Raw genomic sequence first — 57,671 nt, 5'->3', positions numbered from 1 at the left:
CGGAACACCACCACTCCCCAAAGCAACAGCACGACAGCCATTATGGCCGGACCACCCCCTTCGTAATAAAAGAATTGAGTGAGGAAATCTCCTGACAGACGTGCCAGAGCCGCCGGATGCCGCAGATACCCGGCCAATGGTTCGGTGGCAAGCAAAAAGAGTTGTGTCTGCTCCCGATGGAACAGATGATAGGGCAATATCCGGAAGAAAAAAAGGAACAACGCCAAAGCGCCGATTCCTGCCGCTCCCCATTCAATGTATTTCCTTCTGCAAGCTTTCATCCAACAGTTTTTGTTGTTCTTCCGTCAAGGAGCCACGCACCATCTTCCGCATGAATATTCCCAACGTATTGTTTCCCTGCTCTTTCAAAAACAGAAAGTTCGTTTCCTGCTCCTGCATCCTCAGACTGTCACGTATCTGTATCAGATGCAGTGAATCTTTTCCGGTGGCATTCCGTAGTCCCGTCCGGATGAAATGGTAAGCCTCTTGCTTCTTTTCCCTCCCCTCTTTCCATTTCTGAAGGGCATCATTTTGCGGAGTGCCCGTTACCGAGCCGACAGAGTCGGCCTTCACATGTATGGTTCCCGGCTCCGTCACCACCAGCAGTTCCTGGATGTAGATACGCAGCAGATGGCGCAGACGCAACACCCTCATCTCCTCCCCTTGTCCGGAAAAAGAAAAAGAGGCATTGGTTATCTTTACAGAATCCACCCGCCCCGGCGCATTCTCCATCGGCACGAGGTATATCCATTCCCCGTCGTATTTCAACGACGGCAACGTTCCTTCAATCACATAATTCTGTCCGGAATTTTCACAACTTGCCCAAAGAAGGCAACTGATACAGAAAAGCAAGATACGTGTTTTCATCCTTATACATTAGAATTTCAACAAAGGTAGACGTTTACCAACTGTCAGCCTAATATTCAATTAACCAAAGATAATATTTTTAATCAGAGATTTTCTTCACCGCCATACACTCCATTTCCACCAGCCACCCCGGACGACAGACGGGAGCCAACGTGACAACTCTCGGAATATCGGGAAAACGCTTGTCAAACATCTCTTTCACTACAGCATAGTCCGCAATATCACGCAGATAGACAATGATATGCCCCACATCTCCAAAGCCGCAGTCAGCCTCTTTCAGCAGAGCTTCCACATTCTCCCACATCCGTTCTGTCTGACGACGTACATCTCCGGCATACAGCACTTCCCCCCGGTTGTTGATACTCGCCGTACCGGAAATGAGCACTTGTCGGCGGTCGTCGTAATCCACCGCCGTTCCCCGTTCGAAACTGACTCCATACTCATAAGTGGGATTCAAGTGTGTGCGGGCATAGAGATATTTGATTTGTCCGGGCTTTAATCCCGCTACGGCAAAAGCGTCAAGCATCACCAATGCCTTCGGGTCGGCATGACGCCCACCGATACCGGTACTGGCAATATAGTGCGTGTTCTCCGTCAGGTTCTGGGTGACGAACATCTCATTACGTGCCTTCACAACCCCGGCATAATTGCAATCCACATTCTGCACAAATATCCAGGTACGCAGGCAATTGTCGGCCAGAGTACACCCTTCCTCCATCAGTTGCATGGCATAGTCGTTGAGCAAAAGACGCATCTGGTATTCCGAATTGGCGGCACGGTTGAAGCTGCCTCCCATCCAGAGCTGGCGGTAAGCACCGTGTTTCACTTCATACAGTCCGTTCGGCAGCACTCGTGTCTGCACATCGGTCTGCAGATAGGCCCACAAAGCAATCTTGGTACCATCCAGCGGAGGCTGTTCCACCACAGACAGCGCGCAATCGGAGCTTTCTGCCGTAGCGGCAAGCAACAGTTCCGCTTGGTTGGCGGCATCACTCAGGAAGTATCTTTTAAAAACCGCCACGGCTCCGGACAGTTCTTTTTTCAGTAAAGCGGCATACGCATCCAACACGACATTCATCTGCTCACGGTAGGTCTGTTTCGGGTCAGTGGCATGTATCATCACATGGTATTCCGTCACTCCGCCGGTCACAACAAATGCAGCCACTTCCGCCCTGCCTGAAGGATAAGAATATGATGTGTATTTCATATCATTAACAAGAGATTGTTTCAATCGCAAAGATAAGTTTTTTATCCGACAAGAAGTAGTGAAAATCGCAACTTTCGCTTGTTTTGTTCTTATAAAAAAGTTACTTTTATAGAAATCTATAAAATATACAGTTATTATGAGCGAAAATATTTATCCCATCGGCATCTACAACCTGAATTAATAGGAATCTATGTCAATCCGTAATGAGACTATAAACCGGCTTTCTCTTCCTTCACCCCTTCACCTTTCGCATTATTTCCCTATCGTTCAACCCTTTCCGGTGAAACTTCTTTTTTCCTTCTCACCACCTCGTATACGTTGCCGTACTTCGTATGCCGGCGTTTCAGTCCCGCCCGCAACAGCACCGAGCCGAACTGCACGGGATTGCTGCCACGCATCAGGGCGGGATGCGTTTTTTGCAACTCGTCAAAGATGTCGGCGGCAGTCAGGTCGATGCTCTTCTCCGCCGGAAGCGGGGCACGGAACAAGCTGCGAACCGCCTCCTCGGCAAGGCTGACACGATAGAAAGCCTCGTTGTGCCGTTGCAGTTCCTCCTCCTCCGACTTGGTGAACCAGCTGCGCCGCCCGGCAATGAGTTCCGCTTTCAGTTGGGCAAAAATCTGGTCGTGCTCTATGCCTATGCAGTCGATGTTGTGCTTCACCTCGATGCAGAGGAAGCGCCGGCTCCCGGTGGGGTCGGTCAGCAGGTCGAACCGGTTGCTGGTGCCGATGAACGAAGCGATACGGGGCAGTTGCCTGAAGTTCTGCTGATAGGCCTTGCGGATGTTAAGTACCGACATCTGCATCAGATTTTTCAGTAAGGGCATTTTGTTGTCAGCATACTTGTCGAACTCGTCCATATTGAGCAGCCCCATTTCCGCCAGCATCCTCTCGGCTTGTCCCTGCGAGGTCAGTTTCAGGTTGTCGGTGTAGTAGCGTGCCAGCACGTCGGGCATCAAGGCACGACAAAAGCTGGATTTCCGTCGTCCCTGCTCGCGGCTGACGAGAACGGGAGCCACGCTGTTGGCATGCAGTCCGGACACGCCCATCCATTGCGAGGCAAGTCCCAGCATCCAGGTATGGAATCCCCGCACCCAGTGAGGCCGAGAAGAGACGCGGCAGGCAAGCGCAGTCAGCCGGTCCTTGCCGTCCCAGTCGGGCAGTTCGTCCATATAGAGCAGGAAGGGATGGTAGGCAGGGATGTAAGTGGAATAGACGTATCGGTTCAAGTCCTTGTCCCAGCAAGGAATACCTTCGGCATGGGCTTCGATGCAGAAAGTGTTCAACTCGCGCTTGCCCACGGGGGTGAAGGCGGCAGAGCGTTGTCCGGCGGGGCGGAACTCGGTTTCATCCGTCAGCAGATTATAGCGAAAGTCGTAGCGCGAAGTGAGGAACTCCTCGATGTCGCCGCTCAGTGCAGTCACGGTGCTTGCGGCTTTCGCGCTCCGGCGGCGCTGCTCTTCCCGCTCCTTCCAGTTTCGGTCGGTCGTTTCTTTTTGTGCGTGTTTCAGCCTTTCGGAAAAGGCTATCAGTTGTCCCGCTTCCTTCAAGAGCCGGTGTTGCTGCAAAGTCATCAGTTTTTTCTTCATAAATATTTTTTATTAAAATGATTATTGGGAGGTTTCGAGGAAGGGAATCATCCTTTCTTTCCTCTCGCCTCTTCGCCAAAGTTACTGCCTGCCGAGGGCGTTTTGCAAACCATTCTCCGCTTATTCTTCAAAAATCATTCCTGCCGACAAACATACTTATTTATGCTTCGGAACCCTTTATTTTCAGTACCTTTGCACGGTTCTTTATAAGTGAACGCCCCGGGTCGTCCAATCGACTGACTTAGGTCGTTCAATCGAACGACCCGGGTTATTCGTTCGGCCGACCGGAGTCGTTCACTTACAGGAAGACACTTCCGAGGGAAGAAACAAGTATGTTGAACGCACTAAAACCTATTGATATGGCAATACTATATGACTGGTACGAGAATCCGGGCACTAATGAGGAAGCCCCTGAAGAGAGAGGCCTCCATCCCCGCCCGTTGCTCAACGGGAAAGTAACCATGCGGCAGCTCTACAACCGCGTGCATGCCCGCAGCTCGCTCACGGTGGGCGACGTGATGAACGCGATAGACTGCCTGGCGCAAATTTGCGGCGAAGAACTGCGCGACGGCCACGAGGTGCACATCGAAGGGCTGGGCTACTTCGCCCCCACCCTGGAAGCCACACAGAAAGTGACCCGCAGCACCCCGAACAAGCACCTGAAACTCCGGCTGAAAAGCATCAGCTTCCGTCCCGACGTCAGGCTGAAACAAGCGATGACGGGAGTCAATGCCATCCGCAGTAAATACACCCGCCACTCCCTGAAGCTTTCGGAAGTGGAGATAGACATGAAGCTGAAAGAATACTTTGCCGACCACGACGTGCTGATTCGCAGTGACTTCCAAGCGCTCTGCGGCATGGCGCGCACCACCGCGAACGTCCACCTGAAACGGTTGCAGCAAGAGGGCAAGCTGAAGAATGTGGGGAAGCCCACGCAACCCATCTACCGGGCCATGCCGGGATACTACGGCGTGTCGCGCGATGCAAAGGCGGGGCGATGAGGGTGGAAAGCGGTTTCACCGGGAAAGCCAATGAACAGGAGGATGGGAGAAGGAGGTGAAGGAGATGCAGGGATAAAAAGAAACATTCTGCGCCCTGAAATCAGGGGTAATACAAAAAGGAATGTGAATTGCATCCGGAAAGGCAATAGAGAATGAATGCGAAAAGGCGAATCTCACGACTCGCCTTTTCCTGATTTAACCATTAAACAATTGTACTATTCGGTTAATGCATTTACAATTATCCGATGTTACGGGCGACTAATAAAGTCGGGGGGTAACGACAACTGCTTTGAGTTGAATAATTCATTTATAGATTATTCTTAAAGTGCCTTTTTAGAAAACACAATGGAGAAGAATGACGCAGGAACTGTGAAAGTCCTACCAGCAGAAAGCGGTTGTCTAACATTTCCATACTCCAAATAAATATAATTTCCATTGGTAGCACTCAAAGATTTTATAGTGTATGTGCCTGGCTTAATGTAAAAGTAATGAGCACCGCCTATATGTCCGGTATAATTAAAGATACCATATTCTTTTTTGTCAGAATCAACCAACACCCCACCGCCGTTTGTCTCTATTCCATACACTTTCATTATATTGTAACCTACTTTGGAAGGAGGAACATTATCATCAGTACCCGATGCTTGAACAATACTTGGAGTAGAGATTGTTCCTATATAATTTAAAGAAATATAGCCACCTCCTGTCACTTCGAAAATTGTACCAACCGTAAGTGCGCCCCAATTAGATTGTGCTGTACAATCCTCTAAAGCGACCACGCGGTAAACGCCATAAGCCAAGAAATAACAATATGGAGCAGCATTTGGGGTAGTAGTTCTCAAAACATACTGTTGACCACTTTCGTCACAAACAGTTATGCTTACGGCTACCGAAGCGTCAGCACCTCCTATCGGAAGTACAACCCGAGCATATCCGGTTGGTGTGGGAGGTACATTACTATCCATTGTATACGGTCCCAAAACATCCGCTTTAACAAAAAGAGCACAGAAGAACAGTAATATCAAAAAGAAAGTTCGTTTCATTGTTGCATTTTTTTAATTAGTAATAAAAGTATACGAGTGGTCGTTACCCACCCGTACCTTTCAATATTAACTATTTTTTCTTGAAGTTCCAGAACCATGCCGTACCCCAAGCGCCAGCACCGGGTTCAGGAGCACAAAGACGAAGTTCATCTTCTGTAATCTTCAAAATATGATACTCATACTGACGTGCATTTCCTTGATTCGGCTGTATACCTAACAATGGAATAGTACCAGAGAACTCCATAGTACCTACATCCCAACCGGATTGCACCACATCTTCTGACACCTTGACAGAACCACTTTCACCACGACTTGTCTGAACACCAGTCAAACTAAGTGAGAACCAACCATTTAATCCATCATCAGGCAATCCTTTTCCTACAGCTTGTTCATCAATTTGCCCTCTACCGTTTCCGACATCTCCCACAGCATCACAAATCCACCAACCGGGGCCGGTATTGCCGAGATAACCTCCATTACCCCAACAACCGTCTGCAGCTTCTGTATTCCAGACCCAAGTGGTTGTTCCATAACCACCGTCCGGAGTTGTGCCGAATACATCAGCATAAATAGCGGGAAGATCTGTATACTCCGTTACTGCTATTGATTTGGAAGCCGATTTTGTTATGGAGCCGTCCGAATTAATGGTTGTTACATATACTTGCAATTCTTTATTAGGAGGAGCTACTTGAACCGACGGAGCCGTACCTTCTGCCAACTTGATATCAGACGTAGCATCATAAACCTTCACATAACGTGACGGAGTAGGAACAATCTGAATGTTGTTGTTTCCCTGGTTCTTGGCCACAAGTTCAAAAGTAAGATTTTCCGGTGTGACATTGGGATCCGGACTGATTTCATCCACTATCGGATCGCAAGCCACCAGCAGCATTGCAAACAAAGGTATTGCGAATAATATCTTTTTCATATCTTTTTTCATTTTAAATTCATATTCTATTCTTGCCAACCATTATACTCAGCACTTGCATCCGTATAACCCTCATTTTGTTCTACCTTTCCTTCATTCAGGAGGACTTGGTTTTCGGGAATCTTCTGGAAACCTGCCGTAGCCTTATAACGTGCGGCATAACCACCGTTCTGCGCCACATTACGGCTTTCAGCCCCATTTGTATAAACCTTTGCTCCCGTCTGTCTTTCAAGGGCATCGGCAGCAATATGCCAACGGCGAATATCGTTCCAGCGAGTACCTTCAAAACATAATTCCCAACGGCGTTCATTCTGCAATGCAGCCAACGAATATGTACCAATAGGTTCAAGTCCGGCACGACTACGCACTCTGTTTATACCGGAAACATCTTCCTTCAATTCAGACTGCATCAACAATACATCCGCAAAACGAATCAAAACCAAATCATGAATAGAACCGGTTTGCATCAGATTATCATTAATCCAGCCGTCGGCACCATACATTATCTTCTCAAATACCGGCTCAATCGTTTTATTTCCAGCCGCATCCGTACTATAAGCCATGATAGAACCTATTTTCATCTGATAATAATCCGTTTCTTGGATAAAGCCGTCACCACCACCTTTATTATAACTCGGCATATCCTCCGTCTTGAATACGGAGGCCGGACGACGGGCATCATCTTGTTCTGCCACACTCCAATCATTATAAAAATTGGGAGCTACAGGACCGGCACCCCATCCTTGTCCGAAGGGGAAAGAATTGGCCTGATCATTGCCACGTACACCAAAATGCAGAGCATAACCGTTACCATAACCGATAGTAGTGCTCCAAGATGCAAGTTTATTATATTTAATGGCAAACATGGATTCGGGATTTACCGCTGCATCATCTTCTACCCACTTCAATCCCTGACCGGCAGTAAACGGAAAATCTTCTACCGTACATTTATTGGTATATGCCCACAAATTACGAAACTCAGGAACAAGACTATAACCAGAATTATTCACACAATCATCAATATACCCAACCACATCCTGCTTGGTCAAAGTTGTCCCATCAGGCAAATCAACTGAAGTCAACGGACTATAGTTCGTACTAACCAAATCGTTCAGAGTTTCACCATTGCCATACATACCAGTATAATACAACCAAGCACGTCCTAACATAGCTTCAGCCGTATATTTATCAACATGCCCATCCGACTTGCGAACAGCCGGCATATTTGCAGCCGCATCGCGAAGATCCTGCAGAATCTGCCCCCAGATAACAGCGGCAGTCGGAGGAGTAGTATCTTCGGGCAACAAAGCAGTAATCACCAAAGGTACGCGCCCATACATGGAAGCCAACTCGTAGTAATAAAAAGCACGAAGGAACTTGGCTTCGCCCTCAGCCTGCGCTCTTACTTCCGGATCCATTTCAATACCAGCAAGAGCCTCCAACAACGTATTGGCACGGTTGATTCCTTGATAGCGAGCCACCCAGTAGTCCTGCGTAGCATTTGTACCCGTATTACAAATAAGGTCCAAAGATTGCATCAACTTATCATTGGGACCACCACCACCCAACATATCATCGCAAGCCAGCAGAGAATTATACAAGAAAGACTGCTGTGGAAAAGCATTGACATTATTCAGGTTCTGATATATGGCAGCTAAAGCCTGATTGGCATCTTCAGCCGTTTTAGGAAAATTGGTCGTATCTTTTTCCGTCAGACTCATCGAGTCCAAGCTACAAGAAGCAAACATTCCTGCTATCATCAAAGCTGCACCTATTAAATATGCTATTTTTTTCATCGTGTATCAATTTTAGAATTTAACATTAACACCTACCATATAAGTACGAGGTTGAGGATAGTTACCTACATCAACACCGGTTACCCACGGTTCTTTGTCATTGAGGGCTCTACCATTCTCCGGATCCATCCCTTTATAACCGGTAAAAGTAAATAGATTCTGTGCAGCAGCATACACACGAAGTTGCTGGAACGGACAGTTCTTCCAAATTCTCTTGAAATCGTATCCTATAGTCAGATTTTGAATGCGAACATAGTCGGCATCATCAATATAAATATCTGAAATGGCCTGGAAATTCTGTCCACTATTTCCCGGCGCAAGCAGCGGATATCTGTTTGAGGTTCCTTCGCCATGCCAGTAATCGTAAACTTCTGTCGTATAGTTTTCATACTGTCCATCTGAGAACTTTCGCCAAGAGCGAGCTACCTGTGCACCAAAAGCGCCATAGGTTGTTACAGAGAAATCAAATCCTTTATATTCCGCACTTAACGTAAGACCCATTGTCACGTCAGGATGAGGATTACCCAAATCAGTCTTATCGTCATCATTAATCACCCCATTTCCATCAACATCCACAAACTTCAAATCACCCGGTTTAATACTTGCACCTTGCTTAGAGTTTGCCGCATTTCCTTTACAATTCTGGTCAAGATATGCCTGCAAGTCATTCTGGTTCTGAATGACACCATCCGTCTTATAACCATAAAAATAGCCAATAGGATGTCCTTCTTCCATACGGACAAACCGACCCGTACTTTGAGCCAACAAATCATTACCGCCTTCAATAAAATGATTGGCGTTATTAACCTCCGTTACTTCATTCTTATTATAGGCCATATTGACATTCACCCCATACTTGAACTCCTTACCAATCTGATCTCTCCAGCCCATTGAAAGTTCAAGGCCAGTATTCTTTACCGTACCAGCATTTTGATATTGAGTAGCGAAACCGGAAGCCGCATTGGTACCCACTTCCACTAACAAGTCTTTCGTCTGCTTGCTATACCAGTCCATGGTAAAACTCAGACGGTTATCCAAGAAACGGGCATCAATACCGATATTGGTCTGTTCTGAAGTTTCCCATGTCAAATCGGGGTTAGCCAAACGATTCGGGTAAGCTCCGGTTGTACCTCCATTCTTATCCGAGCCAAATGTATAAAGACCATAATCGCCAAACTCGTAACCGGCACGCCAATTTGAATTAGGGATATTGTCATTACCATTCTGTCCCCAACCAGCACGGACTTTCAAGAAACCAAGCCAAGAAGCAGTATTCTTCATAAAAGCCTCGTTTGAAATAACCCAACCAGCAGAGAATGATGGGAAATATCCCCATTGATTGCCTTTCGCAAACTTAGACGAGCCATCGGCACGAATGATAGCAGAAAACATATAAGTTTCCTTAAAGTCATAATTCAAACGTCCAAAATAAGACATCTTAGAACCATAATCCGAGGGATAACCATTTACTGTAGCAGTAGCTTTACGTTCTGTATTATGCAAATAAGCATGTGTAAAGTCACCAAAAGCACTATTATAACCGGTTGCCTCTACTGATTCGCCATAAGTTGGTCTTGATTTAGAATACTCTGTACCAGCCAAAACATCAAAATGATGTAAGTCTGTAATATCAAACCGATAACTCAACGTATTAGTCAAACTCCAGTTCCAACCCAAAGACACGTTATTTATCGTTTGGTCTTTATCACGGCTATCTCCCTGATTATTAATTTGGTAAACGGGAAGATATGAACGCCATGAACTTGACCATTGTTTGTAACTAACCTGACCTTTATAAATAAGATTCTTAAGTGGTTGTACTTCCAGATATGCCGCTGTGTTCAGATTAAAATTCTTATTCTTATTATTCCCAGCCTGATTATATACCATGTGAGCCATCGGATTAGAAGCATATGCAGTATAATCAAGTATACCATTAGCACTCGTTCCAAAATTCTTCAAATCATCATACATGAAGAAATCACCATTTTCATTATATACAGGAATCAGAGGAATAGCACGCAAAGCATTAGAAAGGTCATTCGAATATTGATTACCTAACTGCACACCTTGATTCTGTTTGTGCTGATAATATATATTCTCACCAAACTTTATCACATCCACATCTCCCTTACGATATATCACATGCTCAGAATTAATGCGGAAAGTAAAACGACGATAGTCAGTCTTCACCGGACCACCGAATGCACCATCCTGATACTGATAGCCTATACCTGTCGAAAATTTGGAGAATTCAGAACCACCTGTTACATTCAACGCATGATTAGTAACCACAGCATTTTTATTCCGGAATTCTTTTACCCAATCTGTACCAGGATTGGTACCATTCTGATAAGCAGTCAGCAAATCAGCATCTACGAATTTTGACCAATCATACGGTTGGCCTCCATTATTATAGGCCACTTGATCCATTACCGCCATATATTCTTTGGCATTCAACATATCAGGCATCTTATATATATTTGCCCAACCTATGTTTCCATCATAAGATACAGAAACCTTTCCTACCTTACCCTGCTTCGTAGTAATAAGGATAACACCGTTGGCACCGCTCGAACCGTAAATTGCACAAGATGCAGCATCTTTCAACACGTCAATACGTTCAATATCGGCAGGATTCAAGGCGTTAATATCGCCACCGGCTACACCATCAATAACGTAAACTGGAGCTGTATTTCCGTTAGTACCAGCACCACGAATATTAATTTTAAACCCATCACCCGGCTGACCGGAAACGGCCTGAATATTTACACCCGGAGACTGGCTTTGTAAAGCGCCCAATGCCTGCGTAGTATTTAATTTTGCGATGTCTTCGCCTTTTACCTCAACCGTAGCACCTGTCACCAGTTTCTTCTTCTGTACACCGTAACCCACTACGACTACTTCATCCAACAATTCCGTATCTTCCTTTAGCTGAATCTTGAAACTAGTCTGGTTACCTACCACTATTTCTTGCGGCTGATAACCGATAAAAGACACAACAATCGTTGCTCCCGGCTGAACATTCAATGTGAAATTACCGTCAATGTCGGTAATGACACCATTTGTGGTTCCTTTCTCCAATACATTGGCACCGATGACCGGTCCCATTGCATCTGTTACAGTACCTGTGATTTTTTTTGCTTGCTGCACAGCATCTATTGCATCGACCGATGCGGCGAAAAGTTGCGGAGTATAAGTCAGGCTGACAGCCGAACAGATACCCACGAGCAGCGCGGTTCTTCTGAAATTTAAATTCATACTTGTATTTTTCTTAGATTAATGAATTGGTATTGCCTGGCGGCATCTACCGTTTAATATAAGGTTAAACTTCTCTTTTTGAGGAAAAATTAAATATACCTTATTCTATAAAGTGGTTGGTATACATATCACTCCTTTCTCATAGGCATTTTTCATTTCATTAGCGGTTAAACATTATATGATTATTATCAAATTTTAATTAGGCTTGACAAAAGTAGACTTTTAGCAGCAAACCTTATAATACTATTTTATCAAATAACGACACTCATTTAACATCCATTACTATTTTTCCTAAAAAGTATAAAGCATGAATTCTATAACCAACAACTAAAAGCTATAAAAGACAGAAAGGGTTGCCCCGATACTAACCAGAGACAACCCTTTCTATTTTATTATTAAAAATTGCTATTCCATAGAAGGAAGCTCTTCACGGGAAACAACAAATTCCTGGCTCATAGCATCCTTCCACCATGCTTCATCAGCATGGACTACCGGGCTACCATCCTCATTTGTCCCGTCATACCACGGCATGAACCAACTCCAACGTGCACCAGATGCCCATTGTTCGGAAATAAGTCCGACCGTACCACATTCACTCAGCGAAACAATCTTGTTTCCATAATTTTCGGCAATGGAAGTATATTCTGAAACACAATCTGCAGTTTCCTTATTATAAACATCACGTCCCACGATGTCTACATATTGATCTCCCGGATACCAATCGGCATCATTGCCCTCGGTAGTCCAAACCCAGATAAGATTATCCAATCCTTCAGTCTTGAAGTAATTGAACATAGCAATCCACAGAGATTTAAAGCTGGCAGCATCCTTACCCCACCAGAACCAGCCACCGGCTGCCTCGTGGAATGGACGCCACAATACCGGAATATCCGCATCTCTCAATAGCTTCAAGTAAGCGGCAGCATTTTTCAAATCTTCGGTAAACACCTTGTTTTCCCAAGTGCCTTCCACTGTGGCATTGGCAGCATCAAACTCCGTATCTGCCTTATAAAAGGCATAATCCTTATTCGGGTCGAGAGCTGTACCGTTATTTTCAAGATAAACAGCAACTGCTGTATAATCATGTCCACCAATGATGAGACCACCTTCTTGCAGGGATTTCAAAACATCTTCGGTAATCACCAATGTATAGTCCCCGGATATGTCAAAATAATCAGTTCCTGAAGCAATCTCGCTCCAACCACTGTTTTTGAACGAACCTTGTGCACCCGCTGCCACATCCTTCACAGCCACGCGTATCACCTGACCCACTTGTGCATCAGCAAAGACAGCTTTTGCAGCATCATCCGTCATCTGTACATTTCCACTCCAATCACCCGGCATTACTGTCTCTCCTTCCCATATTTGGGTAGAAGAAGCTTCGCCTACAGCTTTCTTGGGTACATTCCAATGCCACATGGCAGCTACGATGCCACCTTTGTCAGACCAATCCTTAACAGGAGTAATGTCACCGTAATTAATCCAGTCTGCTCCAGCTACAGATGCCGGCAGATGAACATAGTCGAAACAGTTGATAGCCGGATATTTTCCAGTCCATCCATACACCTTTTCGGACATTTCCGTATTCCAGGCAACATTGGCCATCATAGCTGAAAGTGTCTTCGTCTCAAAATTATCCAGTAGATAATTGTACAGTTTCACAGCTTTGGCCGAAGTGGCAGCAACCAGCGTCTTGTCCAAAGCAACAGTAGAGAACTGAACCGATACAGCCGGAGCAGGCATCTGGTTCGGTCCGGTTACTATTCCCTCGGGGATAGAGAGAGAACAAGCCGTCTCTCTCCCGGGAACATTCACTTTTACAGTCAGTATATTGCTTGCGCCAAGTACATCGGCACTTATCAGTTCACCACCGGTAAACTTGATTTCGCTCAGATTGTCTGTTGCAAAGAATATATTCTTGTCATATTTCACCTCAATAGTGATTTCTCCCGTTTTCACTTTGGCTGCTCCACTTTCAGGAGTAGTAGACACCAATACCGGTGCATCCACTGCTGGGATATCATGATCGACATCAGTATCGCAGGAGGCAAAAGTAAAAGCTGCTATCAACGAAAGCATCCATTTTATATTCAGTTTCTTCATCTTAATTATGATTTTATTTCATTCTTAATCAGGGCATCCATAGTCACATTCTTCAAGCCACAATTCATCAATTTACAATCGTTATTTTTGTAAACGTCAAATCACTGCCCTGAATAATGATACCTACATTTGTCTGGTCTTCACAATCTCCTTGTTTAGCTTGAATATTATCAAGTATCTCCTGAGTCAACGTCAACTCCATCACACGGCTCTCGAAACTCCAGCCGTAAATGTCTGTCGGTACCATAGTCGTATCAAACAAAGAGAAAGCTATGCCACTCCAATCGCCATAGTTAAACTGAGCCTGTGCCCAAGTCTGGTCTTTCTGATCGAAATAGACTTTCATGACAGTGCCTGCCGTTACCTTGGCAAAAGATACAGCCGGTACCAACACACGTCCTCCATCACCCCAACTAATATCGAGCGGACCAGCCCAAACTGTTTCTTCATTAGCAACCACAAGAACATCATAAGCAATTTCACCATTTGAAGAAATCAGTTTCAGACTATAAGTTCCATTCAGTTCAGCCGGTACATTCAACATCAATACCCCTTTAGCCGCATCATTGATATACTGGACTGAAGCCTCATTCAGCAATACATTTGTCAGTTTATCAGCATTAACAATCTCAAGTTCCACAATTCGTCCCCGAACCAATTTGTCAGGCAATGCCGGCAAATAGGCGCATACCGGTTTCTCTATTGTCAGAGACGGTGCTTCCACAAATTCACCATTGGCCATTTTCAAAAGTAAGGCCCCAGTTTCGGCAGTTGTAGGTACAGTCAAAGAAATGGCAGTAGCAGTGGCATCGGATACGGTAACCTCCACATTACCACTGAATACAACAGCCGAAACTACATCCATATTTACTCCTTTGACAGTCAAAGCCTCTCCTGCCGGGACTGTCGCCGCACTATAAGAAATGTTTTCCGGCTTTGCCGTTGCAATAGATACGGCAGTTGCTTTTCCACTATTTGTATTCAATTGCAAATCACCACTAATAGCCGCAGCCGGCATCAAGACCTTTATTTCAGTCGAGTTTTGTGATTCCAATCCTACTGCTTCTTCTACACCAGGGAACGTTACATCAGTCACCAAATCCATATTGGTACCTTTCAAGGTAATCATATCTCCACCACGCAAGTTCACAGCAGGAACAGCCACTACGTTCGAAGGCGTAGCTACTACAACAGTAGCAACCACAACTTTTACATCCGAAGCAGGAAGTACCGTAATTTCTCCGTCCGAGACATTATCCGGCAATGTAAAAGTAAGTTCATCTCCTTCGGAAGAGGCAGTCATCGTAAATTCAACTTCATCCCCATTCGGCATCTGCACTTTCTTCACCAAATCAAAGTTTTCACCAGAAACTCGAATGACATCCCCCGGCTTCTTATCTACCAGGTCGAGTGGAGCCTCTACCGATGGCAAAGTAACCTCCAGTTCCCCTTCAGAATAAATCCAATTGGGGATTTCAGCTCCATCAGACAAGATGAACTTACCGGTCTGAGCAGAATCAGGAACAATAACTTTAATCTCCTGACGGCTTTGACTGACAAACTCATCAGCAGGCACTGTTACCTCGTCAGCAAATATCACTTCTTTAATCAAATTCAAATATTCACCAGTAATGGTCAATTCACTACCAGGCTTTACTTCTGCCGGTGCAAAAGCCTCCAAAGCAATCGGCTCCGTAAATGTCAACTCGGTTTTTGTTGTAATATCCCCTTTCGGAGTCTTCAAGACAACCAACCCCGGCTGGGCTGTCTGAGGTACAGTGACACGGATTTCCGTATCACTGACTACTTCGATGTCTGTTATATCGTCGCAACCGGGAATAGCGACCGCAGTCACTTTATCCATGCCACTGCCTAGGAAACGGAGTACACCGCCGCGGGATACGGGACTCGGTCCGAATACATTCAGACTGATTCCCCCTTTATATTGGTTGGTATCTTCATCATCCCCATTGTCGCAGGCCGTAAACGTCAAGCAACTGAAGAGCATCAGGCACATCATCCACAGTGCCGGAAATTTATATGTTTTATTCATATCAGTATTCTATTTAAAAGGTTATTCAATAGGTACCACACGGATGTTGTCAATCATAATCACCGGATTGCAATCCTTACCTTCCACACCACCTGCCCAGACAAAGAATGTCAATCCGGTCAGCATAGTCTTGTCAAAAGTTCTATCACACTTATTACCTTCATGCGTCTTGTTGAACTCGGACAGATTCATGGAAACGGTTGTCCATTTACCACCCGTATCATACGAACCCGTATTCTTCCAAGGCAACCACAAACCGCGCGGCACATTCGTATCACTAAAATAAGCATTAGTTCCCGTCGCATAAGTCACCACATCATTACCCGTAAACATCACTTGTAGAGCGCAAGACTGCCACGGATTGGAAGAAGGAATATTCACCTCGAATTTCAGTTGCAAGCCATTGACGCCATACTCCTCGAGCAGTTCTGCAAACTCAGGACGTGCAGAAAGTTCGGGATAACCGGCAGACGGTTCCGGCCAATAGTTGAACGAGAACTCATCTTCTGCCCAAGTAGCTCCGATAGCACCGTCAAGTGCTCCGGTGAGACAGATATAAGCACCGTCAATACTGTTTTCATCGGCTTCTCTCAACACCTTGCTACCATCACGCCAACCGTGGGCAATAGCCATACCGCCATGAGAACCGTCCCAGTCAAAGAGAATGTTACGTGTATCATAATAGCGGAACTTGGAACGTCCGGTACCATAAATGGACTTCACGTTGATATAGCCTGCAGGAGCATTGTCCGGAAGAATAAAGCTGACCGCAGTCTTGGTTATGTTCGTAATATTAGTCACTTCCACATTACCGGCCATCGTAATGGTCAGCGGCACATTCGGGTCATCAATGAAATAGTCACCAATCAGTGTCACCTCACTACCCGGCTTTGCAAACTCACAAGAAATGGAGTTCACGGTAGGAGCCGGAACCAACACCTTGAAATCATAATCTATGGTATCCTTTGCTTTGGTCACCATATAAATCTTATCAGTCACTACCGAAGGAATCTCTTTCGGAACATCTACCATAAGTGTATGGTCAGTGATGTAACTGGTATTAAGTATCGCCTTCTGGTCATTGAAATAGAGCTCGTAAACACTCCGCAGATTCTCACCGACCAGACAAATCGTATTCGCCATATAAGCCCCCGTCAGCAAAGAGTCTGCCGCTGCCGGATCAGGGACACGAACATATTTCAAGGTAGGCTTTCCCCCTGCCACTTCATATTTATCCGGTTCATCCTCACAAGCCGCCATGGAAAAGCCTGCTACAACAACAGCTGCCGCGAAGAACCAATTCGTATATCTATTATTTTTCATCTTTTCAAGCATTAAATTAATAACTGAATTCAGAACGTACATCTACGTGTACCGGGTCTTTCATCAAATTAGGATTGAACACCACGTCTTCTGTCGGGAACGGCAATGTAAAGCTGGAGACTGTCACATTCGGCGCCTTTGCATCCGGATTGTAACGGGTCTCGTCCGGATTCACCGTCCAACTGCCGTTTTCATAATAAGCCTTATAAGTAGTACCCAGACTATAATAAACATCACGGCGCTGTGCCTTCAACTCATTGATAGCACGCTGGGAATCATAATATGCCAAACGTACATAATCATACCAACGGTCGCCTTCGCAAGCCAGTTCCAGCCGGCGTTCCTTCCAGACGTCCTCCCAAGTAATGGAGGTTTTCGGAGTAACTCCCGGAATGGCACGGCCACGTACTGCATTGAAAGCATCCAGTGCACTCTGGTCTGTAGTAGAGGTAGCCAGTCCCATTTTCGCCTCGGCATATACCAGATAGATATCGGACAGGCGCAGGATATGGGTTGCCAGGCCGCTGTACATATTACCAGCCGATACGCCCAAGCCCAATACATGGTCATTATTGTTACCATAGAGATGCTTCACGTGATTGGCACCGGTAGGAGACTGGTAATCGCCATTAGGTCCTCCCTTACCATATTCGGCATCATAAATAAACCGCAGATAATCAAATCCGCCCTTGTCCTGCCAGAAATAATCGTATACATCACCTGCCATCATCATAGTAGCCTTACGACGGGTATCCGTATCCGAACGCGTCTCAGGACTTTCCAAAGCGGAAATTCCAAATGCATCCTGCAAATCAACCGACGGACCTGCATAGCCACCCCAGCAATCACCAAATTCATCGAATCCCACCATTGCCAAGTCCGACTGCAACGTATTCTGCTGTGTCCAGGGGTCACGTCCTGCCGACCAGTGCCAGGAGAAGAGACACTCTTCATTCTTGTTGTTTGCCAAACGGAAAACATCGGAATAGTTAGCCAGCAAGTTACGGCCGGAATTATTAATTACATCCTTGGAATATTCTGCCGCTTTCGCCAAATCATCCGCATTGCGGGTACCGGAAAGGCCACTCTTAGTCAGATACACCTTAGCCAAAAGACCTTCGGCACAATAGCGGTCAATACGTCCCGTTTCACCTCTGGCCGGAAGCAACTCCATAGCTTTCTCCAGAGTCATAATGATATATTCGTACACATCTGCTGCCTCCACTTTGAATTTGGAGTTATAATTACCGGAATTCAATTCGTCCGTATTATCATGGATAATGGGTACTGCGCCAAAACTACGTACCAAATAGAAGTAAGCCATGGCTTTCCATGCCAGACACTCGCCCATACACTGATTTTTCACTGCTTCTGACGCATTTGCCGTCTTCAAACGAGTATATACAGTATTGGCATGGCCAATCACTGCCCATAGAGAATAGGACATGTTCACAAGGTTTTCATCCGTACCATTCACCGTAAAATTCAAGTAAGGGCTGTTTCCCTCGTATACGTTTCCAGACAAGATTTCACCGACTTTAATAAAACCGCGCTGAAAGTCATACCAAGGTGAGTTATAAAGATAATTAACCCCCTGCACACATTGTTCGTCATTCTGATAGAAGTTCGATTCGTTATAATTGTCTTCGGTAGGACGGTTCAGGAAATCCTCGCATGAAACTGTTCCCATACCGAGTACAGCTGCAAACGCCCAATATTTAATATATCTGATTTTCATGTTTTCTTCAATTTAAAGTGTTAGAATGAAACGTTCAAGCCGAATGAATAAACTGTAGGAGACGGATAACGTCCGTTGTCCAAACCATAGACATTGACGCTTGAAGTGCTGGCACCAATTTCAGGGTCATAGCCGTCATAACCGGTAATGGTCAGCAGGTTCTGGATATTGGCATAGATACGCAAGTTGCTCAGTCCCAGTTTATCAATCGTCTTTTTCGGGAAAGTATATCCCAAAGAGATGTTCTTCAGACGGATATAAGAACCATCTTCAATATAACGGTCACTGATACGGTCGTTGTCATTCGGGTCATTGATAGTGGCGCGTGGAATGGAAGCTCCCGGGTTTGCCACCATGACGTTAGACACATCATTATACCACATCGTTCCATCTTCGTAGACCTTGTTCGGATTGATAGGAACAAGCTGTGCACGTCCGTTTACAGCATTCAGCTGGTTAGTCCAGGGAGAGTTCATATGTGTCAGCTTCATGGAAAGGTAGTTGTACACCTTGTTGCCATAGGAACCGTTGATGAAAACGGACAAGTCGAAGTTCTTGTAACGGAAAGTATTGGTCCAGCCAAAAGTAAACTTAGGCATCGGAGAACCGATATTGGTCTTGTCATAGTCGTCAATAACGCCATCGGGCACACCGTCAGGACCACTGATATCCTTATATTTCACATCACCCACCCATACGGTATTGGTACGGTCGAATACACCGTTTGCCGGGTACTTGGCAGGTTTCGGAGAAGTCTGAAGGTCCTCCAGGTCCTTGTAAACACCATCACAAACAAATCCATAGAAGTTATAAAGTGATTCGCCTACACTGGATACACTGACTACATCGGTCCACTGTCCGTAACCCACAATCTGCGCATTGGCTGTACCAGCCAATCCTTTCAGTTTGTTCTTGTTGAAAGAAATCTGGAAGTCAGAATCCCATTCAAACTTACCCGTAATAGGATGTGTGTTCAGAGAGATTTCAAAACCGGTATTCTCTATGTCACCATAGTTACCTTTCGGAGCAGCCAATGCAGAAGAGGCATTACCGGAAGTACCCATATAAGAAGGCAACTGCAACGGCATCAACATATCACTGGAAGTTTTCTTGTACCACTCTACCGTCAGGTTGATACGGTCGTGCAGGAATCCCAAATCCACACCGACGTTCCATTGCTCCTGGGACTCCCATTTGATGGAAGTATTCGGTATATTGGAGGGGCGATACCCCATACCCAGACCGGAAGGCATACGACTCATGGATGTACCCCAAGCATAACCACCGATGTTGGCATTACCAGTTTGTCCCCATCCCAGACGCAACTTACCGTTACTGATGACCTTCTTCAACGGTTCAAAGAACGTTTCGTTGGAAAAGCGCCAGGAAGTAGCCAATGAATGGAAGCCTGCCCAACGGTTCTCGGGACCGAAGTTTGAAGAGCCGTCATAACGATAGGTATAAGTACCCAAATAACGGTCGGCATAGTTATAAGTCAGACGTGTAAAGAAAGATGCCATAGACGAGCTTCCAAAACCTGCATTGATAGTCGGGGTTCCCGTACCCAAGGCAGGATTGTGCACTTCATCCGAAGGCAGACCGCTATTGAACACACTCGTGAAGTCATAGCTGGACTCCCAGCACTCCTGGCCCACCATGGCTGTATAATGATGCTTGTCGCCTATGTTTCCGGAATAGGTCACATAGTTCTTCAATTGCCAGAATGTACTGCTGTTCTTCTGGATATTGCTTTCATTACTGGAACGTACCCATCCACCCAAATCAACCATCGGCTTGTAGCGCTCACCTTTGCTGGAACTGATGTCATAACCCAATTCGGCATGCCATACCAGATTTTTAATCGGAGTAACCTCAAAGAAAATATTACCCGTCAGTTTCTGACGGTCCAGCAGAATGTCATCCATCATGGCAAGGGCAATCGGGTTAGGATTCGTGTAGCCTTCGCGAACAACGGTGGCATAGCTGCCATCCAGATTATAGATAGGTATATCAGGAAGAGTGGTCAACGAGTAGTTAATCAAACCTTCATCACTGTCTGCCAGTTTCAGGTCATCACCCGTTGCTGTATAGGTGGCGGTCAAACCGAGTTTCAACCACTTCTTCAGTTGGGCATCCAAGTTGGCACGGAAGCTGTAACGGTTAAAGTTTGAACCGATGATGGTACCGTCCTGATCCATATAGGAAGCTGATACGTAGTATTGTATTTTCTCTGTACCACCTTGTGCCGAAATCTGGTGCTGATGCTGCAAAGCAGTCTGGAAGATGGCGTCCTGCCAGTTTGTACCTACTCCCAGCAGAGAAGGATCGGCATAATAATTACTAGGGTCCGAGATTTCACCCATGTTTGCCAAATCATTATAATAAGTGGCATACTCACGCAGATTCATCATATCCAGACGCTTTGTCTGGCGTTGAACGGCAAACATACCGTCATAAGTAAACTTAGCCTCACCCGCCTTACCACGTTTGGTCGTAATCAAAACCACACCATTGGAACCTTGCGCACCGTAAATGGCGGTTGCCGAAGCATCTTTCAGAATTTCCATACTGACGATATCAGCAGGGTTGATGGTGGAAAGCGGAGAAATGGTGGAAACCGAGCCATTACCCAGTGCATCGCCCAAACCATAAGATGAACCGCTTTGTCCCTGACTCTGTACAATCACACCGTCAATTACATACAACGGCTCGGCATTGGCATTGATAGTGGCCTGACCACGTACGCGGATAGAGGAGGAAGAACCCGGAGCACCGGAAGTGCTGACTGCCGTCACACCGGCAGCACGCCCTTGAAGGGACTGGTCGAGATTGGTGATAATAGAACCCTTAATCTTGTCTTCACTCATGGAAACGGAAGCACCGGAAAGGTCGCTTTTCTTCATCGTACCGTACCCCACAACCACCACTTCGTCCAACATCTCGGAGTCTTCCTTCAGCGTGATGTTCACTGTTGTCTGGTTCGTTATCTTTATTTCCTGGCTGACATAGCCTATAAAGGAGACTACAATGGTAGCTCCCGGTTTCACATTCAAGGTAAAGTTACCGTCAATGTCGGTAATTACACCATTCGTTGTACCTTTTTCCAATACATTGGCACCGATAATAGGGCCCATAGCATCACTGACGACACCCGTAATTTTCTTTGTTTGCTGCACTGCCTCAACGGTATCCGTCGATGATACTGCGAAAAGCTGAGGAGCATAACCCAGACTGAACACCGAGCATATCCCCGCAAGCAGCGCTGTCTTTCTAAAATTCAAATTCATACTGTATTTCTTAGATTTAAAACAAACACAAAACCTCCCAAAAGAAGATTTTTTTAGTTAACAAAAATGAGACTGAGTCAAAAAGCCCTGATATACTATCACAGCCTTGACATTTAGGTTTACTTCCAAACAGTCCATGTCTTCATAGTTCCGTTTTTCCTTTTTTCCCATAGGCACAATTCTTTTTTTCTTAAATTATTAATGGTTAAATCATATTGCTTTTTCCCGAAAGGGTCATTTCTTCAGTTCGTCCCGTACCATTCTTCCCCATTCCTTCATATCTGCATCTTTCCAGTTTCCCTCGGAAGAAGCCGACGGATAGAACATGGAGCAAGTCTCATCCTTGTCAGACAAAGACCAGGCCACCCAGCTGATGGAATGCCGCTGCATCCAGTCCAGCCAATTCCCCCACTCTTCTTTACTGATGGGGCCGTCCCCACTTGCCTCCATACCGGCGCATTCGGAAACGAAAATCGGCAAGCCCTTGCCCAGAGCATAGTCGGCGCGGTCGCGCAGCCACTGTCCGTGGGTGTTGGAATAAAAGTGGAGTGTATACATTATATTGCTATATCCGGTAATAGGATCGTCCGCTGCCAAATGGATGTCCTGGTCCCAATGCGGACAACCAACGAGGATAACGGCATCCGGTTCTATGGCACGAATCGTCTTGATAACCTCCACAGAGTATGACTTCACCTGCTCCCAACTGTCTTCCACCGGTTCGTTGAAAACCTCATAGATGACATTAGGAACCCCTTTGTAACGGGTAGCCATTTGGGTGAAGAACTCCTTTGCTTCTTCCTGCCTCAGATTGTGGCTATGCCAGTCGATGATGACGTAAACGCCGTTCTCGATAGCAGCATCCACCACCTTTGTAACACACTCAATACCGAACTCGGGCTTGTTCACATAGCAGGCACTATCCAAATCCACTCCCATAGAGGCCCGAAGCACCTGTGCGCCCCAGTCATTGACCAGATAAGCAACCGAAGAGGCATTGTAGAAACGGGGCCAGAACTGATGCCAGCCATAGCTGACACCGTGCAATACCACCGTGTCTCCTTCGGTATTCATCAACTGCGTACCATTGACTACCAATGCCGGTAGTGTTTCCTTTACATTTTCATTCTTCGACGGGTTTGTTCCACAACCAATGGTCATACCTAGGCAACAAACCGCCAACATAACTTTCCATATGCTTTTCATATCATACTTAGTATTTAGAGTAATACATCTTTCTTATATAACGGTACAAACGCTTTGTACACGCTTACATTCTAATTTTCAGACAGGGATTACACGGAAAGGATAGGTTTAATTTTGCAGCTTCCGGTTTTCCGCTTTAATTATTTCAATAGTGCTGTCTGTGGCAAAGACAGAGTTCAGTCCTTGTTGTTCTTGAGCCGGGTCACCGGTATAGTCATCCCCCTTTTCCCAGAATACATGGTCGGGATTTTGTCCGGCAAAACCGCCCCATGCCCAGAAGTTGCATCCGGCAAAGAGTCCGCCGCTCTCACGGTCCTGGCGGATAAGGTCGAATACATAACGGTAATATTCATCGCGGGCAGTGGTCGGTGCCTCTTTGGAGAAGCTGAAGCCGTCACGGGGAAAACCGAACTCCTCCAGAACAATCGGCTTGCTGTACTTCCGGGCAATGACCATGTGGTCATCTATATACTTCTTAGTATTTTCCTTGGCACGCGGAAGAAGTTCCGTCAAGCTGTCCGCTTTCACCCAACTCCAGTTGTAAGGCCAGATGTGGATATTCAGATAATTGATGTTGGGGTCGGCATGAATCTTCTCGAAAAGACTCATATCCATTTCGCATCCCCACGAGCCCTCACTGCCGGAAGACACCATGTGGTTCGGGTCGAGTGACTTGATTTGTGCAGCCACATCGGCCATCCAGCGGGCAAACGGTTCCTTGTTCTCGTCAGAGAAAGCGCGAGGCTCGTTACCAATCTGCCAGGACATAATAGTGGGGTCATCCACATATTTTATCTGATTATACCTATTGGTGCGTGAAACAATATAATTGACATGATTGGCAAACAAGGCCTTCGCGCTGTCCGATTGGGGGAACTGCTTGACATACTCCATATAGGCGGGCCATCCGTCTACTGCAGGTACCACGGCATCACCGTGTCCGGACCATTGCAGGTAAACGGAATAGCCACCGCTCCATTCCCAGGAATTGTTCAAATAGAGGACAGCTGTCATATCACGTTCACGCAGTTCATTCATAAAATAATCCAATCCGGCTAAAATAGTATCATTATAGACGCCCGGTGCCACTTGTAAAGAGGGCTCTACCCGCGTCTTTATGCCATTTTCACCGTCAGCACCCACCAATACGCGCAGGTTGTTGATGCCAATACTTTTCAGAAAGTCCAGCTCCTTATGCAACCGTTCACGATTGCCGCCTTCACCTTCGGAACCAAGAATGGCACCGTACCAGAAATTGGCACCTACAAAATAATAGGGTTTTCCGTCGCGAACGAACTGTCCATCGGCATTGACCTTAATAAACGAATGCTCCGCAGGCTTAGGGGCACATGCTCCCAAAAGGAATAAAAGTACTGTCAGTAAAAGGAATAGTTTCTTCATATTATCAGTTTTTAAGCGATACACAAAGATACGCGGATCATATCATAAAAAATGATACTATATTATCAGATTAATATGCCAATGTGATTAATCACATTGGCACATTAAGTTGTCTCCGTATCCAGTCCAGCCATTCATCCCACTGTTCCTGATACCAATAATGCCCGGTTTCCAGATAAGGATGCAATTCCTTCGGAGAAGCAATCACATTGTAGGCTGCATACATGGAAGTGGGAGGACAGACCTCATCGTTATACCCCCAACTGAACCAACCAGGCACATTCAGCAGGCGGGCAAAGTTTGCCGTATCATAATAGCGTACCGTTTCAAGCTGCTTTTCATCGGGAGCACCGTAATAATAGAAATAATGGGGCCAGCCGCAAGCACGCTTCTTGAAGAATGCTTCGTGGTCGCATAAGGCAGGATGAACAGCCGCCAGGAAAGTAACGCGCGAATCAAGAGCCGCCGTAATCACAGACAAGGCACCGCCCTGGCTGGAGCCCGTAACGCCCAGCGCCTTCCCGTTGTACTGCGGCAGCGAACAGATAAAATCCACAGCACGCAAAGCGCCTACCACCACACGGTTATAGTAAGAAGCATCCCGGCTGTCGCGGCCGAACGTCCAGTAATTGCTCAGCGCCCCACCTGCCAGCGCATCATATACAGACTGCTGCATCGTGACGGGAATGCCGTGGATACCCACCTCCAATGTAATCACCTTTCCAGGAGCCGTATACGTATCTCCCGCATAAGGGCGGACACCCGCACCGGGCACACGCAGCAAAGCCGGATACTTCCCTTCTTTCTTGGGAATACTGAGAATACCGTAAAAACGTCCTCCCCAGGCTTTTGTCTGGAAGCTGACCTGATATACATTATCCGTTTCCGTACAGCGTTCGGGAAGCAGCGTCATAAGGGGATTCAACGGAGTCTTGCGCGCCTCTTCCAAGGTCTTGGCCCAATAATCCTGAAAATCGGCAGGAAGTTTCGTCACGGGTTGCAGCTGCTCAGGAGCATAGGCCGATGTAGCCAGCCCTTCATAAGTCCGGCCGTCCACATGCGCCTTGACCTTGCAACGCAAGAAGCCTGCAGTCTTCATCGTGCCTTGCAACTTCAAGGTACCATCTTTCAGCACCATGTCTTTCTTTACTTCAGTAGGATACATTTCGGGGCCCAGTTCATAGTCAATCTTGACATCGGGCAAGAGGTTCTGTGCCTTCAGCACCCGGACGGTAAACGTACACTTCTCATTCAGACGATACACCCAATCGCTATGGTCGGGTGAAACGACTACACGGATTTCATTGCCACGTATCTGCGCCGTCACAGCACATACACACAGCAGACATAAAAATAAGGAAAAAACTCTTTTCATGATATCAGATATTAGTATTAATCATCGGTGCAAAAATAGGCACTTCCAATGAAGAATACCAATACTTTTTTATCATATCACCAGCTTCTTTTTCCGATAATTCTCACGGAATTCCTTCGGCGAGCATCCCTTCTTCCGCTTGAACATACGATTGAAATTGGACAGATTGTTGAAGCCGCAGTCATAGCACACCTCTGCAATAGTACGCGTGGAATCTACCAACATACGCGTGGCAAAGCCCAGACGGATATCAATAATGTAGTCGGAAAGCGTCTTGCCGGTGCGCAGGCGAAAGAAACGGCTGAAAGAGACCGGGGTCATGCCCACCATATCGGCCAATGAAGCCAACCGGATATCCTCCTGATAATGGGTGGAAATGTATTTCTGCACCTTCTGTACCCGGCGGCTGTCAGAGAAAGTCTCTATCTTGGCAAACGAAGAACTGGACAACACCCGAGCATTGTCATAGAGGGAAAGTTCGTAAAGGATACGGAGAAAGTTCATCACGGCATAAAAGCCCTGCTCCTCGGAAGCCAGCTTATCCAGCCAGTTGTACACCTTCATGATGGCCTGCATGGGGAAACTAAGTCCGCACTGTGCACGCTCCAGCATCCGGCGGATACTGTCGAACTGGTTCTTGTTGACAACGTTCCCGAAGAACAAGTCGGGAGAGAACTGGATGGTAATCTCCCGAATATCCCCGGAGGTACATTCATGTTGCTCCCATACATGCTCCAACTCCTTACCGGTTATCAGCACCAGGTCATAATCACCGATAATCTCGGCAGAATCTCCCACCACACGGCGTACGCCGGAAGCATGTTCCGTGAAGTTCAGTTCATACTCTGCGTGACAATGGATGGGGTAGGTAAATTCTGTTTTGCGACGATCGGCAATATAGAAACAGTCACGTTCCGACAGAGGGGTTATCTCCCTCATGATATAGTTCTGGTTTTCCATAGGCATTGGTTAAAAAAATATCATGCCACAAATATACTCATTCTTTTTAATCCCACAACAGTACCATTTGTTACATTTAGAGGTAATAATTGTTATATATGAGCAGATACCCGGGAAAGTCCCGCCCGGAAAAGCAAAACTTCCGTTCTTCTCCCCCTCAGGCTCTAATGTAAGGATGTATGAGATGCGCATCTCGTACACTTACACACTATAGTTTGAGGAAGAAAGAAGCGGAGATCCCTCTCTTGCCCCATAGACAAGAGAAAGGTCTCCGCTTCGCCGGATGATATAAATGATAAGCCGCTTACTTCTGCAACTTCAAGACACAGGAAGTTTCCGGCAGGTTTTCCGAAACGACCGTCAGTGTGGCTTCTCCCGCTTCGCCGGTACTTTGCAACAGCACCTGTGCAAGTCCGTTGAATGCCTTTACCTGATAGGTGCGGGCATCGGCGTCGGCCGGACGTTCCGTAGCCTGATAAGCGGGGTCTCCATTCCCCACCCCAAGGATGCGTACCGGACCGGAGACGGTTATCGTCAAGTCGTTGCAGGCAGTGGGGACAAAACGTTTCTTCTTGTCCTGCAACTCAATGTTACACACTGTCACATCCCGATTGTCTGCCTGAATGACGGGACGGTCTGCCGTCAGGGAGATACGGGCAGGAGCACCGGTAGTCTCCACAGTACGGGCCAATATTTTTTTGCCGTTCTTATAGCCTACAGCCTTCACTGCACCGGGCTGGAAAACGGCTTTCCAGGAAAGATGGCCGTTTCGGGGCATCGGTTTGCGATCCAGTTTCTTGCCGTTCACAGTCAATTCCACTTCATCGCAGTTGCTGTATACCCAAATATCGATGCTATCACCTTCGTGACCTTGCAGATTCCAGTGAGGAAGGATGTGCAGCACCGGCTCATCCGTCCACCAGGACTTCAGATACCAGGCTTCGTCCTTGGGGAAACCGCAGTAGTCCAGAATGCCGAATTGTGAACCCGTAGCCGGGAACTTCATGGGGTTGGGCTCGCCGCGGTAGTCGAAACCCGTCCAATAGAAAAGACCCGCCAAATAGGGACGTTCGTCATAGAATTTCCAGCCACGCTCGATGCAGTTCAGCAGGCTGTCAGGTCCGTTCGGCTTGCGGTTGTGCGCCACCATGTGGCCTTTGTCGTGGGCATCGAAGTAGATGCCGCGCGTACCACAGCCCGTAGTCTCTTCCGAACCGAGCGCACGGCGGCCGGGATAATCCTTGCGGTGCTGCTCTACTGGATTCTGAAGGATGTAGTTATAACCGGCCACGTCTGCGGGAATCAAGATGGCAGGGCCACTGCTCGAAGCAACGGTCATGAGGCGCGTAGGGTCGAAACGGTGGCAATATTCGCGCATCGTGGCAGCAATGCGTGTACCGCTTTCTTTCCACTCGATGCCCCACTCCTCGTTGCCTACACTCCAAAGGATAATGCACGGATGGTTGCGGTCGCGGTCTATCATGCGTTTCAGCAGGCGAGTATGTTCCTCGTTGACACCCGTCAGACGGTTTTCTTCTATCACAAGGATGCCGAGGCTGTCGCAGGCATCGAGCATTTCGGGAGTCATCGGGTTATGGGAAGAACGGTAGGCATTGCAGCCGAACTTCTTCAGTTCCTTCAGTCGGTACACTTGCAGGGCATCGGGAATGCCGGCACCTACTCCGGGGTGGTCTTGGTGCATGTTCACACCTTTCAGTTTCAGAGGCTGTCCGTTCAAGAGGAAGCCCTTGTCGGCATCGAAGCGGATGTCACGAATACCCGTAGTAGTGGTATAAGCATCCACCAGCTTGCCATGCTGATAGACTTCCGTAAGCAGTGTATATAGATAAGGTGTATCCACACTCCAAAGATGAGGTTTGTCCAGCGCTATTTCACCGACGGTGAGCTGGCGGTCTTTCGGCAGCACCGGCTTACCGGCCGTTTCGCAGCGTGCCACTTCCTTGCCGTCGGCATCCCGGAGGATATGGCAGAGGCGGTAATCCTCCGTTTGCAGACCGGAGTTTTCAACAGTGGTCTCTATCGTCAGCTTGGCCTTGTCAAAAGGTGCGGCCAGCGTGCTGTGCACAAAGGTTCCGAAAGGAGCTACATGTAACGGCGCCGTCTTGTTCAGCCATACATGGCGGTAGATGCCCGCACCCTCGTAAAACCAGCCCTCCTCGAGCGTGGCATCCGCACGGACGCAGATAAGATTCTCTTCTCCGTAATTCAAGTATTCCGTAATGTCATACACCTGCGTGGCATAGCCGCTCGGTTCGTGTCCCAGGTAGAAACCGTTTATCCAGATACGGGCATCACGGAAGATACCGTCGAACTGAAGATAAAGATGTTTGCCGAGGTCCTCTTGTGGCACGGTGATGGTCTTTCGGTACCATCCCACAGAGTTTTCGGGAAATTTATAGCCGACGGCTTTATAGCCATGACTGTGGCTCGCCTCTTTGGCATAAGGCAAATCAACCACCCAGTCATGCGGAAGATTGACCGTCTTCCAGTCCACACCCCACTTCTCCGGATTGAACTTGGGAGAGTAAGGGCCCTCATTATGGATAGAGGCTGCCTTGGTCAGATAATTGAAGTACTCCGTTCCGCAGCCGAAGTCTTTCTCCGGTGAGGAAGCATTGCCAAAAGCAAACTGCCAGCCATCATCCAGCAAAATACGTTCGCGGACAGATTGGGCGGAAAGAGAAAAGGTAATTCCAAGAAGGAACAGAAATGCGAATAAGTGTTTCATATCGGTTAATCATAAAATGTGTTTACAAAGATAGGGCGAAATAGACTCGTACAGTGATACTTTTGTATCTTTTTCCGGTACTTCATGTTTCCGAGGGGAAAAAACACGCTGGGCAAACAAGGGTGATAGGAGAAAAGTTTTTAAATTTGAAGCGTGCTTCCGGGAAAATGGCCGGATGCCACAACTAACGAAGAATGTATCAAACTAAATACAAGAAATAATATGCAAGACAAAAGATTCGGATATTTCGATGACGACAACCGCGAATACGTCATTACCGATCCCAAGACACCTTGGCCATGGATTAACTACCTGGGCAATGAAGATTTCTTCTCACTCATCTCCAATACCGCCGGAGGCTATTCCTTCTACAAGGACGCCAAGTTCCGCCGCATCACCCGCTACCGCTACAACAACGTGCCGATGGACAACGGGGGACGCTACTTCTACATCAATGAAGGCGGCAACGTATGGTCTCCCACCTGGAAGCCCTGCAAGACCGCACTCGACAGCTACGAATGTCGCCACGGCATGAGCTATACCCGCATCACCGGAGCCAAAGACGGCATCGAAGCCAGCCTGCTCTTCTTCGTCCCACTGAAGACCTGGGGAGAGGTGCAGAAGCTGACCTTGCGGAATACTTCTGCCAAAGTGAGAAAACTCAAACTATTCTCCTTTGCCGAATGGTGCTTGTGGAATGCCGCTACGGACATGGAGAACTTCCAGCGTAACTTCTCCACGGGAGAGGTGGAAGTGGACGGGTCTGTCATCTACCACAAGACGGAATACAAGGAACGCCGCAATCACTACGCCTTCTACAGTGTCAATACACCCGTAGACGGTTTCGATACCGACCGCGAAACATTCGTGGGACTCTACAACGAGTTTGCCGACCCGGAACGGGTAGTAGAAGGCAGACCGGGCAACAGCATTGCCCACGGTTGGAGTCCCATCGCCTCGCACTATCTGGAAGTAGAACTGCAACCCGGCGAAAGCCGCGACTTCATCTTCCTGCTGGGCTATGTGGAAAACAAGCAGGAGGCAAAGTTCGAGGAACGTGAAGAATCTCTGCATGAAGCGTTCAAGCAGAGTGTACCCTCTTCACCTATTATAAATAAGGTAAAGGCTAAGGCGATGATTTCGGCCTTCGACACTACCGCCAAAGTAGATGCCGCCTTTGCCGAGCTGAAAGCCTACTGGGACCGCCTGCTGGACATCTACGTCGTGAAGACCGACGAAGAAAAGTTGGACCGCATGGTGAACATCTGGAACCAGTATCAGTGTATGATTACCTTCAACATGTCTCGCTCCGCCTCTTTCTTCGAAAGCGGCATCGGTCGTGGAATGGGCTTCCGCGACTCCAACCAGGACCTCGTGGGCTTCGTGCATCAGATACCGGAACGAGCCCGCGAACGAATCATCGACATAGCTTCTACCCAATTCCCCGACGGAGGATGCTACCACCAATACCAACCGCTGACCAAACGCGGCAACAACGACATCGGCGGCGGCTTCAACGATGACCCCATGTGGCTTATCTTCGGTACGGTGGCATACATCAAGGAATCGGGAGACTTCAGTATCCTGGATGAGCCCGTCCCCTTCGACAACAAAGAAGGTTCGGAAGTGTCTCTGTTCGAGCACCTGCGCGTCTCCTTCAACCACGTCATCGAGAACCTCGGCCCCCACATGTTGCCCCTCATCGGCCGTGCCGACTGGAACGACTGCCTGAACCTGAACTGCTTCTCCTGGGATCCGAATGAATCCTTCCAGACCACGGAAAACCAGACGGAAGGCAGCCAGGCAGAATCGCTGATGATTGCCGGCTTGTTCGTGGTATGCGGACGCGACTACGTGGAGCTGTGCCGCCGCCTGGGTAAAGACGACGAAGCAAACAGAGCGCAAACCTACATAGACAATATGGTGGAAGCCGTAAAAAAACACGGCTGGGACGGAGACTGGTATCTGCGCGCCTACGATTACTTCGGCCACAAGGTAGGCTCCAAAGAGAACGAAGAAGGACAAATCTTCATCGAATCGCAAGGCTGGTGCACCATGGCAGGCATCGGACTGGAAGAAGGCATGGTAAAAAAAGCGCTGGACTCCGTAAAGGAACGCCTGGACTGCGAGCACGGTATTGTACTCAACAATCCACCCTTCACCCGCTATGTTGTGGAGTATGGAGAAATCTCCACCTATCCCGCCGGCTACAAGGAGAACGCAGGTATCTTCTGCCACAACAACCCGTGGGTCATCATCGGAGAAACCGTACTGGGACGGGGTGACCGTTCCTGGGAGTATTTCCGCAAGATATGCCCGTCGTACACCGAAGAGCACAGTGCCCTGCATAAAGTAGAACCTTACGTATGCTGCCAGATGGTGGCCGGCAAGGACGCCGCCCGCCCCGGTGAAGGCAAGAACAGCTGGCTGACTGGAACGGCTGCCTGGATGTGGTATGCCATCACGCAATTCATACTCGGCATCAAGCCTTCGTATGAAGGTCTGGAAATCAATCCTTGTATCCCGGCAGGCTGGAAAGGCTTCAACGTGAAGCGTAGGTTCCGCGGGGCAGAATATCATATTACCGTGAAGAATCCCGATGGTGTGTGCAAAGGCATCAAGTCCGTCACAGTAGACGGCCAGCCGATAGAAGGCAATGTGGTGAACCATCTGCCGGGCACGCATACAGTAGAAGTAATAATGGGATAACCCACAAAATACAATATCATGATAAACCCTATTTATTCTCCAGCGCCCGAACGCTATGACAACGGCATGAAATTCCGCCGTTGCGGGCAAAGCGGCATCCTGCTGCCGGAAATATCACTCGGATTGTGGCACAACTTCGGCGACATGAACACATTTGCCAATTCCCAGGCCATGGCGCACTATGCCTTCGACCGTGGAATCACGCATTTCGACCTCGCCAACAATTACGGTCCTTCCTACGGTTCCGCCGAAGAGACTTTCGGAATGATTATGAAGAAATCCTTCATGCCCTATCGGGACGAACTGTTCATCTCCACCAAGGCCGGACACGACATGTGGCCCGGCCCCTACGGGGAGTGGGGCTCACGCAAGTACCTGATGAGCAGCCTCAACCAAAGTCTGAAACGGATGAACCTGGAGTATGTGGACATCTTCTACTCCCACCGCTACGACCCGGATACTCCGCTTGAAGAGACCCTGCAAGCACTGGTTGATATCGTACGGCAAGGCAAAGCACTCTATGTAGGAATCTCCAAATATCCCAAAGAGGCGGCCGAGTTTGCCTACAAATACCTGGAAGAACGGGATGTACACTGCCTGCTCTATCAAGGCAGATACAATCTCTTCAACCGCGAACCGGAAGAAGAAGGTATCCTGCAGCAAGCCAAAGGGAACGGAACCGGCTTCATCGCCTTCTCCCCGCTGGCGCAGGGCCTGCTGACCAACCGCTACCTGAATGGTATTCCCGAAGATTCGCGCATGGCAAAGGGGGCTTTCCTGAAGAAAGAAGCACTGACCGACGAGACGCTGCAAAAAATCAAGGCACTCAACGAAGTTGCTGCCTCACGCGGGCAAACCCTTGCCGAGATGTCACTTGCCTGGCTGTTGAAGGACGACCTGGTGACAAGCGTCATCATCGGAGCGAGCTCCGTTGCCCAACTGGCAGATAACCTGAAAGCGACAGAAAATACAGACTTCTCTGCCGAGGAACTGGAGAAGATAAAGAAAATCATTCAAAAATAAATCAACATGAAAAGCCTCCTTATTCAAACCTTTTGTTTATTATTCCTTTGCTTGGGCACGGTCCGTGCACAGCAATACCAACTTGCATCACCCAACGGAAAACTATCCGTTACGGTAGATGCCGGAGAAGCCCTCACCTGGCAGATAGCACACGACGGAACCACGGTGCTGCAACCCTCTGCCATCGCCCTGCAAGGCAGAGATGAAAAATCAGCCAAGAAAGCAATAACTTTCGGTAAAAATGTAAAAGTAATCCGTGCAGAACGCAAGTCTGTGGAGTCCTCCTTCCCCACTCCCCTCTACAAAAAGGCAAGTGTGGAGGATGTCTACAACCAGTTGACACTGAAATGCCGCGGAGGCTACAGCGTACAGTTCCGCGCATACGATGACGGCGCTGCCTATCGCTTCATTTCCGAACAGAACAAGCCGTTTATCGTCCTCAACGAAACTGCGGACTTCAATTTCGACAAGGATTACCAGGCATTTGTACCTTACATAAACGACAACCGCAACGGTGAGCGCTATTGCTTCTCATTCGAGTCTTACTACGACGAAGCCCCGTTGTCCAAAATGCACACCGACTCACTCTCTATCACCCCACTGATGGTTTGCCTGGACGGAGGAAAGAAAGCCGTTATCATGGAAGCCGGATTGGAAAACTATCCCGGCATGTTCCTCACTGTAAATCCCCAGACACGTCAAGGAGTGCAGGCAGCATTTGCCCCCTATCCGCTGGAAGAAACAATCGGCGGACACAACCGGCTGAACCTGATACCGACAAAACGTGCAGACTACATCGCCCGTTGTGCCAAGCAGGAGCTCCCCTGGCGTGTGGTGCTCGTCACCGAAAAGGACACGCAGCTTGCCGACAATGACATGGCACAGCGTCTTGCCCCCGCCTGCCGCATCAAAGACATTTCCTGGATTAAACCCGGCAAAGTGGCTTGGGACTGGTGGAACACCTGCAACTTGACTGGCGTAGACTTCAAAGCCGGCATGAACACCCCGACTTATAAGGCATTCATCGACTTTGCCGCCGACAACAACCTGGAATATATCATCATCGATGACGGCTGGAGCGGAAACGAATCCTTATTGAAAGACCTGAATCCGGATATCGATTTAAAGGAACTGGTAGCCTACGGAAACCAGAAGGGCGTCGGCATCATTCTCTGGGCAAGCTGGCGAAATTCTGCCAAAGATACGGAAGCCACATTCAGCCACTATGCACAGATGGGTATCAAGGGCTTCAAGATAGACTTCTTCGACCGTGACGACCAGCCACTGGTACAGTCTGTAGAACGTATTGTAGCCTGCGCCGCCGAGCACCGCCTGGTATTGGACCTGCATGGCCTCAAGCCATACGGTATACAGCGCACCTATCCCAACGTCCTGAACTTTGAAGGTGTAAAGGGATTGGAGAACGCCAAATGGGAACCGATAGTGAACGGAGCCCCCCTCCACAACTTCCCACGCTATGACGTGACTGCTCCCTACCTGCGTATGCTTATAGGCCCGATGGACTACACACCGGGAGCCACAATGAACGCAACCCGCGAAACCTTCCGTGCCGTCAACGACCATCCGATGAGCCAGGGTACGCGCGTCCACCAGATGGCGATGTACACCCTCTTCGAAGCCCCGCTGCAAATGCTTGCCGACAGCCCCAGCAAATATATGAAGGAGCAGGAATGCACGGACTTCATTGCCAAAGTGCCTACCGTTTTCGACGAGACCGTGGCACTGGACGGTGAAGTAGGCGAATACCTTACACTGGCACGCCGCAAGGGAGACGTCTGGTACATCGCCTCCATGACCGACTGGACACCACGCGACTGTACCATCGACCTTTCCTTCCTCGGAGAAGGAAGTTACGAAGCCGAAATCTTTTCCGACGGCATCAATGCCGACCGGGAAGCAACCGACTACAAGAAAGAAGTACGCACCGTGACCTCGGGAGACAAGCTGAACATACACATGGCACCCGGAGGAGGATGGACAGCACGGATATGGAAAAGATGATAGGGTGATAAAGTAATGACATGATAAGTGCAATAGGGTGACAGTTACGTTAAAAGTGCTGTCACCCTATTCCTTTATCACTTTTAACATACCTCTACGTGAACCTTTTATATCCTATCTTGTTTTTTCTCACAAAAGCCTAAGGTACCATAGGGCAGGAATTTATATTAAACCTAAACAATTATAAAAGTATGAAGAAATTTATTCCCCTATTATTAGCGGTCTTTGCAGTGACGCTTGCATCTTGCGAAAAAGACCCTGACATGGATAAGCTGGACAATAATTATCTGGTTTATACCAACTATGACAAGAAGGCGGATTTCAAAACCTTCGAAACTTATTACTTGCCGGACAGCATTCTGGTCATCGGTGATAAGGAAAACGCCGAATACTGGAAAGATGAGAATGCCCAGGAAATTCTCAGCGCTTATGTTGCTAACATGAACAGCCGCGGCTACATCCGTGTGGATGACCGGGAAGAAGCCGACCTTGGCTTGCAGGTAAGCTATGTCAGAAGTACCTATTACTTCACCGACTACGGACGTCCCGAATGGTGGTGGAACTATCCAGGCTACTGGGATGCTCCTTACTGGGGCAACTGGGGCGGATGGTATTATCCCTATGCCGTGAACTATTCCTACAGTACCGGTTCCTTTATCAGCGAATTGTTGAATCTGGAGGCGCCGCAAGGCCAGAGCGAGAAACTTCCTGTTCTGTGGACCAGCTATATGAGCGGCTTGCTGAGTGGTTCTACTTCTGTCAATACCAAACTTGCCGTGCAAGGTGTGAACCAAGCTTTCACTCAATCAACTTACCTGACTAACAAGTAGTGACAAGCTACGAGCTATAAGTGACAAATGACGGGTTACCCAATATTAAGGTAACAAGAATAATACGGCAGCATCCTTTCCGGACTGGGAAGTTGCCATTGAACCAAAAAACAAGAACAAAGTATGAAAACAATAAAATATCTTTCCTTGAGAGTATTTGCGGTTGCCGCTCTTGCTCTCGTCTTCGCCCTACCGACGAAGGCACAGATGACCGATAACGGTTATGCCAATATCGACTGGCAATATAACTTTCCCCTCAGCAACAACTTCGCCGACAAATCAAGCGGCTGGGGTATGAATTTTGAAGGCGGTTACTTCCTGACAGACAATTTTGCATTGGGAGCTTTCTTGAACTACCATAGCAACCATGAGTATTTCGGTCGCCAGACACTTCCCGTAGGCGAAGGCGGCAGTCTGAATACCGACCAGCAGCACACTGCATTCCAGTTGCCTTTCGGTCTGGCCTCCCGCTATGTATGGAACCGTGGAGGTGCATTCCAGCCGTATGCCGGTGTAAAACTGGGTGCTGAATATGCACAGTTGAAGTCAACTTTCAACGTATTCGAAGCCAACAAAGATACATGGGGTTTCTATGTATCTCCTGAAATTGGTTTCAATGTGTATCCTTGGGCTTATGGACCGGGCTTGCATTTCGCAGCCTATTACAGCTACGGTACGAACAAAGGTGACCTCTTTACGTACAGCGTAGACGGTTTGAGCAATTTCGGTCTGCGCGTAGGTATTGCGTTCTGATAAGACACACACTTAAAGCTTAACAGATAGAATTTAATTGTTTCAAAATTGAAGAAGAAAAGAGCCTTTCCTGCGTGAGCAAGGGAGGCTCTTTTTAATTCTACCAGTTATTTTTTTCCTCCCAGCATCGCCTTATATACAGCTTCCTGAATCCTCGTCCTTATATCCAGCCTCATCAACTTGTTATTCCACACATCCGGATAGGTGCGGTTGCTCAAAAAGACATAAACCAAGCCGTTCTCCGGGTCTGTCCAGGCGCAAGTACCCGTGAAACCGGTATGACCATAGACAGAAGCAGGGGCAGACTCTGCGCAGGGACTCTTCTGGGGATTATGCCGGTCGGGCTTATCAAATCCCAGCCCCCGGCGGCTTATCCTTGAGACAGTGGTAGTAAATACCCTGCAGGTCTCCTTGCTCAAATAGCGTTTACCGTCCAGTTCACCCCCATTCAGCAACATCTGATAGACTTTTGCTACTTCTTCGGCAGTGGAGAACAGCCCGGCATTACCGGAAACGCCACCCTGAAAAGCTGCGGATTCATCATGTACAAATCCTTGCAAGGTAGTCTTACGCAAGAAAGGATCTGTTGATGAAGGTACAATATCTTCCTTCTTCAAGAAGCGCAGAGGAAGATACCCCGTACGCTCCAATCCCATCGGAGTATAGAATTCCTTGGCCAAATATTCGTCCATAGACATGCCGGTGCGCGCCTCGACCAACTGCTGCAACAAGATAAAGCCCACACAACTATAACGGTAACGTTTATCTCTAAGCGGAGTATCCACAATCTTCTGCAAGTACTCCTGCTTGAAAGAACGGTTCAGCCAAAGGCTGTCGGACACTTGCATCGTATATTCCGGTGTCTGCACCTTCGACGTCAGTCCCTGACGGAAGCGGAACTTAGGGTTCGCCCAAGTCTGCCGTCCGATGCGTGCGGAATGCCGGGCATCGGGACGTGCCTTGAACAAAGTGCCGGTGTAGCTCTCTTCATCAATCGCCTCTTGATAGAACAACAAGGTAGAAGGTAGACCGGATTCATGCATCAGCAGTTCGCGTACCGTAATATTCTTCTTGTCCGTATCCTGTAGGAAAGGCAGATAATCCGACACCCGGTCTGTAAGATTGAGGCGTCCGCCATCGTACAACTTCATCACAGCAAGCAGCGTGGCTGTGGTCTTTGTCAGCGAGGCGATGTCGTACACATCCGTCTTCTTCACGGGAAGCGCCTTGCTTCCGGCCTCGTTCCAGACGTGGGTACCGAAAGCTTTATTATACATCTCCCTGCCATCCTTCAGCACCACCACCTGGCAACCGGGGTAAGCCCCTTCACGAATGCCTTCTTCGGCTATCTTGTCTATTTCAGCCAGCAGACGGGAATTCATACCATGCTCTTCGGGTACAAAGCGGGGGGCGCTTTGAGGAGTCAGCGTCACTCCCGCACCGGCAGCAAACCGACTACCGATACTGGCAGACAAGCGTCCCTCTGAACAAGCGCTGCCATAAACAATCCGGGCAACCTGCCGCTGTACCTCCTCGTTGGAGGAGTGTGCCAAAATCACCGCTTCAGCAGCAGCGTCCCCTTGTTTTATCTGCAATACCTGCTTGCCAGGAATAAAGAACAGATAAACCACCGGTACGTCAGGAGCGAACTTTGCAAAGAAATTCTGATAGGGCGTCAAACGGTGTTCGGTGACACAGACCAGAATACGTTTGTACTTGGCCAGCGCATTTCTCAAACGGTTCCCGTCAGCCTCCGGCAGATTCTTGCCCAAACGGAACTCCACAGGACGGGTATACTGCGACAGTTCCTTGAGGAACGGCTGGATTTCCTGCGCTTCTCCCACATTGAGCACGGCAACTTCACCGATGGAAGGGTCCAGCGGAAGTACCTCGTCCCGGTTATCCAGCACAGTGATGGCCGCCAAGTTCAGCCGGCGCATCAAATCACGCGTTTTCGGAGTATTGATGCGGGTCCCCAAACCTGAAAGCTGTACATGGGGTTTCTTTTCCAACCCAAGGGCATATTTATATTTCAGTACTTTACGGCATTTCGCCTCTATCTCTTTCTCTGTCAGCTCCCCTTTTTTCACAGCGGCAAGCACAGCCTCCACTTCTTCCTTAATACGCCGGGGGACAAGCAGCAAATCATTGCCGGCTTTCAGCGCCTGCAAACAGATGCTTTCATTGCCCGATACCCCTTTCATGGCAAGGGCATCCGTAAAGACAAGCCCCTGAAAGCCGAGGTCATTCACCAACAGACCGGAAACTACCTTACGCGAAAGCGAAGACGGGAGCCCCTTTTGCGGCTCTATGGTAGGCACCTCCAAGTGCCCCACCATCATTCCTCCCAATCCGGCACGAATGGCTTTTCTGAAAGGATAAAGCTCTATACTGTCCAGACGGGCACGGGTAAAAGGCAGCACGGGCAACGCCTTATGAGAATCCACATCCGTATCCCCATGTCCCGGAAAGTGCTTGCTGACAGAAAGCACACCACCATCCTCCAACCCTTTGGAGTAGGCAACAACCTTGTTCGCCACATTGAACGGACTTTCACCGAAGGAACGGGTATTGATAACCGGATTCTTGGGATTGATATTCACATCCGCTACGGGAGCAAAATTCACTTGCACCCCCAGTTCACGGCATTGGCGGGCCACCTCGCGCCCATATTCATAAATCAGTGTATCGTTCTGTATGCAGCCCAGCACCATGTTTCGCGGAAAGTTCGGAGTACCGCGAAGGCGCATAGCCAGCCCCCATTCACCGTCAAAGGTAATCATCAGCGGAACTTCCGCCATCCGCTGCGCCTCATTGGTCAACATCACCTGGTTCTGCATCAATCCGCCGGAAAATAACAGACCGCCTACCTTATAGTCCTCCACCACCTTACGCAGCAGTTCCTTGTTGGCCTTGTCCTGCTGGGGGGCAATCGTATAGATGAACAGTTGTCCGATGCGTTCTTTCAGAGTCAGACGCTGCATGACGGAATCCACCCACTGCCTGCACCGCACGTCACTGTTCAAGAGACGTACAAGCGAAGGGTCGTTCGGCGGCACCGGAGTAAACGGCATCGGGCCAAGCTGCGCTTTCAGAAGCGGACAAAGACAACACAATATAGTGATATAGGCAAGCAGGTATATTCTCTTCATTCCTTATAGTATAGATTGTTTTTAGGGGATTTGCGGAATAATACTTTTATAAATCAATTCCTGGATATCTCTTCTTATATTCATGTCACCCAGTTTCGTGTTCCATACATTGGGGCACAAGCGGTTGCTGAGGAATACATACACCGTCTTGTTTTCCGGGTCCACCCAAGCACAAGTACCGGTAAATCCGGTATGTCCATATACCGCTTCCGGAGCGGAAGGAGCACAAGGGCTGCGCTTCACAATGGATACATCCGGCTTGTCGAATCCCAGACCGCGACGGCTGATGGCGGATTTCTCCGTCGTAAACAAACGGCAGGTTGCCTTACTCAAGAAACGCTTGCCATTGAATTCACCGCCGTTCAGCAACATTTGATAAACCTTTGCCACCTCTTCGGCCGTAGAGAAAAGTCCTGCATTACCGGACACCCCACCCATGCAGGCAGCAGTCTCGTCATGCACATATCCGCATATATCCTGGCGACGCAGGAAGTCATTGGATGCCGTGGGCATGATTTCCGCTTTGGTGAACTTCGTCAAAGGCAGAAACATAGTACGTTGCAATCCCATCGGGGCATAGAACTCACGGGCAAGGTACAAATCCATCGGCAGCTCCGTCACCTTCTCCACTACCTGCTGCAACAGCACGAAGCCGAGGTCGCTGTAAACATAACGTTTGCCATCCAACTCGCACTTGGCTATCCGCTGAAGGATAGAATTCTTGAAACTCTTGTTCAGCCACATGCCATCTGCCATGTGCAGGGTATAGACCGGTGTATTCTTGTCGGACACCATCCCTTTCCGGAACTTAAAATCGGAACAATAATAGCTATGCTCGCTTACCTGCGTACGATGCCACTCGTCCACCCAACTCTGGGAGTACGGGCCGTGTACCGAATTCGGGTCTATGATGTCCAGGTAGAAGCGGATATAGGGAGGAAGCCCCGATTCGTGGAACAAAAGTTCGCGGATGGTAATGTTCCGCTTGTTGCCATTGCGCAAGAAGGGCAGATAAGCGGAAACCTTGTCATCCAGTTTTATCTTACCCTCATCATACAGTTTCATGACGGCAAGCAACGTAGCCGTAGTCTTGGTCAGCGAAGCCAAATCAAAAAGGTCCGAAGAACGGACAGTAGTGGTATCCTTATCAGAGTGGGTTCCGAAGCCTTTGTCATATACCGGCAGTCCGTCTTTCCACACCAGCACGCGGCAACCGGGATAAGCTCCCGCTTCCAGTCCCTTCCGGGCAACGGCATCGATACTTTGCAGCACATACGATTTCATGCCGTAATCTTCCGGAACAGTCTTCCCCGGTTTCATGCCCGGCTCAATCATACAGCCCGTTCCCGCTGGAAACAGTTTACCGATACTCATCGACATTCTGCCACTGGCCGGCTTTTTGGCAAAAAGAACATCAGCCACGTATTGCTGCAAATCCGTCTCTGCCGAATGTGCCAGCACCACAGCGCTGGATTTGGCAAGTGCGGGCATCAGAGGTTGCAATGTACGGTAAGAGGTAAAAAAAGTATAGACCAGCGGAGCACGCAGGTTCAAGCCTTCCAGAAAGGCCACATCACGGTCGCTGACATAAGACGAACCGGTGATGCTGATAACCACGCGACGGAAAGCAGCCAACTGCCCCTGCACTTCCTGCCAGAGAGCCTCATCGGCATTCCAAGGCAAGTGGAAATGGCTGATGCCTGCATTCTTTTTCATAGCTTCCACAAAGGGAGCATCCGCCTCCTTCTCTCCGATGCTGAGCACGGCAATATCACCTTCCACCGGTGCCAGCGGGAGGACATCGAAATAATTGTTCAATACAGTCACTGCCGAACGGCGCAACTTGGCAGCCAACGCCTGCGCTTCCTCCGTATTGATGCGATAGCTCATTCCGCTGACCCGAAGTTGCGGCTGGCGGTTTCTCAAACCAAGCATATACTTGTACATCAATACCTTGCGGCACTTGGCATCAAGTTCGTCCTTACTCAGTTGTCCCGACTCCACTGCATCTACCAGCTCCTGCACCGCATTCTTCGTATTGAACTGTACCAGCACCATATCATTTCCCGCCAGCAGCGCTTTGGTAGTTACCTGCGGAATGGCAGACACACCCTTCATGTCCAAAGCATCGGTAAACACCAGCCCTTTAAAGCCGAGTTCATCCTTCAACAACCCGGTCACCACATTCCGCGACAAGGAAGAAGGAGTCACCCCGTCCGGGTCCAGCGCCTGCACTTGCAGATGGCCTACCATGACACCCCCCAATCCGGCACGTACCATTTCCTTGAAGGGATAAAGTTCCACACTGTCCAGGCGTGCACGGTCGTAGTGCAAGGCGGGAAGCGCCTTATGAGAATCCACATCCGTGTCGCCATGCCCGGGGAAATGCTTGCAAACGGAAAGTATGCCCCCGCTTTCGAGCCCACGGCTGTATGCCACCACTTTTTCTGCCACCCACTGCGGGTTCTCGCCAAAGGAGCGTACGTGTATCACCGGGTTCAGCGGATTCGTATTGACATCCGCATCGGGTGCAAAATTGACGTGTACCCCCAATTCGCGGAACTGGCGGGCCACCTCACGTCCATATTCTTCAATCAGGCCATTGTCCTCGATACATCCCAAGGCGGCATTACGGGGATAGTCCGGAGCGCCTTTCAGCCTCATTGACAGTCCCCACTCTCCATCGAAAGTAACCATAACGGGAATCTTGGCATCCTTCCGGGCCATATTGGTCAAGATAGCCTGCTCTTCCGGAGTACCTTCGGAAAACAGCAAGCCACCGACCTTGTATTTCTTTACCAGCTCGCGCATCTGCTTTTTCGTGGCCTTGTCTGCTCTGGCCGGAATGGTGGCAACGATGAGCTGCCCCACTTTTTCGTGTACATTCAGACCTGACAACACGGAGTCCACCCATTGCCGGCACCGGTTGTCTGCAGCCGAAGGAAGAAACGGGCCTCCCGTCTGGGCGTGAAGTGAAGATAATCCCAATATAAACAATCCTGCAACCCATAAAAGGAGGGTGAGTCTTTTCATCATGCTATTTTTCAGTTAAAGTAAGTACCATTTCTCCTACGTAGATGCCACTCTTTCCGGTGTGCAGCACGGGAACGCTCTTGCCGTCCGCATTCAGATAAACGGCAGGCTTTTCCATAAAAGTATGCGAATGTCCTCCCAAAATGACATCAATGCCACGCGTCTTGCCTACCAGGTTCTCGTCGGAAGCGCCTTCGGGATTTGCACTGCGGATACCCAAATGAGACATGCAAATCACAACCTCGCAATTCTCCTTCTCCCTGAGAAGGTCTGTCATTTCCTGGGCCACCTTTATCGGGTCGTTGTAGACAATGCCTACGCATTTATCCGCCTGCACCAGCCCTTCCATCTTGGGGGCCAGGCCGAAGATACCGATTTTCACCCCTTCGCGCACCAAGGTGATATAAGGCTTCACCAGTCCTTCGAGTACCGTACCCGTCACGTCATAATTGGAACAAACCACGGGAAAATCCGCCATACGGAACAATTCCGCCATATTTTCAAGTCCGAAATCAAATTCATGATTACCTATCGTCATGGCATCATAGCCCATGAGGTTCATCATCTTGACCTCCAGCTCGCCTTTGAAAAAGTTATAATAAGGGGTGCCTTGCGAGATGTCTCCGCAATCCAGCAGCAACATATCCGGATGCTTGCCGCGAAACTGCTTTACAAAACCGGCACGGCGCACCACACCGCCCATCCCGGCATACTCGTCGGCAGCCTCGGCGCTGATGGGTTCTATACGGCTGTGCGTATCGCTGGTGTGCAGGATAAACAGTTGTTTTCCGGATTGGCCGGACGATACAGAATCGGCGGACACCAGGCAAAGGGGTTCTTCAGTAATGACACGCTCCTCTTGCTGTGCCGATGCGGGGAGCATGAAAAGCAGCAGGGCTGCCAAGGAATACATATGTTTCATAGAACTTCTGTTTTTTTAATGCTTACTCTTTAACGACCACTCTTCCCTCCATGCGCGAAGTCACCTTCTTGCCGGCTGCCGTCTGCTTCTCCACATACTTCATGAACAGACCACGCAGTGTAGCCCCATCCGGGCACTCCCTTTTATCCGCCTGCAGGAAAGCCGTCATTCCATCGTTTCCATCAGCCAGATAATCAATCGTGGCAACCGTATAGTCACGGTCATCCTCCACCGGCTTGCCGGCAATGGAAGCCTGGAGCAGCTTGCCATCCTTGCTGATTTCCAACTGTATACCACTCACCCCTTCACCAAGTCTCACCGCAATGTTTTCAAACAAGTGCTTCATGGCAGAGCCTTTCATCGTCAGCACACAGAGCGAATTCTCAAAAGGCAATATCTCATAGATGTTTTCGGTAGTGATGTCTCCTTCCGTCAGGGAGTTCCGGATTCCACCGATATTGATTAGCCCCATATCGGCCGGTTTGCCCAGCACTTCCACCGCAGCCTCACGCAGTACATCTGCAATCAGATTGGATAAAAGGCTTTCGGGCCGGAATCTGTCCATCGACATTTCTGCGGTTCCCACCACATGATACATAACGCTGTCCATCCGGGCCTTGTAGGGCGCCAGCAGAGCCACGGCTTCGGCATCCGGCTCGGCATCCCAGACAGAGTTCATGGGAATTCTGCCTCCCTCTACCTTGGTCACTTCGTAGGAAGAATGGCAGGAAACCAATAGAAGCGCAACCGCCAACACTGCCCCCGCAAGGAGACTGAAAGTTTGTTTCTTCATATTCATTTAGTTTTAAATTGCTACAAATATACTTTTCTTTTGCGACTGAGCCACACAATTAACCGATTATTTAGACTTGCGTTTAGCAGAATGAAACGCTCAAAAATCATCCCAACTGGCGAAAAAAAGCTTGAAGCACTTGTGTATCTGGCAAATAATTCGTTCCTTTGCACCGCTTTCGCGCAATCGCTGTCAGGACACCAAGAGAGAAGCCTGGTATGTTGCGTTGTAACGATGAAACAATTTAATAATAAAAACAATGGATTTAATTAAAATTGCAGAAGAAGCATTTGCTACCGGAAAACAGCACCCGAGCTTCAAGGCAGGTGACACTGTAACAGTAGCATATCGTATTGTCGAGGGTAACAAGGAACGTGTACAGCTGTACCGTGGTGTTGTTATCAAGATTGCCGGACATGGAAACAAGAAGCGTTTTACAGTACGTAAGATGTCAGGAACCATAGGCGTAGAACGTATTTTCCCGATTGAATCACCGGCTATCGACAGCATCGAAGTGAACAAAGTGGGTAAAGTTCGTCGCGCTAAACTGTACTACCTGCGCGCTCTTACCGGTAAGAAAGCAAGAATCAAAGAAAAAAGAGTTAACGGTTAATTCCAGACTCCTATTTCGAAATAAAAAAGGGAAACTGACAATGTCGGTTTCCCTTTTTTAGTGATATACACAGTAGACATACACACCATGCGATACTCTACTGCTACTCCCTCATTCAAAACATTGTAAGCCTGCGCTCCTTTCCTTTCACATAAGCCTTCCTTCTTGCTGATATGTTAGTTTATCAGCGCCCAACGGCCGTGAGGCGCTCTGCTAACGACCGTCAACAAGGTGCTTTATGGCCGTTAGGCGAACGCCTCACGGCCGTTAAACAGCTCTCATATGCATAGCTTGCCTATACTGAATACCTATCTTATCCATACCAAAAGCCTGACTTCCACCTATTATCGCACGGGCTTTTACGAAGTTAATACCGTGTTTGCAGGAAACCAATAGCTTGTTTACACGATATTGGCAAATTGCCCCATATCCTATTAATTTATTGTACTACAAGACATTAATAGATTATTTGGCGTAAATTTAAGGTGGAAGCAAAAGTTGCTTCCACCTTTTCAAGTTGCTTCCACAGCATCCGCAACCCCGATGAATAAAGGGATACAGAGAATGGGTGGAAGTGTGGAAGCAACTTGTGCATAACTTTATTGCTGAGGAATATGTGCCACCAAAGAAAAAAAGGTGTGTCGAAACTCTCATAAACTAAAAATCACCCTCGCCACAGATAGGTGTAGCGAGGGTGACTTCGATAGAAGGGGAGTTTTGACATATCCCCTCCTTTATCAGTTTCCCTAATATTGATTACTTGATATCTCTCAGCTCCCAGCCCAACGCACTGGCACCCAGCACTGCAGCATCAGAGTCCTTCAACTCGGAAGCCAGCAACTTGGTCTTGCCTTTGTAGATATTCAATACATTGTCGTCAATAGCTTTCTGGATAGGCTTGAAGATATAGTCTCCCGCTTTTGCCAGACCACCGAACAACACGATAGCTTCCGGACTGGAGAAAGCGATGAAGTCAGCCAAAGCCTCACCCAAGATGGTTCCGGTAAACTCAAAGATGTCTTGAGCAATCTTGTCACCCTTCACCGCTGCATCATACACATCCTTGGAAGTAATGTTTTCTGCCGGAATGTCGCGCAACAAACTCGGTTCGGTACTCTTGGTCAAGAACTCACGTGCAGAACGCGCCACACCCGTAGCCGAACAATAAGTTTCCAGACAGCCGTGACGTCCGCATCCGCAGAGACGTCCGTTTTCACGACGGATAATAGTATGTCCCAACTCTCCGGCAAAACCGTCATGGCCATATACCATCTGACCGTTAATAACGATACCGCTACCTACACCGGTGCCAAGAGTTATCATGATAAAGTCTTTCATACCACGAGCCGCACCGTAAGTCATTTCACCGATACCGGCAGCATTGGCGTCGTTTGTCAAAGCGGTAGGGATACCCAAGCGCTCTTCAAACATGGCAGCCAAAGGAATTACACCCTTCCAGGGAAGGTTCGGGGCAAACTCAATAGTACCGCTGTAATAGTTTCCGTTAGGAGCACCAATACCGATACCTTTTATCTTGTCTACGCCACCGTTGGCAATAATGAGCGGCAACAGATTCTTGCAAACTTCGTCTACGTAATCATTGACGTCCTCATAAGCTCCGGTTTTGATGGAACTGCTTGCAATAATAGTTCCGCGTGCGTCTACAATACCAAAGACGGTGTTTGTTCCGCCTATGTCAATGCCCACTACATAGGGCTTTTCCATGTTTGAATTCATGATATTACTTTTGTTTAAAGGGTTAGTTAATCACATTCATGGTTACAAAAATCACAAAGAAAAACGACACTGCAAAATCTTTTTTTAAAAAAGTTTGCAACTTTTGCAACTTTTCGTAGCATTGCTGCGTCTAATAGTGAAAATTAATAAGAGTAAAGCAATAAACAGGGAAAACAGTGATACAACTAAAAGACATTAACAAGACCTACAACAACGGAGCACCGCTGCATGTGCTCAAAGGTATCAACCTCGACATTCAGAAAGGCGAATTTGTTTCCATCATGGGCTCATCGGGTTCGGGAAAGTCCACTTTACTCAATATACTGGGTATTCTGGATAGTTACGACACGGGGGAATATTATCTGAACGGTACCCTCATCAAGAACCTCAGCGAAACGAAGGCAGCCGAGTACCGCAACCGTATGATTGGTTTCATCTTCCAGTCCTTCAATCTCATTTCCTTCAAGAATGCAGTGGAGAATGTGGCGCTTCCTCTCTTTTATCAAGGAGTGAGCCGCCGCAAACGTAATGCGCTGGCACTGGAATATCTGGACCGCCTGGGGCTGAAAGAGTGGGCACACCACATGCCAAATGAGATGTCCGGTGGACAGAAACAACGTGTAGCCATCGCCCGTGCCCTCATTACCCAACCGCAGATTATCCTTGCCGATGAACCTACCGGCGCGCTCGACAGCAAGACTTCCGTAGAGGTGATGCAGATTCTAAAGGAACTGCACGATACGGGCATGACCATCGTAGTCGTGACCCACGAAAGCGGTGTTGCCAACCAGACGGACAAGATTATCCATATCAAAGACGGTATCATAGGTAGCATCGAGACGAATCTGAACCACGATGCAAGCCCGTTCGGAAAAGACGGATTCATGAAATAATAAAGGAAGAGCCCCCTCCCCCTTTAATTTTTAATTCTTAATTTTTAATTATCAATGATAGACCTTTGGCAAGAAATATACGGAACCATCAAACGCAACAAACTGCGTACATTCCTGACGGGCTTTGCCGTGGCATGGGGAATCTTCATGCTCATCGTGCTGCTCGGAGCCGGAAACGGTATCATACATGCCTTCGAGCAAAATGCGTCGGAGCGTGCCTTGAACTCTATCCGCATCTTCCCCGGCTGGACCACCAAGTCATACGACGGTCTGAAAGAAGGACGCCGCGTCCAACTGGACAACCGGGACATGGATGACACGGAGAAGCAATTCACCGAAAATGTCATCAGTGCCGGTGCCACCGTGCGTCAAAGTAATGTAAACGTCAGCTTCGGACAAGAATATATCAATATCTCTCTGCTGGGCGTATATCCCAACTACACCGAAGTGGAAACCGTGAAAACAGCGGACGGACGTTTCATCAACTACAACGACCTGAAAGACCGACGTAAAGTCATCATCCTCCATAAGAAATCTGCAGATATCCTTTTCGGAAAAACGCATACTGAACCCATCGGACAATTTGTCAATGCCAGTGGAGTGGCCTATCAAGTAGTAGGCCTCTACAATGACCAGGGAGACCGCGAGGCAAACGAAGCGTATATCCCCTTCTCCACCTTGCAGACCATCTATAATAAAGGAGACAAGCTGAATAACATCATCTTTACAACCAAGAACCTGCACAGCATAGAAAGTAACGAAACCTTTGAAAAAGAATACCGCAAGGCTATTGCCACCAATCACCGCTTTGACCCCACAGATGAGAGCGCCATATGGATATGGAATCGTTTCACCAACTATCTGCAGACACAGAATGCAATGGGTATCCTCCGGACTGCAATCTGGGTTATCGGTATCTTCACACTGTTGAGTGGGATTGTCGGCGTGTCGAACATAATGCTGATTACCGTGAAAGAACGTACCCGGGAATTTGGTATCCGTAAGGCATTGGGAGCAAAACCTTTCTCCATCCTTTGGCTGATTATTGTGGAAAGCGTGACTATCACTACGCTATTCGGTTATATCGGTATGGTGGCAGGCATCGGGGTGACGGAATGGATGAACTCTGCTTTCGGTAGCCAGACGATGGATGCCGGCATGTTCCAGCAGACCATGTTCTCCGATCCCACCGTAGACCTCAGTATTGCTATCCAAGCTACCCTGACCCTTATCATAGCGGGTACGTTGGCTGGGTTCTTCCCGGCTAAGAAAGCGGTAAGTATCAGTCCTATTGAAGCACTTAGAGCAGATTAAAGATTATGAGAATAGACATAGATACGTGTGAGGAAATCCTCATCACAATAACAAGGAACAAAACGAGAAGCCTGCTTACGGCGTTCGGCGTATTCTGGGGTATCTTTATGCTGGTGGCGCTTATCGGTGGCGGCCAGGGCATGCAGGAAGAACTAAAATCCCAGTTCGAAGGATTTGCAACCAACTCGGGCTTTATCGCTGCACAAAAGACAAGCGAGGCTTATAAAGGTTTTCGCAAAGGACGATGGTGGGATTTGGAGATGGAAGATGTGGACCGTGTACGCAATGTGGACGGTGTGGCGCTTGCCACGCCTTCCATTGCCTTATGGGGACAAGTGGCTGTCTACGGAGACAACAAGTACGACTGTAGTGTGAAAGGCTTGTATCCCGAATATGAACAGATAGAACATCAAGAGATGACCTATGGACGTTTCATCAATGATGTCGACATTAAAGAGTCGCGTAAAGTGTGTGTAATCGGCAAACGTGTTTATGAAAGCCTCTTCAAACCCGGTGAAGACCCCTGCGGCAAATATGTCCGGGTAAATGGTATCTATTACCGGGTTATCGGAATGTGTTCATCCGAAGGCAATGTCAATATACAAGGGCAGGCCTCTGAAGCCATTACATTGCCTTTTTCCACCATGCAACAGACCTACAACCTCGGAAAGAAACTGCATGTAGTATGTTTCATCATGAAACCGGGAGTAAAAGTGAAAGACGTGCAGCCCGAAGTGGAACGTCTTGTAAAAGCAGCGCACTACATTGCTCCCGATGACAAACAAGCCGTCATGCTTCTGAATGCGGAAGCTATGTTCTCCATGATGGACAACCTGATGATTGGAGTGCGCTTTCTAATCTGGATGGTAGGTTTGGGGACGCTGTTTGCCGGAGCTATCGGCGTATCGAATATCATGATGGTAACCGTCAAGGAGCGCACAACGGAAATAGGCATACGCCGTGCCATAGGTGCCCGTCCTAAAGACATTCTGCAACAAATTCTTTCGGAAAGCATGGTGCTGACCACTATAGCGGGTATGGCAGGTATTTCTTTTGCCGTATTTGTACTGCAAATACTTGAAAAGGCCGCCAATGACCCTGGAGTTATCAAAACCCACTACCAGGTTTCATTCGGACTGGCTATCGGAACCTGTATCCTCCTCATCGCATTAGGAGTGCTTGCCGGACTGGCACCTGCCTATCGCGCCATGGCAATCAAGCCAATTGAAGCCATCAGGGATGAATAAACTTATAGAGAGACCACTAACCGTAAGCCATGAAATAATGGCTATATCAATCGTAAATAATTAAATCGTAAATATAAGATGAAAACAAAGAAGTTTCTGAAAATCGCATTATTGGTAGTAATTGCTGCCTTATTCATTTGGACATTCGTTTTTCTGTACCAGAAGTCCCAACCTAAAGTAACAGTATACGAAACGATAGTTCCGGAAGTGACAGACCTTGAAAAGACTACCGTAGCCACCGGCAAAGTGGAACCGAGAGATGAAGTCCTTATCAAGCCGCAGATTTCCGGTATCATTGCCGAAGTATACAAGGAAGCAGGACAAAGTGTGAAGCAAGGGGAAGTGCTTGCCAAAGTAAAGGTGATACCCGAACTGGGACAATTGAACTCTGCCGAAAGCCGCGTACGATTGGCGGAAATCAACGCTGCCCAAGCCGAAACGGATTTCGCCCGTACCCAGAAACTGTACAACGACAAGCTTATCAGCGCTGAAGAGTACGAAAAAGGGGAAGTAAGCGTGAAGCAGGCACGCGAGGAACTGCAGACAGCAAAAGATAACCTGGAAATTGTAAAGGAAGGCATCACCAAGAACAGCGCCTCTTTCAGTAGTACCCTGATCCGTTCCACCATTACCGGTCTGATTCTGGATGTACCCATCAAAGTCGGTAACTCGGTTATCATGAGTAACACTTTCAATGACGGAACCACCATCGCTACCGTTGCCAACATGAACGATTTGATTTTTCGCGGCAACATTGACGAAACGGAAGTGGGCCGTGTGCACGAAGGCATGCCGGTGAAACTGACAATCGGCGCCCTGCAGAATCTTTCGTTCGATGCCACACTGGAATACATATCTCCGAAGGGTGTGGAAGAAAACGGTGCCAACCAGTTTGAAATCAAAGCTGCCATTGCCGCACCGGACAGCGTACAGATACGTTCCGGCTATTCTGCCAACGCAGAAATCGTATTGGACCGTGCCCAGAAAACGCTTGCCGTACCGGAAAGTACCATTGAATTCAATGGTGACAGCACCTTTGTATACGTAATGACGGACAGCGTACCGGTACAGAAGTTCGAACGCCGCCCCATCCAGGTCGGCATGAGTGACGGCATAAAGATTGCCATCAAAAGCGGTATCAGTGCCCAGGATAAGATTCGCGGTGCAGAGAAAAAGGATTAACAAACGGAATAGCTTAAAAAGATATACGATATGAATAAAAAGATATTCTTATACCTCGCAATATTCGGCAGTATCTCAGTGCAGGCGCAGGAACGATGGTCTTTACGCCAATGCATAGACTATGCCATCGAGCATAACATCAGTATCCGCCAGACAGCCAACGCTGCCGAACAGAGTGCTGTCGAAGTAAATACAGCCAAATGGGCACGACTGCCGAACCTGAATGCCAGTGCCGGCCAGAGCTGGAACTGGGGACGTACGCAAACAGCCATCAAAAATGAGGATACGGGAGACTATTCCACTGTATACGTCAACACCAGCAGCCACGGCACTAATATGTCTGTCAATACCAGCATACCTATCTTTACCGGTCTGGAAATTCCCCACCAGTATGCATTGGCCAAACTAAACCTCAAAGCTGCCATTGCCGACCTGGACAAAGCCAAGGAAGACATTGCCATCAATATAGCTTCGGCCTACCTTCAGGTGCTGTTCAATGAAGAGCTCCACCAGGTGGCGTTGGGACAAGTGCAATTGAGCAAAGAGCAATATGTCCGCATCAGCCGGCTTGCCGACTTGGGAAAAGCCTCTCCGGCAGAACTGGCAGAAGCCAAAGCACGTGTGGCACAAGACGAGATGAATGTAGTGCAGACAAACAACAACTATAAGTTGGCCCTGCTCGACCTTAGCCAGCTTATCGAACTGGAAACACCGGAAGGGTTCAATCTGGAATCTCCGGCAGTCAATCTGGATTTAGTCCCTCTCACTCCTCCGGATGAGATATTCCAAACAGCCATGGTGAGTAAGGCTTCCATACAAGCTGCACAGTTCCGCTTGGAAGGCAGTAAACACAATATCCGTATTGCCCAGAGCAACTACTACCCGCAACTGAGCCTGAACGGTAGTCTCGGTACGAATTACTATTCTACCATCGACCGTACTTTCAGCCAGCAGATGAACGATAACTTCAACAAATATGTAGGATTCAACCTCAGCGTACCTATTTTCAACCGTCTCTCTACCCGTAACCGGGTACGCACGGCACGCCTGCAACGTGAAAACTATGCCTTGCAATTGGATAATGCCAAGAAGACACTTTATAAAGAAATCCAACAAGCATGGTACAACGCCGCTGCTGCCGAAAGCAAATATACCAGTAGCCATACAGCCACCGTTGCCAGCGAAGAGTCTTTCAAGCTGATGAGCGAAAAGTATGAGAACGGAAAAGCAAATGCCGTAGAATACAATGAAGCAAAACAGAACCTTATGAAATCCCAATCAGACGAATTGCAAGCCAAGTATGACTATCTGTTCCGTACCAAGATTCTGGATTTCTATAAGGGAGAACCGATTGAATAAAAAAAGAAGTATAATTTTAGTTGTTGTGTTTGATTCTCCCCTCTCCCTGCCTCCAGGCTGACAAGAGGGGAGTTTTTTGTTCTTCTATCTCCTTTCCGAAGAGCGGGAAGAGCTACTGCCGGTAGAACTGCGGGTAGTGCTTGAAAAGCTGCTGCGACGGCTTTCGGAACTCCGTACGCCGGAAGCATTTCTTCTTTCCTTGCTTGCCGTCTTTACCCTGCTACGGCTGGGGCTCTTATCATTATTTTTAGTTCTTGTGGTTTCTATTTTCTCTTTACTCGACTTTCTGCCACTATCCACACTACTACGTCGCGTACTGCTGTTACGTGTACCTGTGCTAATGCGATTATTACTACCGTTGCTACGTCGCGTGGTATATACATCATCCCTGCCTGCCGGACGCTTATGCGAATTAGGGCGGATGTTCACCGAACCGAAATCTGAACGGCGGCTGGTGTGGTACGACTTATCATTCCGAATACTCCACGAACCGGTATAGTGCGGATGATGGTAACGACCGCGATAATAGCTGTTGTGATAGTGCGTACGATAATGCCCACCGCAATATGTACGGTAATGATACGGCCGCGGGAAATAGAAATGATTATGGTTGGTGTAAGTGATGTAAACCCTAAAAGACCAACGACCACCACTTACATAAACCGGACGGTAAAAATAGGCGGCCTGCATGAAACGGCCGTACTGCCGGTTATTCAGCACCCATCGAAGGTCGTCATTGCGCACATCCAGATAATCGTAATAGCGATTCAAGGCCCATTCCTCCCCCCGAAGAACGTCATCCATCAGATAACGTATACCGGAAATGAAATCATAGTTTATTTCGTACACGTCATTATACTGTTCTGTACTCAGGTTCAATTCATAGGCCATCTTGTCCGTAAGAAAGCGGGTCTCTTTACGCACTTTGCTGTTGCTCATTGCCGCACTACAAACAGCTGTACTCATCATAGCGGCAAAAAATATAAATATAATCTGTTTCATAACCCCTCCTTTTTTTAGTTATTCTTCTCATGATATTGTTTGATGAAGGCATTTATCTCGTTCTTGTCCGACGAGAAGGTCAGCTTGTCTATCGCATAATAGAAATTCGGTTTATCGGCTATTTTAGGATAAATCTTCTTCATCAACTGTTTCTTTTCACTGTCGAAACGATAAAAATCCATCAGACGGATACACTGGTCAGTAGTGAACCAAGAGGTCAGCAAGGCATGGTCGAGCACTTCCTTACGGTCTGAATCGAAACTCTGTTTTTCCATCAGCCCCATAAACTGTTCGAAGGCAGATGGTGACATCACCGGTTCATGCTGCTCGCCTCCTAACGGTCTGTCACCGGGTCTGCCAGGCTTGTGATGATTAGAAGTACCCCAGTTTCCACCAGGTCTTTTGTCCTCTGGAATGAAAATATCTTCCACTTCATTGATGGAGCAATGCACACGTTCATCATATAGGAGTTTTCCTCTTCGGGAATTCTCCCCACGGGATGGCGCTTCATAAACCTCTACCCGACAACTACCACGCAGATTGGCTACAAAACAACTGAAAGTAGGCAGGCAAACCTGCTGTCCGTCGACCAGTACCAGCACTCTACGATATGGACTTTCTATACGGATTCCGTCTATGGGCGCCGCTTTTATTGCGGGAAACGCTACCAGAACTAGACAAACACTTAATATCAAATGACGTATCATGACTTTTCTTTTTTTATTGTACGACAAAAATAGGGAGAGGAAATTCCCCTCCCTAATGATTGTCTCTATTTACAAGTAGGGAAATTCCTAATGACTGGGACTAATTCCTAATCCTGATTCCATCTTCCTCCAATACAACCAGATGTTTTTTGTACAAATCTCCCACAGCCTTTTTGAAGGTTTTCTTGCTGACACCGAAAGTTGCATAGATTTCTTCTGCCGGACTCTTGTCATTCAAAGCTATCCGTCCGCCCTGTTCACGGATATAGTCCAGCAACGTAGCTGAGAAATCTTCTACTTTAGCCTGCCCCGGTTTTTGAAGCAGCAGGTCTATCTTGCCGTCTTCGCGTACCTGCTTCACATAGGCTTTCATCCTCATGCCCGTGTGCAGTGGCTGAAATATCTCGCTCTCATATAGCAAGCCGCTATATTCATCGTTGATGATCGCCTTGAATCCCAAATCCGTCTTCTGCCAAATCAGGATATCCACCTCCTGCCCCGACTCATAGGCGGCCTTCTCTTTGGAAAGATAACGGTCTACCTTGGCCGATGCCACGATACGATAGCTTTCATCATCCAAATGGGCATGAACCACATACTTCTTTCCCACCTGCATCTTCATTTTCTGTTCGCGGAAGGGGACGAAAAGATCCTTCATCAATCCCCAGTTAAGGAAAGCACCATACTGGTTTATCCACGCCACCTCCAAGCAGGCAAACTGCCCGACCTGCACTAACGGTGTCAGAGTAGTGGCTACCAGACGTTCTTCGTTATCAAGATATATAAAAACGTTCAGTTTGTCTCCCACCTTACAGTCTTGGGGGACATAACGCGACGGAAGCAGAATTTCACCTTCTTCGCCACCGTCCAGATACATGCCGAAGGCTACCTCCTTCACCACTTCCAGCGTATTGTACTTTCCTAACTCAATGCTCATAGTTTCTTACTTATCTTCATTTTCCCAACAAAGATAAGTAATTTAGGTACAATACAGCAGTTCGGAAAGAAGAAATAACTTTTTGCTCTAAAAGATAACTTTTTTCTATGAACAACTCTCTTCAAAAAGGGTTATCTTTGTATCGTGACAATCAGCAAGAAAAGATATTACTCACCTTTAAATAAAAAAGATTATGGAATTTCTGACAAATGACAAATTGACAATCGTCGGCGCAGCCGGCATGATCGGTTCAAACATGGCACAGACTGCAATCATGATGCATCTCACTCCCAACCTATGTCTGTACGACCCTTATGCTCCCGGACTGGAAGGTGTGGCCGAAGAGCTGTTCCACTGCGGATTCGAAGGAATGAACATCACATTTACCTCCGATATCAAAGAAGCGCTGACCGGTGCCAAGTATGTGGTATCATCAGGCGGTGCCGCCCGCAAGGCCGGCATGACCCGCGAAGACCTTTTGAAAGGCAATGCCGCTATTGCCGAAGAATTCGGTAAGAATGTAAAAGCCTACTGTCCGGATGTGAAGCACGTGGTTGTCATTTTCAACCCTGCCGACATCACCGGTCTGATTACCCTATTGTATTCCGGCCTGAAACCTTCACAAGTGACCACATTGGCTGCCCTCGACAGCACCCGCCTGCGCAGTGAACTTTCCAAGCACTTCGGCATCGCCCCCGACAAAATCGAAAATTGCCGTACCTACGGCGGTCATGGTGAACAGATGGCTGTATATGCCTCTACCGCCAAGGTGGACGGTAAACCGTTACTTGATATCATCGGTACCCCTGCCCTGACTAAAGAACAGTGGGTCGAAATCCAGACTAAGGTAACCAAAGGCGGTGCCAACATCATCGCCCTCCGTGGACGTTCTTCCTTCCAGAGTCCGGCATACGTCTCTATCGAAATGATAGCTGCAGCGATGGGTGGCAAACCGTTCCGCTGGCCTGCCGGTACATATGTACACAGCCACGGCTTCGACCACATCATGATGGCAATGGAAACTGAAATTACCAAAGACGGTGTACACTATAAGGAACTGAACGGCACGCCCGAAGAAGAAGCCAAACTGAAAGAAAGCTATGCCCATCTCTGCACACTTCGTGACGAGGTGATAGAAATGGGTGTACTGCCTGCCATCAAAGACTGGCACAGCATCAATCCGAATATCGACTGATGTCTTCGATAGCAAATGATTTTTAGAAGTAAGGTGCCTCGCTCCATAGAGCAAGAGGCACCTTTTTTAGATATTTTTCCTCAAAAAGCCTTGCGGTATAAAAAAAACTCTTTATCTTTGCACCCGCAAACGAAAAAGGTGCCATAGCTCAGTTGGTAGAGCAAAGGACTGAAAATCCTTGTGTCCCCGGTTCGATTCCTGGTGGCACCACTTTTTAAGAAGGCAAAACGATGTAAATCCCTGAATTTCAAAGAAGTTCAGGGATTTTTCTTTTCCAAGAATAGGCAAAATTAGTGAGATTGAAGCAAACCATACGTCCTTATTCAAGGGACTGTTTTTAAAAGCCCGAAATGTTCCACTG

The 57,671-nt window shown here is 47.9% G+C and carries 39 protein-coding genes and 1 tRNA gene (1 of these 40 running past the window's edge); 14 read left to right on the top strand and 26 right to left on the bottom strand.

All coding sequences use genetic code 11. From position 1 onward, the window contains the following. From DXD65_RS14280 to DXD65_RS14265, 4 genes are all read right to left on the bottom strand, one after another. Positions 1 to 281, bottom strand: partial view of a DUF6057 family protein gene (locus DXD65_RS14280; protein ID WP_117887750.1) — the beginning only. It extends 1,171 nt beyond the left edge of the window; the window shows 281 of its 1,452 coding nt (coding positions 1-281); the start codon lies at positions 279 to 281; its stop codon lies off the left edge, out of view. Next, positions 253 to 867 (bottom strand): DUF4369 domain-containing protein, encoded by a 615-nt coding sequence (locus tag DXD65_RS14275; protein WP_057254005.1) that lies wholly within the window; start codon positions 865 to 867, stop codon positions 253 to 255. Before DXD65_RS14275 ends, DXD65_RS14280 begins: the two co-directional genes overlap by 29 nt. Before the next feature lie 79 nt (positions 868 to 946). Further along, positions 947 to 2,074 (bottom strand): Rid family hydrolase, encoded by a 1,128-nt coding sequence (locus DXD65_RS14270; protein WP_117887749.1) that lies wholly within the window; start codon positions 2,072 to 2,074, stop codon positions 947 to 949. Positions 2,075 to 2,334: 260 nt separating this feature from the next. After that, the gene (locus tag DXD65_RS14265; protein WP_117749629.1) at positions 2,335 to 3,663 is read right to left on the bottom strand and encodes a VapE domain-containing protein; all 1,329 of its coding nucleotides are present in this window, start codon (positions 3,661 to 3,663) and stop codon (positions 2,335 to 2,337) included. Positions 3,664 to 4,022: 359 nt separating this feature from the next. Here DXD65_RS14265 and DXD65_RS14260 point away from each other — a divergent pair, with 359 nt between their 5' ends. Continuing rightward, on the top strand, positions 4,023 to 4,664 hold the full coding sequence (locus DXD65_RS14260) for an HU family DNA-binding protein (RefSeq protein ID WP_005834825.1): 642 nt from the start codon (positions 4,023 to 4,025) through the stop codon (positions 4,662 to 4,664). 320 nt (positions 4,665 to 4,984) lie between these two features. Here the strand turns inward: DXD65_RS14260 and DXD65_RS14255 are convergent, their stop codons facing one another. The 14 genes from DXD65_RS14255 to galA form a co-directional block, all read right to left on the bottom strand. Next, entirely contained in the window at positions 4,985 to 5,707 is a 723-nt protein-coding gene (locus tag DXD65_RS14255; protein ID WP_005825006.1) for a hypothetical protein, read from the bottom strand. 70 nt (positions 5,708 to 5,777) lie between these two features. Next, complete coding sequence (locus DXD65_RS14250; protein ID WP_005834823.1) at positions 5,778 to 6,635, bottom strand: hypothetical protein; 858 nt, start codon at positions 6,633 to 6,635, stop codon at positions 5,778 to 5,780. A 26-nt stretch (positions 6,636 to 6,661) separates the two neighbouring features. Further along, positions 6,662 to 8,431 carry a RagB/SusD family nutrient uptake outer membrane protein gene (locus tag DXD65_RS14245; protein ID WP_005825008.1) on the bottom strand — a complete coding sequence of 590 codons (1,770 nt, stop codon included), beginning with the start codon at positions 8,429 to 8,431 and terminating at the stop codon, positions 6,662 to 6,664. Between the two features lie 12 nt (positions 8,432 to 8,443). Continuing rightward, positions 8,444 to 11,692, bottom strand: coding sequence for a SusC/RagA family TonB-linked outer membrane protein (locus tag DXD65_RS14240; RefSeq protein ID WP_005825009.1), 3,249 nt, complete (start codon positions 11,690 to 11,692; stop codon positions 8,444 to 8,446). Between the two features lie 405 nt (positions 11,693 to 12,097). Next, positions 12,098 to 13,795, bottom strand: a complete 1,698-nt coding sequence (locus tag DXD65_RS14235; protein WP_057254000.1) for a glycosyl hydrolase — start codon at positions 13,793 to 13,795, stop codon at positions 12,098 to 12,100. Between the two features lie 67 nt (positions 13,796 to 13,862). Beyond that, a complete protein-coding gene (locus DXD65_RS14230) occupies positions 13,863 to 15,848 on the bottom strand; it encodes a hypothetical protein (RefSeq protein ID WP_005834817.1) in 1,986 nt (661 codons plus the stop codon). Between the two features lie 21 nt (positions 15,849 to 15,869). Continuing rightward, complete coding sequence (locus tag DXD65_RS14225; RefSeq protein ID WP_005834814.1) at positions 15,870 to 17,171, bottom strand: glycan-binding surface protein; 1,302 nt, start codon at positions 17,169 to 17,171, stop codon at positions 15,870 to 15,872. Between the two features lie 16 nt (positions 17,172 to 17,187). After that, entirely contained in the window at positions 17,188 to 18,909 is a 1,722-nt protein-coding gene (locus DXD65_RS14220; protein ID WP_005825019.1) for a RagB/SusD family nutrient uptake outer membrane protein, read from the bottom strand. Between the two features lie 20 nt (positions 18,910 to 18,929). After that, positions 18,930 to 22,196, bottom strand: coding sequence for a SusC/RagA family TonB-linked outer membrane protein (locus tag DXD65_RS14215; RefSeq protein ID WP_117887748.1), 3,267 nt, complete (start codon positions 22,194 to 22,196; stop codon positions 18,930 to 18,932). A 234-nt stretch (positions 22,197 to 22,430) separates the two neighbouring features. Beyond that, a complete protein-coding gene (locus DXD65_RS14210) occupies positions 22,431 to 23,402 on the bottom strand; it encodes a glycoside hydrolase family 5 protein (protein WP_117887747.1) in 972 nt (323 codons plus the stop codon). A gap of 108 nt (positions 23,403 to 23,510) precedes the next feature. Next, positions 23,511 to 24,803, bottom strand: coding sequence for a glycoside hydrolase 5 family protein (locus tag DXD65_RS14205; protein WP_117887746.1), 1,293 nt, complete (start codon positions 24,801 to 24,803; stop codon positions 23,511 to 23,513). A 91-nt stretch (positions 24,804 to 24,894) separates the two neighbouring features. Further along, positions 24,895 to 26,178, bottom strand: coding sequence for an acetylxylan esterase (locus DXD65_RS14200; RefSeq protein WP_117887745.1), 1,284 nt, complete (start codon positions 26,176 to 26,178; stop codon positions 24,895 to 24,897). A gap of 72 nt (positions 26,179 to 26,250) precedes the next feature. Then, positions 26,251 to 27,138, bottom strand: a complete 888-nt coding sequence (locus tag DXD65_RS14195) for a helix-turn-helix domain-containing protein (RefSeq protein WP_009037794.1) — start codon at positions 27,136 to 27,138, stop codon at positions 26,251 to 26,253. 304 nt (positions 27,139 to 27,442) lie between these two features. Beyond that, entirely contained in the window at positions 27,443 to 29,887 is a 2,445-nt protein-coding gene (galA, locus tag DXD65_RS14190; protein WP_117688971.1) for a beta-galactosidase GalA, read from the bottom strand. 222 nt (positions 29,888 to 30,109) lie between these two features. Here galA and DXD65_RS14185 point away from each other — a divergent pair, with 222 nt between their 5' ends. From DXD65_RS14185 to DXD65_RS14165, 5 genes are all read left to right on the top strand, one after another. Next, on the top strand, positions 30,110 to 32,596 hold the full coding sequence (locus DXD65_RS14185; protein WP_057253991.1) for a GH36-type glycosyl hydrolase domain-containing protein: 2,487 nt from the start codon (positions 30,110 to 30,112) through the stop codon (positions 32,594 to 32,596). An 18-nt stretch (positions 32,597 to 32,614) separates the two neighbouring features. Continuing rightward, positions 32,615 to 33,619, top strand: coding sequence for an aldo/keto reductase (locus DXD65_RS14180; protein ID WP_057256137.1), 1,005 nt, complete (start codon positions 32,615 to 32,617; stop codon positions 33,617 to 33,619). Positions 33,620 to 33,625: 6 nt separating this feature from the next. Next, positions 33,626 to 35,641: a glycoside hydrolase family 97 protein gene (locus DXD65_RS14175; RefSeq protein WP_117713820.1), complete on the top strand. Its 2,016-nt coding sequence runs from the start codon at positions 33,626 to 33,628 to the stop codon at positions 35,639 to 35,641. Positions 35,642 to 35,832: 191 nt separating this feature from the next. Beyond that, a complete protein-coding gene (locus tag DXD65_RS14170; RefSeq protein WP_005834796.1) occupies positions 35,833 to 36,471 on the top strand; it encodes a DUF4136 domain-containing protein in 639 nt (212 codons plus the stop codon). A 123-nt stretch (positions 36,472 to 36,594) separates the two neighbouring features. Then, positions 36,595 to 37,224, top strand: coding sequence for an outer membrane beta-barrel protein (locus DXD65_RS14165; protein WP_005834794.1), 630 nt, complete (start codon positions 36,595 to 36,597; stop codon positions 37,222 to 37,224). Between the two features lie 107 nt (positions 37,225 to 37,331). On the opposite strand, the gene DXD65_RS14160 is transcribed toward DXD65_RS14165, so the two are convergent. From DXD65_RS14160 to DXD65_RS14145, 4 genes are read right to left on the bottom strand one after another with little or no spacing between them, the layout of a single operon-like run. Beyond that, the gene (locus DXD65_RS14160; protein ID WP_005825051.1) at positions 37,332 to 40,376 is read right to left on the bottom strand and encodes a glycoside hydrolase family 3 N-terminal domain-containing protein; all 3,045 of its coding nucleotides are present in this window, start codon (positions 40,374 to 40,376) and stop codon (positions 37,332 to 37,334) included. Positions 40,377 to 40,397: 21 nt separating this feature from the next. Further along, positions 40,398 to 43,412, bottom strand: coding sequence for a glycoside hydrolase family 3 N-terminal domain-containing protein (locus DXD65_RS14155; RefSeq protein WP_117887744.1), 3,015 nt, complete (start codon positions 43,410 to 43,412; stop codon positions 40,398 to 40,400). A 1-nt stretch (position 43,413) separates the two neighbouring features. After that, positions 43,414 to 44,331, bottom strand: coding sequence for a bifunctional metallophosphatase/5'-nucleotidase (locus DXD65_RS14150; RefSeq protein ID WP_005834789.1), 918 nt, complete (start codon positions 44,329 to 44,331; stop codon positions 43,414 to 43,416). Between the two features lie 22 nt (positions 44,332 to 44,353). Then, complete coding sequence (locus DXD65_RS14145) at positions 44,354 to 45,124, bottom strand: 5'-nucleotidase C-terminal domain-containing protein (RefSeq protein ID WP_016273980.1); 771 nt, start codon at positions 45,122 to 45,124, stop codon at positions 44,354 to 44,356. A gap of 259 nt (positions 45,125 to 45,383) precedes the next feature. Between DXD65_RS14145 and rplS the strand changes: the two genes are divergently transcribed. Further along, on the top strand, positions 45,384 to 45,737 hold the full coding sequence (gene rplS / locus DXD65_RS14140; RefSeq protein WP_009037787.1) for a 50S ribosomal protein L19: 354 nt from the start codon (positions 45,384 to 45,386) through the stop codon (positions 45,735 to 45,737). A 756-nt stretch (positions 45,738 to 46,493) separates the two neighbouring features. Here the strand turns inward: rplS and DXD65_RS14135 are convergent. After that, positions 46,494 to 47,474, bottom strand: coding sequence for an ROK family protein (locus tag DXD65_RS14135; RefSeq protein WP_005825067.1), 981 nt, complete (start codon positions 47,472 to 47,474; stop codon positions 46,494 to 46,496). Positions 47,475 to 47,650: 176 nt separating this feature from the next. Here DXD65_RS14135 and DXD65_RS14130 point away from each other — a divergent pair, with 176 nt between their 5' ends. From DXD65_RS14130 to DXD65_RS14110, 5 genes are all read left to right on the top strand, one after another. After that, positions 47,651 to 48,367 carry an ABC transporter ATP-binding protein gene (locus DXD65_RS14130; protein WP_005825069.1) on the top strand — a complete coding sequence of 239 codons (717 nt, stop codon included), beginning with the start codon at positions 47,651 to 47,653 and terminating at the stop codon, positions 48,365 to 48,367. A gap of 54 nt (positions 48,368 to 48,421) precedes the next feature. Then, positions 48,422 to 49,681, top strand: coding sequence for an ABC transporter permease (locus tag DXD65_RS14125; protein WP_117887743.1), 1,260 nt, complete (start codon positions 48,422 to 48,424; stop codon positions 49,679 to 49,681). A 5-nt stretch (positions 49,682 to 49,686) separates the two neighbouring features. Then, positions 49,687 to 50,928: an ABC transporter permease gene (locus DXD65_RS14120; RefSeq protein WP_005825074.1), complete on the top strand. Its 1,242-nt coding sequence runs from the start codon at positions 49,687 to 49,689 to the stop codon at positions 50,926 to 50,928. A 78-nt stretch (positions 50,929 to 51,006) separates the two neighbouring features. Continuing rightward, positions 51,007 to 52,110, top strand: coding sequence for an efflux RND transporter periplasmic adaptor subunit (locus DXD65_RS14115; protein ID WP_005834785.1), 1,104 nt, complete (start codon positions 51,007 to 51,009; stop codon positions 52,108 to 52,110). A 30-nt stretch (positions 52,111 to 52,140) separates the two neighbouring features. Continuing rightward, positions 52,141 to 53,469: a TolC family protein gene (locus tag DXD65_RS14110; protein WP_005825078.1), complete on the top strand. Its 1,329-nt coding sequence runs from the start codon at positions 52,141 to 52,143 to the stop codon at positions 53,467 to 53,469. 84 nt (positions 53,470 to 53,553) lie between these two features. Here the strand turns inward: DXD65_RS14110 and DXD65_RS14105 are convergent, their stop codons facing one another. The 3 genes from DXD65_RS14105 to DXD65_RS14095 form a co-directional block, all read right to left on the bottom strand. Further along, positions 53,554 to 54,471 carry a hypothetical protein gene (locus tag DXD65_RS14105; protein ID WP_117867305.1) on the bottom strand — a complete coding sequence of 306 codons (918 nt, stop codon included), beginning with the start codon at positions 54,469 to 54,471 and terminating at the stop codon, positions 53,554 to 53,556. A 14-nt stretch (positions 54,472 to 54,485) separates the two neighbouring features. Beyond that, complete coding sequence (locus tag DXD65_RS14100) at positions 54,486 to 55,178, bottom strand: DUF4476 domain-containing protein (protein WP_022400895.1); 693 nt, start codon at positions 55,176 to 55,178, stop codon at positions 54,486 to 54,488. 100 nt (positions 55,179 to 55,278) lie between these two features. Further along, positions 55,279 to 56,115 (bottom strand): S1 RNA-binding domain-containing protein, encoded by an 837-nt coding sequence (locus tag DXD65_RS14095; protein WP_005834783.1) that lies wholly within the window; start codon positions 56,113 to 56,115, stop codon positions 55,279 to 55,281. A gap of 193 nt (positions 56,116 to 56,308) precedes the next feature. Between DXD65_RS14095 and DXD65_RS14090 the strand changes: the two genes are divergently transcribed. Next, positions 56,309 to 57,310: a malate dehydrogenase gene (locus DXD65_RS14090; protein ID WP_005825092.1), complete on the top strand. Its 1,002-nt coding sequence runs from the start codon at positions 56,309 to 56,311 to the stop codon at positions 57,308 to 57,310. Between the two features lie 137 nt (positions 57,311 to 57,447). Next, a tRNA-Phe gene (locus DXD65_RS14085) sits at positions 57,448 to 57,520 on the top strand. Positions 57,521 to 57,671 lie beyond the last annotated feature (151 nt).

It is taken from the genome of Bacteroides sp. 4_1_36, from assembly GCF_003466325.1.
GTDB classification, from domain to species: Bacteria; Bacteroidota; Bacteroidia; order Bacteroidales; family Bacteroidaceae; genus Bacteroides; species Bacteroides uniformis.
Note: the sequence above shows the minus strand (reverse complement) of the source record. Positions and strands in the feature narration are given on the sequence as shown.

What these genes read in the sequence shown, in the direction of transcription:
- DXD65_RS14205 (WP_117887746.1), bottom strand. Translation starts at nt 24,803, where the DNA reads ATGAAGAAACTATTCCTTTTACTGACAGTACTTTTATTCCTTTTGGGA.
- DXD65_RS14135 (WP_005825067.1), bottom strand. Translation starts at nt 47,474, where the DNA reads ATGAATTCAAACATGGAAAAGCCCTATGTAGTGGGCATTGACATAGGC.
- DXD65_RS14220 (WP_005825019.1), bottom strand. Translation starts at nt 18,909, where the DNA reads ATGAAAATCAGATATATTAAATATTGGGCGTTTGCAGCTGTACTCGGT.
- DXD65_RS14245 (WP_005825008.1), bottom strand. Translation starts at nt 8,431, where the DNA reads ATGAAAAAAATAGCATATTTAATAGGTGCAGCTTTGATGATAGCAGGA.
- DXD65_RS14275 (WP_057254005.1), bottom strand. Translation starts at nt 867, where the DNA reads ATGAAAACACGTATCTTGCTTTTCTGTATCAGTTGCCTTCTTTGGGCA.
- DXD65_RS14260 (WP_005834825.1), top strand. Translation starts at nt 4,023, where the DNA reads ATGGCAATACTATATGACTGGTACGAGAATCCGGGCACTAATGAGGAA.
- DXD65_RS14225 (WP_005834814.1), bottom strand. Translation starts at nt 17,171, where the DNA reads ATGAAAAATAATAGATATACGAATTGGTTCTTCGCGGCAGCTGTTGTT.
- DXD65_RS14175 (WP_117713820.1), top strand. Translation starts at nt 33,626, where the DNA reads ATGAAAAGCCTCCTTATTCAAACCTTTTGTTTATTATTCCTTTGCTTG.
- DXD65_RS14235 (WP_057254000.1), bottom strand. Translation starts at nt 13,795, where the DNA reads ATGAAGAAACTGAATATAAAATGGATGCTTTCGTTGATAGCAGCTTTT.
- DXD65_RS14210 (WP_117887747.1), bottom strand. Translation starts at nt 23,402, where the DNA reads ATGAAAAGCATATGGAAAGTTATGTTGGCGGTTTGTTGCCTAGGTATG.
- DXD65_RS14105 (WP_117867305.1), bottom strand. Translation starts at nt 54,471, where the DNA reads ATGAAACAGATTATATTTATATTTTTTGCCGCTATGATGAGTACAGCT.
- DXD65_RS14185 (WP_057253991.1), top strand. Translation starts at nt 30,110, where the DNA reads ATGCAAGACAAAAGATTCGGATATTTCGATGACGACAACCGCGAATAC.
- DXD65_RS14125 (WP_117887743.1), top strand. Translation starts at nt 48,422, where the DNA reads ATGATAGACCTTTGGCAAGAAATATACGGAACCATCAAACGCAACAAA.
- DXD65_RS14195 (WP_009037794.1), bottom strand. Translation starts at nt 27,138, where the DNA reads ATGGAAAACCAGAACTATATCATGAGGGAGATAACCCCTCTGTCGGAA.
- DXD65_RS14180 (WP_057256137.1), top strand. Translation starts at nt 32,615, where the DNA reads ATGATAAACCCTATTTATTCTCCAGCGCCCGAACGCTATGACAACGGC.
- DXD65_RS14165 (WP_005834794.1), top strand. Translation starts at nt 36,595, where the DNA reads ATGAAAACAATAAAATATCTTTCCTTGAGAGTATTTGCGGTTGCCGCT.
- DXD65_RS14100 (WP_022400895.1), bottom strand. Translation starts at nt 55,178, where the DNA reads ATGATACGTCATTTGATATTAAGTGTTTGTCTAGTTCTGGTAGCGTTT.
- DXD65_RS14255 (WP_005825006.1), bottom strand. Translation starts at nt 5,707, where the DNA reads ATGAAACGAACTTTCTTTTTGATATTACTGTTCTTCTGTGCTCTTTTT.
- DXD65_RS14250 (WP_005834823.1), bottom strand. Translation starts at nt 6,635, where the DNA reads ATGAAAAAGATATTATTCGCAATACCTTTGTTTGCAATGCTGCTGGTG.
- DXD65_RS14120 (WP_005825074.1), top strand. Translation starts at nt 49,687, where the DNA reads ATGAGAATAGACATAGATACGTGTGAGGAAATCCTCATCACAATAACA.
- DXD65_RS14170 (WP_005834796.1), top strand. Translation starts at nt 35,833, where the DNA reads ATGAAGAAATTTATTCCCCTATTATTAGCGGTCTTTGCAGTGACGCTT.
- DXD65_RS14265 (WP_117749629.1), bottom strand. Translation starts at nt 3,663, where the DNA reads ATGAAGAAAAAACTGATGACTTTGCAGCAACACCGGCTCTTGAAGGAA.
- rplS (WP_009037787.1), top strand. Translation starts at nt 45,384, where the DNA reads ATGGATTTAATTAAAATTGCAGAAGAAGCATTTGCTACCGGAAAACAG.
- DXD65_RS14150 (WP_005834789.1), bottom strand. Translation starts at nt 44,331, where the DNA reads ATGAAACATATGTATTCCTTGGCAGCCCTGCTGCTTTTCATGCTCCCC.
- DXD65_RS14145 (WP_016273980.1), bottom strand. Translation starts at nt 45,124, where the DNA reads ATGAAGAAACAAACTTTCAGTCTCCTTGCGGGGGCAGTGTTGGCGGTT.
- DXD65_RS14110 (WP_005825078.1), top strand. Translation starts at nt 52,141, where the DNA reads ATGAATAAAAAGATATTCTTATACCTCGCAATATTCGGCAGTATCTCA.
- DXD65_RS14160 (WP_005825051.1), bottom strand. Translation starts at nt 40,376, where the DNA reads ATGAAGAGAATATACCTGCTTGCCTATATCACTATATTGTGTTGTCTT.
- DXD65_RS14155 (WP_117887744.1), bottom strand. Translation starts at nt 43,412, where the DNA reads ATGATGAAAAGACTCACCCTCCTTTTATGGGTTGCAGGATTGTTTATA.
- galA (WP_117688971.1), bottom strand. Translation starts at nt 29,887, where the DNA reads ATGAAACACTTATTCGCATTTCTGTTCCTTCTTGGAATTACCTTTTCT.
- DXD65_RS14230 (WP_005834817.1), bottom strand. Translation starts at nt 15,848, where the DNA reads ATGAATAAAACATATAAATTTCCGGCACTGTGGATGATGTGCCTGATG.
- DXD65_RS14200 (WP_117887745.1), bottom strand. Translation starts at nt 26,178, where the DNA reads ATGAAAAGAGTTTTTTCCTTATTTTTATGTCTGCTGTGTGTATGTGCT.
- DXD65_RS14090 (WP_005825092.1), top strand. Translation starts at nt 56,309, where the DNA reads ATGGAATTTCTGACAAATGACAAATTGACAATCGTCGGCGCAGCCGGC.
- DXD65_RS14270 (WP_117887749.1), bottom strand. Translation starts at nt 2,074, where the DNA reads ATGAAATACACATCATATTCTTATCCTTCAGGCAGGGCGGAAGTGGCT.
- DXD65_RS14215 (WP_117887748.1), bottom strand. Translation starts at nt 22,196, where the DNA reads ATGAATTTGAATTTTAGAAAGACAGCGCTGCTTGCGGGGATATGCTCG.
- DXD65_RS14240 (WP_005825009.1), bottom strand. Translation starts at nt 11,692, where the DNA reads ATGAATTTAAATTTCAGAAGAACCGCGCTGCTCGTGGGTATCTGTTCG.
- DXD65_RS14115 (WP_005834785.1), top strand. Translation starts at nt 51,007, where the DNA reads ATGAAAACAAAGAAGTTTCTGAAAATCGCATTATTGGTAGTAATTGCT.
- DXD65_RS14095 (WP_005834783.1), bottom strand. Translation starts at nt 56,115, where the DNA reads ATGAGCATTGAGTTAGGAAAGTACAATACGCTGGAAGTGGTGAAGGAG.